21 protein-coding genes and 1 pseudogene (1 of these 22 cut by a window edge) are annotated in these 44,676 nt (G+C 73.8%); 17 read left to right on the forward strand and 5 right to left on the reverse strand.

The genetic code is table 11. From position 1 onward, the window contains the following. From AB0G20_RS36435 to AB0G20_RS36455, 5 genes are all read left to right on the forward strand, one after another. Window positions 1-4,420 carry the 3' portion of an amino acid adenylation domain-containing protein gene (locus AB0G20_RS36435; RefSeq protein ID WP_361310335.1) on the forward strand. 3,326 nt of this gene lie to the left of the window's left edge, so 4,420 of the gene's 7,746 nt are visible here — the last part of the coding sequence; the start codon falls outside the window, past its left edge; it ends in the stop codon at window positions 4,418-4,420. 4 nt (window positions 4,421-4,424) lie between these two features. Further along, on the forward strand, window positions 4,425-8,315 hold the full coding sequence (locus AB0G20_RS36440; protein ID WP_361310337.1) for an amino acid adenylation domain-containing protein: 3,891 nt from the start codon (window positions 4,425-4,427) through the stop codon (window positions 8,313-8,315). 76 nt (window positions 8,316-8,391) lie between these two features. Next, window positions 8,392-9,135: an alpha/beta fold hydrolase gene (locus AB0G20_RS36445; RefSeq protein WP_361310339.1), complete on the forward strand. Its 744-nt coding sequence runs from the start codon at window positions 8,392-8,394 to the stop codon at window positions 9,133-9,135. 25 nt (window positions 9,136-9,160) lie between these two features. Continuing rightward, the gene (locus tag AB0G20_RS36450) at window positions 9,161-10,132 is read left to right on the forward strand and encodes an ATP-binding cassette domain-containing protein (RefSeq protein ID WP_361310342.1); all 972 of its coding nucleotides are present in this window, start codon (window positions 9,161-9,163) and stop codon (window positions 10,130-10,132) included. Beyond that, window positions 10,129-10,890, forward strand: coding sequence for an ABC transporter permease (locus AB0G20_RS36455; RefSeq protein ID WP_361310344.1), 762 nt, complete (start codon window positions 10,129-10,131; stop codon window positions 10,888-10,890). The genes AB0G20_RS36450 and AB0G20_RS36455 overlap by 4 nt, the downstream gene beginning before the upstream one ends. 87 nt (window positions 10,891-10,977) lie before the next feature. On the opposite strand, the pseudogene AB0G20_RS36460 reads toward AB0G20_RS36455, so the two are convergent. After that, window positions 10,978-11,193 (reverse strand): annotated as a pseudogene (locus AB0G20_RS36460) (hypothetical protein); the annotation flags it as partial. Window positions 11,194-11,501: 308 nt separating this feature from the next. Between AB0G20_RS36460 and AB0G20_RS36465 the strand changes: the two are divergent. Continuing rightward, window positions 11,502-12,728, forward strand: coding sequence for a cytochrome P450 (locus AB0G20_RS36465; protein WP_361310346.1), 1,227 nt, complete (start codon window positions 11,502-11,504; stop codon window positions 12,726-12,728). A gap of 18 nt (window positions 12,729-12,746) precedes the next feature. Here AB0G20_RS36465 and AB0G20_RS36470 read toward each other — a convergent pair whose 3' ends face one another. The 3 genes from AB0G20_RS36470 to AB0G20_RS36480 all read right to left on the reverse strand — a co-directional run bounded on the left by AB0G20_RS36470 (window position 12,747) and on the right by AB0G20_RS36480 (window position 15,804). Next, window positions 12,747-13,589: a DUF4097 family beta strand repeat-containing protein gene (locus AB0G20_RS36470; RefSeq protein WP_361310348.1), complete on the reverse strand. Its 843-nt coding sequence runs from the start codon at window positions 13,587-13,589 to the stop codon at window positions 12,747-12,749. A gap of 50 nt (window positions 13,590-13,639) precedes the next feature. Then, window positions 13,640-14,158: a hypothetical protein gene (locus tag AB0G20_RS36475; protein ID WP_361310350.1), complete on the reverse strand. Its 519-nt coding sequence runs from the start codon at window positions 14,156-14,158 to the stop codon at window positions 13,640-13,642. Window positions 14,159-14,298: 140 nt separating this feature from the next. After that, window positions 14,299-15,804, reverse strand: a complete 1,506-nt coding sequence (locus AB0G20_RS36480; RefSeq protein ID WP_361310352.1) for an FAD-dependent monooxygenase — start codon at window positions 15,802-15,804, stop codon at window positions 14,299-14,301. Window positions 15,805-16,163: 359 nt separating this feature from the next. On the opposite strand from AB0G20_RS36480, the gene AB0G20_RS36485 reads away from it, so the two are divergent. From AB0G20_RS36485 to AB0G20_RS36535, 11 genes are all read left to right on the forward strand, one after another. After that, complete coding sequence (locus AB0G20_RS36485; protein ID WP_361310354.1) at window positions 16,164-16,427, forward strand: phosphopantetheine-binding protein; 264 nt, start codon at window positions 16,164-16,166, stop codon at window positions 16,425-16,427. Then, the gene (locus AB0G20_RS36490; RefSeq protein ID WP_361310357.1) at window positions 16,424-17,674 is read left to right on the forward strand and encodes a cytochrome P450; all 1,251 of its coding nucleotides are present in this window, start codon (window positions 16,424-16,426) and stop codon (window positions 17,672-17,674) included. Before AB0G20_RS36485 ends, AB0G20_RS36490 begins: the two co-directional genes overlap by 4 nt. Then, the gene (locus AB0G20_RS36495) at window positions 17,671-18,408 is read left to right on the forward strand and encodes a thioesterase domain-containing protein (RefSeq protein WP_361310360.1); all 738 of its coding nucleotides are present in this window, start codon (window positions 17,671-17,673) and stop codon (window positions 18,406-18,408) included. The genes AB0G20_RS36490 and AB0G20_RS36495 overlap by 4 nt, the downstream gene beginning before the upstream one ends. A 55-nt stretch (window positions 18,409-18,463) precedes the next feature. After that, window positions 18,464-21,541, forward strand: a complete 3,078-nt coding sequence (locus tag AB0G20_RS36500) for an acyltransferase domain-containing protein (RefSeq protein ID WP_361310364.1) — start codon at window positions 18,464-18,466, stop codon at window positions 21,539-21,541. Between the two features lie 40 nt (window positions 21,542-21,581). Continuing rightward, entirely contained in the window at window positions 21,582-27,143 is a 5,562-nt protein-coding gene (locus tag AB0G20_RS36505) for an SDR family NAD(P)-dependent oxidoreductase (RefSeq protein ID WP_361310366.1), read from the forward strand. A gap of 8 nt (window positions 27,144-27,151) precedes the next feature. Then, complete coding sequence (locus AB0G20_RS36510) at window positions 27,152-33,604, forward strand: type I polyketide synthase (protein ID WP_361310369.1); 6,453 nt, start codon at window positions 27,152-27,154, stop codon at window positions 33,602-33,604. Window positions 33,605-33,609: 5 nt separating this feature from the next. After that, entirely contained in the window at window positions 33,610-36,720 is a 3,111-nt protein-coding gene (locus tag AB0G20_RS36515; RefSeq protein ID WP_361310371.1) for an acyltransferase domain-containing protein, read from the forward strand. Between the two features lie 186 nt (window positions 36,721-36,906). Next, on the forward strand, window positions 36,907-40,062 hold the full coding sequence (locus tag AB0G20_RS36520) for an AMP-binding protein (protein ID WP_361310373.1): 3,156 nt from the start codon (window positions 36,907-36,909) through the stop codon (window positions 40,060-40,062). A gap of 52 nt (window positions 40,063-40,114) precedes the next feature. Further along, window positions 40,115-41,473, forward strand: coding sequence for a crotonyl-CoA carboxylase/reductase (gene ccrA / locus AB0G20_RS36525; protein ID WP_361310376.1), 1,359 nt, complete (start codon window positions 40,115-40,117; stop codon window positions 41,471-41,473). A gap of 1 nt (window position 41,474) precedes the next feature. Further along, a complete protein-coding gene (locus AB0G20_RS36530) occupies window positions 41,475-42,464 on the forward strand; it encodes a ketoacyl-ACP synthase III (RefSeq protein WP_361310378.1) in 990 nt (329 codons plus the stop codon). Further along, the gene (locus tag AB0G20_RS36535; RefSeq protein ID WP_361310381.1) at window positions 42,461-43,345 is read left to right on the forward strand and encodes a 3-hydroxybutyryl-CoA dehydrogenase; all 885 of its coding nucleotides are present in this window, start codon (window positions 42,461-42,463) and stop codon (window positions 43,343-43,345) included. The genes AB0G20_RS36530 and AB0G20_RS36535 overlap by 4 nt, the downstream gene beginning before the upstream one ends. 81 nt (window positions 43,346-43,426) lie before the next feature. Here the strand turns inward: AB0G20_RS36535 and AB0G20_RS36540 are convergent, their stop codons facing one another. Further along, window positions 43,427-44,185 (reverse strand): alpha/beta fold hydrolase, encoded by a 759-nt coding sequence (locus tag AB0G20_RS36540; RefSeq protein ID WP_361310385.1) that lies wholly within the window; start codon window positions 44,183-44,185, stop codon window positions 43,427-43,429. Window positions 44,186-44,676: the final 491 nt, after the last annotated feature.

The following is a 44,676-nucleotide window of genomic DNA, read 5'->3' on the forward strand; positions in this document are numbered from 1 at the left end:
CCGCCTCGACCGCACCGAGCCGGGCCTGCGCATGTCCCCGGCCGGCAGCGTGGACGCCGGCCTCCTGGTGCGCGAGGTCCCCTACGACGGCGCCGACGTACAGGCCGAACTGGACGCGGCGGCGGACCGGCTGGACCCCGAAGCGGGCGTCATGGCGCAGTTCGTGCGCTTCACCTCCGCCACGGACACGGAAACGGACCGGTTGCTGATCGTCCTGCACCACCTGGTCGTCGACGGGGTGTCGTGGCGGATCCTGCTGCCGGACCTGGTGTCCGCCTGGCAGCGGGTCCGCGACGGCCTTCCCCCGCAGCAGGCCGGGGCGGGCACCTCGCTGCGCCGCTGGGCGCACGCGCTGGCCGACGAGGCGGCCACCCCCGAGCGGATGGCGGAACTGCCCCTGTGGCAGGAGATCCTGCGCGGCGAGGAGGTCGCGCTCGGCTCACGCGAGCTGGACCCCGCCCGCGATGTCGCGGCCACCGTGGACACCGTCCGCGTCCAGGTGCCGGCGGACGTCACCCGGACGCTGCTCGACACGGTGCCGTCGGTGTTCCGCGGCGGCGCCGACGACGGGCTGCTGGCCGCCCTGGCGCTGGCGCTGGTGCGCTGGCGCCGGACGCGCGGCGTGCCCGGGTCGACCGCGCTGGTCCGGCTGGAGGGACACGGCCGGGAGGAGCACGTGGTGCCCGGCGCCGACCTGTCCGGCACGGTCGGCTGGTTCACCGCCATGTACCCGGTCCGCCTGGACCTGGCCGGCGTCGACGTGGCGGACGCCTTCGCCGGCGGCCCGGCGGCCGGGCGGGCGGTCAAGGCCGTCAAGGAGCAGCTGCGGGCGATACCCGACAACGGCGTCGGCTACGGCCTGCTGCGCCACCTCAACCCCGGCACCGCCGCCGCGCTCACCGGGCAGCCCCTGCCTCAGATCGGGTTCAACTACCTCGGCAAGTCCTCCGGCGCGGACATCCCCGAGGAGCTGCGCGGCCAGGGCTGGACACCGGACACCGGCCACCGCGACCTGATCGCCGCGCCGGATCCGGACATGCCGGTGCTGTCCGCGCTGGAGATCAACGCGGTCGCCACCGCCACCCCCGCGGGCGACGAGCTGACCGCCTACTTCGGCTTCCCGACCGGTGTGCTCTCCCGCGCGGAGGTCACCGAGTTGGCCGGGCTGTGGGTGGAGGCGCTGACCGCCCTGGCCCGGCACGCCGCGGCTCCCGAGGCCGGCGGGCTGACCCCGAGCGACGCGTCCCTGGTCGACGTGAGCCAGGAGGAGATCGACACCTGGGAAGCCCGCTTCGGCCGGCTGACCGAGGTGTGGCCGGTGACGCCGGCGCAGTCCGGGATGCTGTTCCACACCATGCTGGCCGGGGCGTCGTCGTTCGACGCCTACCACATGCAGATGGTGTTCCACCTCTCCGGTGACATCGACCCGGAGCGGATGCGCCGCGCCGGGCAGGCGCTGCTGGACCGGCATGCCAACCTCCGCGCCGCGTACGTCGAGAAGGCGGACGGCGACGTGGTGCAGGTGATTCCGCGGCAGACGACGCTGCCCTGGCGGCACCTCGACCTGACCGCGGGCGGCGAGAGCGCACGCAGCGAGGCGTTCGAGCGGTTCCTCGCCGAGGACCGGGCCGCCCACTTCGACCGGGCCGCCCCGCCGCTGTTCCGGCTGTCCCTGGCCGTCCTCGGGCCCGACCGCACCGAACTGGTGATGACCGCCCACCACGTCCTGTTCGACGGCTGGTCCACGCCCCTGCTGATGCGGGACCTGCTGCTGCTCTACGCCTTCGACGGCGACCCGGCCGCCCTGCCGGCCGTGCGGAGCTACGGCGACTTCCTGACCTGGCGCGCACGGCAGGACGGGGAGGAGTCGGCCCGGGCCTGGGCGGCCGAGCTGGAGGGACTGCAGGAGCCCACCCTGCTCGTCCCCGGCGCGGAGGGCGCGGGCGACGCCGGTCTCGGCCAGGTCGAGGTCGCGCTGCCGCCCGAGGTGGCCCGTGGCATCGGCCGCAGCGCCGCCGAGCTGGGCGTCACCGTCAACAGCCTGGTGCAGGGCGCGTGGGCGCTGCTGCTCGGCCAGCTCACCGGCAGCCAGGACGTGGTGTTCGGCGCGACCGTCTCCGGGCGCCCGCCCGCGGTGACGGACGTGGAGTCGATGGTCGGGCTGTTCATCAACACCCTCCCCGTCCGCGTCCGGTACGCGCCCGGCGACACCCTCGCCGAGATCCTCACCCGGCTGCAGAACCGCCAGGCGGGCCTGCTGGAGCATCACCACCACGGGCTCACGGAGATCCAGCAGGCCACCGGTCTGCAGTCCCTCTTCGACACGCTGGTCGTCTTCGAGTCGTACCCGGTCGACCAGGAGGGCCTCGGCGCCGCCCTCGACGCCACCGCCGGGATCACCCTCACCGGCATGACCGCGGACACCGGCACCAACTACCCGCTGACCCTGATGGCGCTGGTCGAACCGCACCTCCAGCTCTCCCTCCAGTACGCCGAGGGCGTCCTGGACCGCGAGACGGTTCAGACGTACGCGGCCCGCCTCGTCCGGGTCATCGAGCAGCTCACCACCACTCCGGCGCTGCGGGCCGCGCGACTTCAGACCCTGGACCCGGCCGAACGTCACCGGCTGCTGGCCGGGTTCAACGACACGGCCGCCCCCACCCCCGACACCACGATCGGCGGGCTCGTCGAGGCGCAGGCGGCACGCACCCCGGACGAGACCGCCGTGGTCGCCGAGGGCGTGATGCTCACCTACCGCGAGGTCGACACCCGGGTCGGCCGGCTGGCGGCCGAACTGGTCCGCCGGGGCGTGGGCCCGGAGTCGGTGGTCGCGGTGGCGCTGCCGCGGTCGGCGGACTTGGTGGTCGCCCTGCTCGCGGTGCTGAAGGCGGGCGGCGCGTACTTGCCGGCCGACCCCCGGTACCCCGGCCACCGCCTGCGGGCCATCCTGGAGGAGGCGCGGCCGTGCCTGGTCCTGACGGACTCCGCGACGGCCGGGACCCTGCCGGAGCACGACGTCCCGGACCTGCTCCTCGACACCCTCGACCTCGCCGGGGGCCCCGCCGGCCCGCTGCCTCGGGTGCACGCGGAGCAACTGGCGTACGTGATGTACACCTCCGGCTCCACCGGCACGCCCAAGGGCGTCGCCATCACCCACGCCAACGTGGTCAACGGCGTGCTGCGGCTCGCCTCCCGCGTGGGGCTCGGACCGGGCAAGCGGATGCTGGCCGGCGCCTCCGTCAACTTCGACGTCTCGGCGTTCGAGATCTTCACCACGCTCGCCACCGGCGGCGTCGTCGAACTGGTCCGCGACGTACTGGTGCTGGGGGAGCGCAAGGGCTGGAGCGGCGCCGTCATCTCCACCGTGCCGTCCGCCTTCGCCGAACTCGTCGACCAGATCGCGGACCGCACCGGCGTGGAGACGCTCGTCTTCGCCGGCGAGGCCCTGCCCCTCCCGCTCGTCGAGAAGGTGCGGGACGCCTTCCCCGGGGTGCGGGTCGTCAACGCCTACGGGCAGAGCGAGTCGTTCTACGCCACCACCTGCACCGTCACCGGCGACACGCCGGACGGGTCGGGCAACGCGCCCGTCGGAACGCCGCTGGGCAACATGCGCGCCTATGTCCTCGGACCCGGCCTCGCCCCGGTGCCGCAGGGTGCGGTCGGCGAGTTGTACGTCGGCGGCAGCGTGGGCCGCGGCTACCACGGCCGCGCCGCACTGACCGTCGAGCGGTTCGTCGCCGACCCCTACGGCGCGCCCGGCTCGCGCATGTACCGCACCGGCGACCTGGCCCGCTGGAACGCAGACGGCCTGCTGGAGTACGTGGGCCGCGCCGACACGCAGGTCAAGGTGCGCGGTTTCCGCGTCGAACCCGGCGAGGTCGAGGCCGCGTTCACCGCGCATCCCGAGGTCGCCCAGGCCGCCGTCGTCGCCCGCGGGACCGGCGTCGGCAAACGGCTCGTCGCCTACGTCGTGCCGTCGGGGGAGACGACGACCGCGCAGGAGCTGCGCGATTTCGCCGCCGAGCGGCTGCCCGAGTTCATGGTGCCGTCCGCCCTCGTGCTCCTGGACCGGCTGCCGCTGATGCCCAACGGCAAGCTGGACCGGGCCGCGCTGCCCGAGCCGGAGTTCACCGGCGCCCCCTACCGCGAGCCCCGCACTCCCCGCGAGAAGGCCCTGGCCGAGCTGTTCGCCGAGGTGCTCGACGTGGAACGGGTCGGCCTCGACGACGGCTTCTTCACGCTCGGCGGGCACTCCCTGCTCGCCACCCGCCTGATCAGCCGCGCCCGTGCCGAGCTGGGCATCGAAATACCCATCCGCCAGGTCTTCGACCAGCCGACGGTCGCCGCGCTCGCCGCGTGGTCGGAGGAGTCGGCCGCTCCCCGTCGCCCCAGTATGCGCCAGATGTTCAATAAGGAGTGAAGCAATGATTCCGCTGTCATTTGCACAACGCCGCATGTGGCTGCTGCACAAACTGGAGCGGGGGGCGGCGACCTACAACATATCGGCGGCGTTCCGGCTGACCGGCACTCTGGACCAGGACGCCCTGGTCGCAGCGATCCACGACGTGGTCGAGCGGCACGAGATCCTGCGCACCACGTATGCGACCGACGACGCCGGCGAGCCGTACGCGCGGATCCGGCCGATGGCCGAGGCGGCGCTGCGGGTGCCGGTGGCCGAGGTGACGCCCGAGGAACTGCCCGCCCAGGTCGACGAGGCCGTCGCGCACCGCTTCGACCTGGCGGCCGAACTGCCCTTCCGGGCCACCCTGCTGCGCTGCTCGCCCGAGGAGCACGTCCTCGTCCTGGTCATCCACCACATCGCCTCCGACGGCAGCTCCAGCGCGCCCCTGATGCGGGACCTGGTCGACGCCTACACCGCCCGCCGGCACGGCCGGGCGCCGGCGTGGGAGCCGCTGCCGCTGCAGTACAAGGACTACGCGCTGTGGCAGCGCGAGGTGCTCGGCGACGTGGCCGACCCGGGCAGTCTCGCGGCGGCGCAGATCGAGTACTGGCGCAAGGAACTCGCGGGCGTGCCGCAGCCGCTGAACCTGCCGCTGGACCGCCCGCGGCCCGCGGAGGCCAGCTCCCGCGGCGACACGGTCGGCATCGAGGCGGCACCCGAGGTGGCGGTCGGGCTGCAGAAGCTCGCCGACGAGCGCGGGATGAGCCTGTCGATGGTCGTGCAGTCCGCGTTGGCGGTGGTGCTGAGCAAGCTCGGCGGCGGCGAGGACGTGACGATCGGCTCCCCCATCGCCGGGCGCACCGACGAGGCGCTGGCCGACATGATCGGATGCTTCGTCAACACCCAGGTGCTGCGCGCCGACCTCTCCGGCAACCCGCGCTTCACCGACCTGCTGGCACAGGTGCGCGACAAGGCACTGAGCGCCTACGAGCACCAGGACGTGCCGTTCGACGTGGTGGTCGAGTCGATCAACCCCGACCGTTCCGCGGCCTACCAGCCGCTGTTCCAGGTGATCTTCTCCTGGCAGAGCTACGAGAAGCCCGACCTCGCGCTGCCCGGCCTGGAGATGCGGTTCGAGCAGGCCATCCCGTCGACCGCCATGGTCGACCTGACCTTCTTCCTCGCCGTGGACGGCACGGGCACGCTGCGCGGCGACCTGCAGTACGCGACCGACCTGTTCGACCGCGGCACGGCCGAGGAGATCTCCGCCCGGCTGGTGCGGGTGCTGGAGCAGTTCGCCGCCGACCCGGGCCTGCGCGTCGGCGACGTCGACGTGCTGAGCGCCCAGGAGCGCGAGCGGCTGCTGGTGGAGGTGAACGCCGCCGGCGACACCGTCGACGAGGTCACCCTGGTCGAGCTGTTCGAGCGGCAGGCGGCGCAGCGGGCCGACGAGGTCGCCGTGGTGTACGACGGCACCACGCTCACCTACGGGGAGCTGAACGCCCGGGCCAACCGTCTCGCCCGGCACCTGGTCGCCCAGGGGGTGGGGCCCGAGTCCCTGGTCGGGGTCTGCCTGGAGCGCTCGGCGGAGCTGGTCGTCGCGCTGCTGGCGGTGCTCAAGGCGGGTGGCGCCTACCTGCCGATCGACCCCGACTCCCCGGCCGACCGCATCGCCTACATCGTCGAGGACGCGGCACCCGTCCTGCTGGTCACCACCGCCGACACCGACGCCGCGCAGGACCTCGCCCACGACCTCCCCCTGGTCCGCCTCGACCGGGCCGGGGCCTTCGACGGGGAGTCCGCCGCCGACCTCACCGACGCCGAGCGCGGCACCGCGCTGCGCCCCGCGCATCCGGCGTACGTCATCTACACCTCCGGGTCCACCGGCCGCCCCAAGGGCGTGCTGATCCCGCACCGCAATGTGGTCGGGCTCTTCACCGCCACCCGGGACTTCGGCTTCGGCGCGGACGACGTGTGGACCCTGTTCCACTCCTACGCCTTCGACTTCTCGGTGTGGGAGCTGTGGGGCCCGCTGCTGCACGGCGGACGCCTCGTCGTGGTCCCCTTCGACGTCTCCCGCTCCCCGGCCGACTTCCTGAAACTCCTCGCCCGCGAGCGGGTCACCGTCCTCAACCAGACGCCCTCGGCGTTCTACCAGCTCGTCCAGGCCGACGCCGACGCCCCCGGCCAGGACCTGGCGCTGCGGTACGTGGTGTTCGGCGGCGAGGCCCTGGACCTGAACCGCCTCACCGACTGGTACGCGCGGCACGCCTCCGACGCGCCTGTGCTGGTGAACATGTACGGCATCACCGAGACCACCGTGCACGTCACCCGCATCGACCTGGACGAGCACTCCGCCGCCCGCTACCGGGCCAGCGTGATCGGCCCTGCCGTGCCGGGGCTGCGCGCCTACGTCCTGGACCCGCACCTCAGGCCGGCGCCCGTCGGCGTGACCGGCGAACTGTATGTGGCGGGCTACGGCCTGGCCCGCGGCTACCACGGCCGGCCGGGCCTGACCGCGGGCCGGTTCGTGGCCTGCCCGTTCGGCGAGCCGGGCGAGCGGATGTACCGCAGCGGCGACCTGGTCCGCTGGGGCCGCAACGGCCAGCTGGAGTACGTGGGCCGCGCCGACTCCCAGGTGAAGATCCGCGGTTTCCGCATCGAGCTGGGCGAGATCGAGCACGCGCTGGCCGGCCACCCGGAGGTGGCGCAGGCGGTGATCCTGGTCCGCGAGAACCAGGAGGGCGACAAGCGCCTGGTGGGCTACGCCGTGCCCGAGCCCGGTGCCGCCGTCACCGGGGAGGAGCTGTCGGAGTACCTGCGCGGGCGCCTGCCCGACTACATGGTGCCGTCCACGGTGATCCCGCTGGCAGAGATCCCGCTGACCTCCAACGGCAAGCTCGACAAGCGGGCCCTGCCCGCGGAGGATGCGACGACGACCGCCGCCGGCCGGGAGCCGCGCAACGCCTACGAGCGCGCGCTGTGCGAGCTGTTCGCCGAGCTGCTCGGTCTGGAGAAGGTCGGCATCGACGACGGCTTCTTCGCCCTGGGCGGCCACTCGCTGCTGGCCACCCGGCTCAGCGTCCGCATCCGCAACCAGTTCGACATCGACATCCCGATCCGGACGATCATCCGCTACCCCACGGTGGCCGAACTGGCCGCGCTGATGCTGGCCGGAGGCATACCCGACGACGACGCCGACTCCTTCGCGGTCGTCCTGCCCCTGAACAACGACCCCGGCACAGGCAAGAAGCCGGTGTGGTTCTTCCACGGGGGCGGCGGCCTGGGCTGGGCGTACTACAGCTTCGTGCTGCACCTGCCGGACCGGCCCGCCTACGCGCTGCAGTCCCGCGGCTCCGACGGCGTGGAACCGCTGGCCGGCTCCGTCGAGGAGATGATCGAGGACTACGTCACCCAGATCCTGAAGATCCAGCCGGAGGGTCCGTTCAACCTCATCGGCTGGTCCTACGGCGGCTCCGTCGTGCAGGCCGTGGCGGACGCCCTGGACCGGCGCGGACACGAGGTCGCCCTGGTGGCCGTCCTGGACGCCCAGCCGGGCGGGCACGGGTTCGAGGAGGTGCACGCCGGGAAGGACTCGTCGGACTTCCGGGCGGAGCTGGAGGACGACTTCAGCCAGTACATCCGCACCGGCAACCGGCAGCAGTTCCTGGACACCATGTCGAAGGTCCTGGCGAACAACACGGCCCTGATGATGGATTTCGAGTCGCCGGTCTACCGCGGCGACGTGGTGTATTTCAACGCCACCCTCGAGGACACGTCGTACGCGCACCTGTGGCGGCCCTACGTCCAGGGCTCCCTGGAGGTGCACGACGTGGCGGTCACGCACCACGAGATGCACATGCCCGGGCCCGTGGCGGAGATGTTCGAGGTCTTCCACCGCAAGCTGGCGTAGCGACCGCACGCCTGAGCCGGTTTTCAGCGAACGAACGAATCGATGATGGGGGTTGGTCGGGGTGACGGATCCTGGCGTGTCCGCGGGACACGGGGAGGAGACCGCGCTGCTGTGCGTGCCGTTCGCGGGGGCGGGGCCCTCGTTCTTCCACCCGTGGCGGGAGTCGGCCGCCGGCCGCTGGCGGGTGACCTCGGTGGAACTGCCGGGACGGGAGCGGCGGTTCCTGGAGACGCCGTACCGCAACGTCGTCGAGGCGGCCCGGGGCGAGATCGACGGCATCGTCGCGGACCTCGGTGAGGGGACGCCGACCGTGCTGTTCGGGCACAGCCTGGGCGCGGTGCTCGCCTACGAGCTGGCGCACCTGCTGAGCGCACGCGGCGTGCCCGTCGAGCGGCTTGTCGTCAGCGGCTCGCCGGGGCCGTGGACGCAGCGCGAGCGGCGGGCGGCGGGGCTCGAGGGCGACGAGTTCCTCGCCCGCGTGGAGGAGTTCGCCGGGTTCCGGCACGAGGCCCTGGACCACCCGGAGATGCGGGAGCTGATCCTGCCCGTGCTCCAGGCGGACTGCGAGATGCACGAGGCCTACGTGCCCAGCACCGACGACCCGCTGTCGGTGCCGATCACCTCGCTGCGGGGCGACCACGACGGCCTGGTCACCGCGGAGGAGGCCCGGCAGTGGCGGGCGGCGACCACGGCCGGGTTCGGCTACGTGGAGTTCCCCGGCGATCACATGTACCTGGTCGACCTCGGCCGGCAGGTGCTGGACGTGATCGAAGCGGAGTCCGCGCGCGAGCGCCGTGTCAGCGCCGTGACAGGCCCGTGACAGGCCCCGAGAGGAAAGTGGAACCATGAGGAGTTCAGCGATCGCAGTTTCTGGGCTGCGCAAGGCACATGGCGACAAGGTCGTGCTCGACGGCATCGACTTCCATGTCGCCGAGGGGTCGATCTTCTCCCTGCTCGGTCCTAACGGGGCGGGCAAGACGACGACGGTCAACGTCCTGACGACGTTGATGAAGGCCGATGCGGGCACGGTGCGCATCGCCGGGCACGACGTGGTGACCGAGACCCGGCAGGTGCGCGCGGCCATCGGCGTGACCGGCCAGTTCGCCGCGGTCGACGAGCTGCTGTCGGGCCGGGAGAACCTCCAGCTGATGGTGGACCTGAAGCGCGTGCGCTCCGGCGGCCAGGTGGTCTCGCGGCTGCTGGAGCGGTTCGACCTGGTGGAGTCGGCGGACAAGCTGGCGGCGACCTACTCCGGTGGTATGCGCCGCAAGCTGGATCTGGCGATGACGCTGGTCGGCGACCCGCAGATCATCTTCCTGGACGAGCCGACGACGGGTCTCGACCCGCGCAGCCGGCGCACCATGTGGAGCATCGTCCGCGAGCTGGTGGCCGACGGCACCACCATCTTCCTCACCACCCAGTATCTGGAGGAGGCCGACCAGCTCGCCGACCAGATCGCCGTGCTCAACAAGGGCCACCTGGTCGCCCGGGGCACCCCCGAGGAGCTCAAGCGCCAGATCCCCGGCACCCACGTCCGGCTCCGGTTCGCCGACGCCTACGAACTCGACACGGCGGCGCTGCTGTTCGCCGGTGCCACGCGCGACGACGAGGAGCTGACCCTGCGGGTGCCCAGCGACGGCGAGTCGAGGTCGCTGCGGGCGCTGCTGGACCGGCTCGACGAACACACGCTCAACGCCCAGGAGTTCTCCGTGCACACGCCGGACCTCGACGACGTCTTCCTCGCCCTGACCGACACCACCGGCGCCGACACCGCGGCCGCCGACGAGCACACGAGCAAGGAGGCGATCGCGGGATGAGCACCGTCTCCACGGCGCTGACCGATTCGTCGATCATGCTGCGCCGCAACCTGAAGCACACGATGCGCAACCCGGTCGCGGTGTTCAACGCGGTCCTGCTCCCGATCGTGATCATGCTGATGTTCGTCAAGGTGTTCGGCGGCGCGTTCAGCGTCGGCGACGACTACATCGACTACGCGACCCCGGGCCTGCTCGTGATGGCCATCAGCTACGGGCTGGGGGCCACCGCGACGGCCGTGAACGACGACATGACCAAGGGCGTCATCAACCGCTTCAAGGTCATGGACGTCTCCCGCGGTTCCGTCCTGACCGGACACGTCGTCGTCACCACCGTGCGCTGCGTGGTGGCCTGCGCGGCCATCATCGGCGTGGCCTTCGCGATGGGCTTCGACCCGGCCGCGAGCGGCCTGGAGTGGCTCGGCGCGATCGGTCTGATCCTGCTGCTCAGCTTCGCGGCGGGCTGGCTCACCGTCGCCGTCGGGCTGGCCGCCAAGACCGCGGAGTCGGCGGGCATGGCCACCGTGCCGCTGATCATGCTGCCGTTCCTCAGCAGCGCGTTCGTGCCCGCGGACACGATGGGGGCGGGCGTACGGCAGTTCGCCGAGTACCAGCCCTTCACGCCGATCATCGAGACGCTGCGCGGGCTGCTGACCGGCACCCCGTCGAGCGGCGACGCGATCGCGGCCCTCGCCTGGTGCGCCGGGTTCGCGATCCTCGGGTACGTGTGGGCGGTCTCCACGTTCAAGAAGCGAGCGTGACCCGGGCCGGTTCGCCCGGCATCCCCGTCAGCGCCGCCCCGGCGAGGCACCTGCCGCCGGGGCGGCGCCGTGCCGTCCGCCCCATGGGAAGACCACGAGCCGCAGCACCAGGAACCGGCCCGCGCCGGCGAGTGCCGAGGCGGACAGGTGGACGGCCTGCTCCAGCACCGCGCCGGGCGCCGCGACCAGCAGGTGCAGGACGGCCATCGCCGCGCATGTCACCGCGTACGCGGCCGTCGCCGACCCGGCCGACTGGCGCCGGGTCGCGCGCCCGCCGGCGCCGAAGGTGAAGCCGACGCTGTGCCGTCTCCATGGTCCGGCCCCCTTTCTGACTCAGCCGCCTTGTGGCGTCATAGTGGCACATTGATGGTGCCATGCCGAGGAGTTCCGCGGCATCGGTGGCCGTCGCAGGGGGCGCGCGGTGAATTCCGGTCATGTTGGCGGACGGGTTCGGTGATCCTCTGGCCTGCTGGTTCAAGGGAGCTGGCCGTTTGTACGGCCCCAGCGCGGTCCAGGGCGGGGCCAGAATGGCCCGGTGTGGCGCTACGGGTGTGCCATGGTGGAGTCACCGGCGTTGGCCGGTGTCCAGCCGTGCTGCGAAAGGAAACCCGATGAGCGAGACGGTTCCCGTCCCGAACGGCCTGCCCACGGAGCGGGACGCGGGCCCCTTCGACCCGCCCTGCGCGATCACCCGGCTGCGCACGGCCCGCCCGGTCAGCCCTCTGCGCTTCCCCGACGGGCACGAGGGTTGGCTGGTCACCGGCTACGAGGAGGCCCGTCGGCTGCTGGCCGACACCCGGTTCAGCTCCCGCCAGGATCTGGGCGTGATGCACGTGCCCTACGACGTCCCCGGCATGCCCGTCCCCACCGAACCCTCCCCGCAGATCCCGGGCGTGTTCATCGCCATGGACCCGCCGGACCACACCCGGCTGCGGCGCAGGCTCACCGGTGCCTTCACTGTCAAGCGCATGAAGGAGCTGGAGGACCACATCGTCGACATCGCCGAGCGGCAGCTCGACGCCCTGGCGCGGCTGACCCCGCCGGTCGACCTGGTCGAGGAGTTCGCGCTGCCGGTGCCCTCGCTGGTCATCTGCGAACTGCTCGGCGTCCCCTACGAGGACCGGGCGACCTTCCAGAGCAACACCGCCAAGTTCCTCGTCCGGGACCAGGCGTTCGACGAGAAGATGGCCGCGTACGGCGCCATGACCGGGTACCTCGCCGAACTGGTCACCCGCAAACGCGCCGAACCCGGCGAGGACATCCTGTCCGACCTGGCCCGCCAGGAGGACCTGACCGTCGAGGAACTGACCGGCTGCGCCTTCCTGTTGCTGCTCGCCGGCCACGAGACCACCGTCAACCAGCTCGCGCTCGGCACCTTCGCGCTCCTGGAGCACCCCGAGCAGATGGTCGCCCTGCGCGCCGACCCGGAGCTGATCCCCGACGCAGTCGAGGAACTCATGCGCTACCTGTCCGTCGCCGACATCTTCTACCGGTACGCCACGGAGGACATCGAGCTGGGCGGCGAGACCATCGGCAAGGGCTCGACCGTCGTCGTCTCCCTGCTGGCGGCCAACCGCGACCCCCGGCGCTTCGAGAACCCCGACACCCTGGACGTCCGCCGCAAGGCCCGCGGCCACCTGGCCTTCGGCCACGGCGTCCACCAGTGCCTCGGCCAGCAGCTGGGCCGCATCGAGATGCGCGCCGGCTTCGGCGGACTGCTGCGCCGCTTCCCGACCCTGCGGCTCGCCGTCCCCGCCGATGAGGTGCGGCTGCGGACCGACATGAACATCTACGGCGTTCACGAACTGCCGGTCACCTGGACGGAAACCGCCCCCTGAGCCGCCGGCCGGGTGCGGTCAGGGGCGGGCGCGGCGGACGTCGATGTTGCCGTGCCGGGTGCGGGCGCGGATCTTGACGATGTCCTCGCTCTGCTCCGGGACGCCGGACGCGGTGAGACCGTTGCGGACCTGGCCGGAGCCCGAGTGGGCGTCGAGCCAGACCGCGGTGCCCTCGCGGACGCCGACCTCGATGGTGCCGGAGGAGGTCTCCAACTGGACGGTGCCGCGGACCACCTCGCCCAGCCGCACGGTGCCGTGCGCGGTGGTCGCGGTGACCGACTCCTCGGCGCACGCGATGTCGATGTCGCCGTGGGCGCCGCTGACCCGCAGTTCGCCGATGGCCGCGCCGACCGTAGTGGTGCCGTGGGAGTTCTTCAGGACGGCGGGACCGTCCAGCAGGCCGACGCGCACGCTGCCCGAGCTGGTGGCGATCTCGGCGCCGCCCTCGACGCGGTCCACGGTGACGGAGCCGTGGGAGGCGGTGACGGTCAGCGGGCCGGTGACGTCAAGGCGGATGTCGCCGGAGGAGGTCTTCACCCGGACCTCGCCGAGCCGGCCCTCGCCGAACACCTGCGTCCAGGCCCCGGTCACGTCGACGTGCGAGCCCGCCGGCAGCTCGACGGTCACGTCCACGGTGCCGGTGCGGCCGAACAGGCCGGACTTCGGGGTGCGCACGGTCAGCACGCCGCCCGCGCAGGCGACTTCGGTCTGGCCTGCGGCCCGCACGTCCGGGTCCTTCTCCGGGTCGCGGGGCCGGACCTCGACGACGGTGTCGAGGCGGTCGGCGGCGGTGAACTGGATGGACCCGGCCTCCACGCGCGCGGTGACCGAGATCGCCTCGGGGGTGTCGAAGGTGGGCATGGCGGTCCCGTCCTGTGAGGTGGGTGACGTGGCGCGGGGTGCGGGCGCGCTCAGCGCACCCAGCCGGTGAAGCTCTGGCCGACGGTGCGGGGCTTCTCCGCCGTAGGCGGGCGGGTGCCGCCGTCGACCGCGGCCGACACGGCACGCACCAGCCACGCGTTGACCGACAGGCCCTCACGGGACGCGGCCTCCTCGGCGCGGGCCTTGAGGCGGGCGGGCAGGCGCAGGTTGACGCGGGCGGTGCCGCCCTCCTCGCCCTCGGACGGGACGGCGGCCCGCAGCGGTTCGGCGGGCGCCGCCGGCTCCGCGGGCGCGTCGGCGTCGGCGGGCGGCAGGGTCACCACGAAGTCGGGGTCGAGCCCGCGCAGCCGTACGTCGACCGAGCCGGGGGCGAGTTCACGGGTGATCTCGTCCATCGCGGCGGACAGCACGCTGAGCATGGTCAGCCGGGCCGCCGACTCCAACGGCGCGGTGAGCCGGTCGGCCAGCTCGCGGGCATCGTCCCCGCCGGCCTCGGCGGCCACCGCGAGCTCGCGGCGGAGGGCGTCGACGTACGGCGTGAGGTCCATGACGTCATGGTGGTATCACTGTGGCGCCATATGCAAGCCGGGTGAACTGCGGCAAGACGGGCCCCGGCGCCCCGAGGGAGACGGCGGGGCGCCGGGTGGCGTGGGGTGGTGCCGCCGTGGTGCGACGGCGGGCCGCCGGATCAGCCCCGCAGGGCCGGGCCGAACCACGTCGTCAGGGCCGTCCGGAGCGCCGAGAGGTCGGGCGTCTCGCCGGGGGCGGCGGCCCACGCGACATGGCCGTCGGGGCGCACCAGCAGCGCGGCGGGAGCGGGGATCGGGCCGATGCCCGGGACGACCCAGTGCTCGTCCTCGCTGCGCGCCTCCACCAGGTCCACGCGGTCGGCCCAGCCCTTGACGGCCGCCGCCACCTCGGCACTGCCGCGCAGGTCGAGCAGGACGGGCCGGGCGTGGTGCAGCAACTCGTAGAGGTACGTGGGGCCCTGTCCCGTGTCGAGGTCGGCGTCGGGGACCCGGCGGCCCTCCAGCGGGTGGTCGCCGTCGACCGGGTAGCGGATGTCCAGCGCGTTGAGCATGTGGCGCAGATGGCGGTTGACGTCGTCGAACACCATCAGCGAGCCGAACACCTCGCGCAGCGCGTCCGTCTGGGCGCCGGGGCGGACCAGCGCCGACTGGGCGCGGGTGTTGTGCAGCACGCGCTCCCCGACCGGGTGGCGCTCGGCGTGGTAGCTGTCCAGCAGGCTCTCCGGCGCCTGGCCGCGCACCACCGCGGCCAGCTTCCAGCCCAGGTTGACCGCGTCCTGCACGCCCGTGTTCAGCCCCTGGCCGCCGGCCGGGAAGTGGATGTGCGCCGCGTCGCCCGCGAGCAGCACCCGGCCCGCCCGGTACCGGGCCGCCTGCCGGGCGGCGTCGGTGAACCGGGAGACCCACCGGGGTTCGCGCATGCCGAAGTCGGTGCCCGCGACCCTGATCAGCGACTCCCGCAACTGCTCGAACGTCACCGGCTCGTCGCGGTCCGGGACGCGGTCGTACTCCGAGGTGATCACCCGGTACCAGCCCGGCTCGAAGGCGATCGCCGAGTAGTCGCCGGCCGGGCGGCGCCGCACCCAGACGTAGTCCTCGGGCAGGTCGGGCAGTTCGACGTCACCGATCAGCGCGGTCATCGTCGGCTCGGTGCCGGGGAAGTCGATGCCCGCCAGCTTGCGCACCGAGCTGCGCCCGCCGTCGCAGCCCACGAGATAGCGGGCGCGCAGCGCCCCGGCCGCGCCCAGGTCGACCGTCACGCCGGTCCCGTCCTGGTGGATGCCGCTCACCTCGGACGACCAGCACATCCGCACACCCAGCTCGGTGGCCCACTCCTCCAGCAGGCGCTCGACGGCGGACTGAAGGATCATCAGCGGATACGGGTGCCGGGACTCGGACTCGTCGAAGTCCAGGTAGAGCCCGGAGAAGTGGCCCACCGGCTGCAGTTCGCCCTCCGCCAGGAAGCGGTCCAGGACACCGCGCTGGTCCAGCACCTCCAGGGTGCGGGAGTGGATGCCGCCGGCGCGTGACTCACCCGTCCGCTCGGCGAGGCGCTCGGCCACCACCACGTCGACGCCCGCCAGGCGCAGCTCGCAAGCGAGCATCAGGCCGGTCGGCCCGGCGCCCGCGATCACCACGTCCGCGTCCATGCCGGTGTTCTCCACGTCGTTGCCCCCTCTGAATTTCTGCCGAGTCACTGCTGATTCACGGTTTAGTCGGTGCTTTTCCAGTGCTTTTCGAGTGCCTTTCCACTGCGCCTCTAGCGTCGTGAACCACTTTCCCCTTGCCCTGTCCCGCCGGCGGGACGGTTTCATAGGGGGCGGGTGTTCCGGGGGTGTCAGCATGCAAGCGCGCCGGTCCATCCTCAACCTCACCGGCCGACGCGAGTCGGCAGGCCACCGACAGGGTGGGAGCGGGCCCGCATTCACGCGACACTCAATTCGGCCATTCACTCGGCCCCATACGGATTTTGTCTCGCCGGCGGGACAGCGGAAAAGAGCTCGGCGGAGGAAGGAAAATGGCAATGGAGCAGCAAGCCGCGCCTTCGAGTGCGCCGGTGTCCCTGGTGCAGGAAATAGCAGCGCTGTGGGGAGAGTGCCTGGACGGCCGTGAGGTCGGGGCGGAGGACGACTTCTTCGCGCTGGGCGGGAACTCACTCGCCGGAATCAAGATCATCGAACGGGTGACGCAGGACTACGGAGTCCGGCTCTCCGTGCGCGACTTCTACCTCGCGGGGACCCCCACCCGGATCGCCGAGCTGATCGAACAGGGGAGGGCGGGGACGTGAGGCTGACGCCGGGTCCCGCGCGCGACGTCGACCTCGGCAGCGTCGACCTGTTCGACCTGGACCTGTACACCGAGGGCGACCCGCACCCCGTCTGGGACGTGATGCGGGAGAAGGCCCCCCTGCACCACCAGGTCCTGCCCGACGGGCGGGAGTTCTGGTCGGTGACCCGCTTCGAGGACGTCTGCCGCGTCCTCGGCGACCACCGCGAGTTCACCTCCGAGCGCGGCACGGTCCCCACCCATCTCGGGACGGACGACGTCGCGGCCGGCGTGCTGCTGACCTCCACCGACCCGCCGCGGCACACCGAGGTCCGCCGCCCGCTCGGCTCCAAGCTCACCGCGCGGGCGGTGAAGTCCTGGGAGGACTCCATCCGGGGGACGATCGTCCGCTTCCTGGAGCCGGCGCTCGACGGGGAACCCTTCGACCTGGCCGAGCGGGCCCTGCTCCTGCCGGCGATGGTCACCGGCCCGCTGCTGGGCCTCCCCGAGAAGGACTGGGCCGAACTCGTCCAGCTCACCGCGATGGTGACGGCCCCCTCGGACCCGCACTTCCTGGAGGGCAGTGAGGCCGCCACCCTGGCCATCGCCCACCACGAGCTGGTCACCTACGTCCGGGAGTGGGTCCGCTCGCGGCGGGCGTCCGGCTTCGAGGACGACAGCCTCCTGCACCACCTCATGAACGTCCGCCCGGGCGGCGCGCCGCTGTCCGACGAGGAGATCGCCCTCGACGGCTACAGCATCCTGCTGGGCGCCAACGTCACCACCCCGCACACCGTCTCGGGCACGGTGCACGCGCTCATCGAGCGGCCCGAGCAGTTCGAGAAGGCCCAGGCCGACCCGACGCTGATCCCGAACCTGGTCGAGGAGGGGCTGCGCTGGACCTCGGCCGCGTGCAACTTCATGCGGTACGCGGTGGACGACGTCGAGATCGCCGGGGGCACGATCCCGGCCCGCGGGGCGGTCGTCGCGTGGATCGGCTCGGCCAACCGGGACGCCGCCCAGTTCCCCGACCCGCACACCTTCGACATCACGCGCGCCAACGCCAAGCGCCAGGTCGCGTTCGGATTCGGGCCGCACTTCTGCATCGGGGCACCGCTCGCCCGGCTGACCCTGCGCGTCTTCTTCGAGGAACTGCTCCAGCGGTTCGGCTCGATCGACCTCGCCGGCGAACCGCAGCATCTGCGGTCGTACTTCATCGCCGGGATGACCCACCTGCCCATCACCGCCCAGAAACGGCAGACGCCATGACCTCCGGCTCCACCACCGTCGCGTCGCCGTGGTTCGTCCGGCCGCCGGCCGCCGGCCACGCCGCCCGGATCTTCGGCCTCCCCTTCGCCGGGTCCGGGGCCTCGGCCTTCAGCGCCTGGCCGGCCGCGCTCGGCGACGCCGAGTTCTGCCCGGTGCAGTTCCCCGGCCGCGAGAACCGGCTGGCCCACCCCCACTACGGCACCTACGAGAACCTCGCCGCCGGCCTCGCCGAGGCGCTGCGCCCGCATCTGGAGGAGCCGTACGCGCTCTTCGGGCACTGCGCGGGCGCGCTGCCCGCCTACGAGACCGTCCTCCGGCTCGCCGGCCTCGGCCTGCCCACGCCCGCGTGCCTGTTCGTGTCGGGCCAGCCCGCGCCGCACGACGCCGCGGGCGACCGGATGCTCGCCATGACCGAGGCCGAACTGCGCGCCGAGGTGGAGGCGTTCCTGCGCGGCCGGGGCATCGAGCCGCGGCCGGACATGGTCGACCTGGGCCTGATGGTGCTGCTGCGCGACCACGCCGCCGCGGCCGCGTACCGGCGGACCGAGCCGGCCCCGGTGCCCTGCCCCGTCGTCGTCCTGCACTGGCGCGACGACCCCGACGTCGGCCTCGACCGGCTCCAGGGCTGGCGCCGGTACGCGGACTCCGTCGAGTTCGTGTCCGTCGACGGCGGCCACTACGACTTCATGGACGCGCCGGACGAGCTGCGGCACGTGCTGACCCGCTGGCGATGAGCGCGGCACAGCCGCCCGCGAGAGCCGTACACCGAGGGAACCGGAAGGAAATCGTATGAGTGGCGCAGCCACCGATATTGCCGTCATCGGGATGTCGTGCCGCTTTCCCGGGGTGCGCGACGTGGACGACTTCTGGCGCCTGCTGCTCGACGGCGGGTCGACCATCGGGACCTTCCCCGAGGACCGGACGGTCGTCCCGGACCGCGCGCCCCACCCGGACGCGGCCACCGTGAACTCCGGGTCGTTCCTCGACGCCGTCGACGGCTTCGACGCGGAGTTCTTCGGCACGTCCGCGGCGGAGGCGGCCGCCATGGACCCCGTGCAACGGCTGGGCCTGGAGCTGGCCTGGGAGGCCGTCGAGGACGCCCGCGTCCCGGCGAGTGCGCTCGCGGGCCGCGACATCGACGTCGTGGTCGGCGCCGGCCCGTCCGGGTACGACCTGCTGCGCAAGCTGACCGGCAGCGACCAGGACGACCACTACGCCGTCCTCGGCTCCGGCGGCGCGCTGATCGCCAACCGCATCTCCCACCTGTTCGACGTCCGCGGCATGAGCCTGTGCGCGGACTCCGGCCAGTCCTCCTCCCTGGTGTCCCTGGCGCTGACCTGCGAACGGATCCGCAGCGGCGCCGTCGACACGGCGCTCGCCGGCGGCGTGCACCTGATCGCCGACCCGGAGGCGGGACTGGGCCTGGCCAACCTCGGCGCCCTGTCGCCCGACGGCCGCTGCCACCCCTTCGACGCCCGGGCCAACGGCTTCGTGCGCGGCGAGGGCGGGGCGTTCGTCGTGCTCAAGCGGCTCGACCGGGCCCTCGCCGACGGCGACCACGTCTACGCCGTGGTGCGCGGCTGGGGCGTCGGCAGCGGCGGCGCCTCCTCCCGGATGCCGGACCCCAGCCCCACCGGGCAGGCGGCGGCCGTGCTGTCCGCCCTGAAGGCCGCGGACGTCGACTTCGACGGCGTCGAGTACGTCGAGGCGCACGGCACCGGCACCCGGCGCGGCGACCCGGCCGAACTCACCGGTCTGCGCGAGGTGTTCCGGCACACCGGCCGCAGCCGCCCCCTGGTGATCGGCTCGGTGAAGGCGAACGTCGGGCACCTGGAGCCCGCCGCCGGGATCGTCGGCTTCGTGAAGGCGGTGCTCTGCCTGGACCGCGCCCACCTGGTCCCGCACCCCGGCTTCGAGACCCCGAACCCCGAGATCCCGGACTTCCACGACGACTTCGAGGTCCTGCGCACCGCGCGGCCCTGGCCGGGCACACCGGACCGGCCCCGGCGCGCCGGCGTCACATCGGTCGGCATGGGCGGCACCACCGCCCACGTCGTCCTGGAACAGGCCCCCGGAACACCGGCCGAGACCGGGGAGCGGGCGCCCGGCGTCCCCGGCGTGCTGCCGTGGGTGCTGTCGGCGCGCTCCGAGGCGGCCCTGCGGGAGCAGGCGGCCCGGCTGCGGGACCGCGTGACGGCCGATCCGTCGCTGACGGCGGCCGACGTGGGGCACTCGCTGGTGGCCACGCGGACGGCGTTCGCGCACCGGGCGGTGGTGCTCGGCGCCGACCGCGAGGAGGCGCTGGCCGGCCTGGGCCTGCTGGCGGACGGCGGCGACGGGGCACGCGCCGTGCGCGGCGTGGCCGCCGGTCCCGCCGGACCGGTCGTCTTCGTCTTCCCCGGCCAGGGCTCGCAGTGGCTCGGCATGGGACGACGGCTGTACGCCGAGTCGGAGGTCTTCGCCCGCGCGATCGACGACTGCGCGCGGGCGCTGGAGCCATGGACCGACTGGTCCCTGCTCGACCTGGTGACCGGCGCGCAGTCGGCGCCCTCGCTGGAGCGCGGGGACGCCGTGGTACAGCCGGCGCTGTTCGCGATGATGGTCTCCCTGGCCCGCCTCTGGCAGTCGCTCGGCGTGGTCCCCGACGCGGTGGTCGGGCACTCGCAGGGCGAGATCGCCGCCGCCTGCGCGGCCGGCGCGCTCTCCCTGGAGGACGCCGCCCGGGTGGTCGCCCTGCGCAGCCGGGCCCTGACCGCACTGGCGGGCCTCGGCGGGATGAACGCGGTCGCCGCCCCCCTCGCCGAGGTGGAGAAGCGGCTGACCCGGTGGCCCGGGCGGCTGTCCGTCGCCGCCGTCAACGGGCCGGCCTCCGTGGTGATCTCCGGAGACCTTCAGGCCCTGGAGGAGTTCGCCGCCGAGGCCGCCGCCGACGGGGTGCGGGTGCGGCGGGTCCGGATCGAGTACGCCTCCCACTCCCACCAGGTCGAACGCATCCGCGACGAGGTGCTCGCCGCCACCGGGCACGTCACGCCGCGGCCGACGCCGGTGGAGTTCCACTCCACGGTCACCGCCGGGCGGATCGACACCCGCCTCCTGGACGGCGCGTACTGGTACGACAACCTGCGCTCGACGGTGCGGTTCGGCGAGGTCGTCGCCGCCCTGATGCGCGAGCGCGGCGGCGTGTACGTCGAGGTCAGCCCGCATCCGGTGCTCCAGGTGGCGATGGAGGAGACCGCCGACGCGCTGGCGAGCCCGCCCCCGGTGCTGAACACCCTGAACAAGCACGACGACGGCGCCGGCAAGGTCCTCACGTCGGCGGCCGAACTGCACGTGCGCGGCGTGCCGGTGAGCTGGGAGACGGTGTTCGCCGCGGCCCGGCCGCGCCGGGTCGCCCTGCCCACCTACCCGTTCCAGCGGCAGCGGTACTGGCTGACCGCGCCGGACGGCCCCGACGCCCCGGACGCGGCCCCCGAAGGGCCGGACCTCGCCTCGGAGGCGTCCGTCCGCGCCCTGGTGTGCGCCGAGACGGCCGCGCTGCTGACCGCGAAGGACGCCGACGCGCGGCTCACCGGCGCCGGCCCGGCGGCGAGGGCGGGCGAGACCTTCAAGGCCCTGGGGTTCGACTCCTCGATGGTCGTGGCGCTCCGCAACCGGCTCACCGCGGTGACCGGCGTACGCCTCCCGGCCACCGTCGCGTTCACCCACCCCACGCCGCGGCAGCTCGCCCGGCACCTCTTCTCCCTCCTGACGCCGCAGGAGCCCGCCCCGGCCGAGACGGCCGCGGAGGCAACGCCCGCGCCCGAGGAGCGCCTGGAAAGTCGTAGTGATGACGATCTGTACGCATTGATCGACCGCGGATACGTGTAGCAACACCGTTCGTCTCAGCAACCGTTAGGGGGAGGCCCTGGTGGAGGATGTCGACAAGCTCCGGTCCTATCTGCGCCGCGCCGTCGGCGACGCGCAGCACCTGCGTGAGCGCGTGCGCGAGCTGGAGGAGTCCGCGCGCGAGCCCATCGCGGTCGTGGGTGTGGGGTGTCGCTTCCCGGGTGGGGTGACGTCCCCCGAAGGACTGTGGGGCCTGGTGGCCGACGGCGTGGACGCGGTGGGCGACTTCCCGTCGGACCGTGGCTGGGACGTGGAGGCGCTGTACGACCCGGACCCGGAGGCGCAGGGGAAGACGTACACCCGCTCGGGCGGATTCCTGTACGACCTGCCCGAGTTCGACGCGGACTTCTTCGGGATCAGCCCGCGCGAGGCGCTGGCGATGGATCCGCAGCAGCGGCTGATGCTGGAAACGTCGTGGGAGGCGCTGGAGCGGGCGGGCATCGACCCGGCCGCGCTGCGGGGCTCGGCGACCGGGGTGTTCACCGGGATCTACGGCGTCGACTACGGCCCCCGGATGGGCGGCGGCGCGGCCGGCGAGGTCGAGGGCTTCACCCTCACCGGGACCTACCTCAGCGTGGCCTCGGGCCGGGTGGCGTACGTGCTGGGCCTCGAGGGCCCGGCGGTGTCGACCGACACCGCCTGCTCGGCGTCGCTCGTCGCCGTCCACCAGGCCGTGCGGTCCCTGCGCTCCGGGGAGTGCACGCTGGCGCTGGCCGGCGGGGTGTCGACGCTGCCGACGCCGGGGATGTTCGTCGAACTGTCCCGGCAGCGGGGCGTGTCGGCGGACGGGCGGTGCAAGGCGTTCGCGGAGGCGGCCGACGGCACCGGCTTCTCCGAGGGCGCGGGCGTACTGGTCCTGGAGCGGCTCTCCGACGCGCTGCGCAACGGCCGGCGCGTCTGGGCCGTCATCCGGGGTTCGGCGATCAACCAGGACGGCGCGTCCAACGGACTGACCGCGCCGAACGGGCTGGCGCAGCAGCGCGTGGTCCGGGCGGCCCTGGCCGACGCGGGCCTGACGGCCCGTGACGTGGACGCGGTCGAGGCGCACGGGACCGGCACCCGGCTGGGCGACCCGCTGGAGGCGGAGGCGCTGCTGGCCACGTACGGGCAGGAACGGGAGCCCGGCAGGCCGCTGTGGCTGGGGTCGCTGAAGTCGAACATCGGCCACACGCAGGCGGCGGCGGGCGTCGGCGGCATGATCAAGATGATCATGGCGATGCGGCACGGGGTCATGCCCCGGACGCTGCACGTGGACCGCCCCTCGACGCACGTGGACTGGTCGGCCGGGGCGGTGGAGCTGCTCACCGAGGCCCGGGAGTGGACCACGCGGGAGGGCCGGCCCCGGCGTGCGGGCGTGTCGTCGTTCGGCATCAGCGGCACCAACGCGCACCTCGTCCTGGAGCAGGCTCCCGAACCCGCCGAACCCGCCGAACCCGCCGAGCCCGTCGGGACCCCCGAGACCTCCGGGCAGGACCGGGCCCCCGCGCGTGAGCCCGGCGTGGTGCCGTGGGTGCTGTCGGCGCGGTCGGAGCAGGCGCTGCGCGAGCAGGCGCGGCGGCTGCGCGACCACGTCGCCGCCGACCCCGCCCTGCCGCTCGCCGACGCGGGCCACGCCCTGGTGACGACGCGCTCGCTGTTCGAGCACCGCCAGGTGGTCGTCGGCGCCGACCGCGACGCCCTGCTCGCCGCACTGGCCGCCGTGGCCGCGGGCGAGGAGCCCGGCTCCGCCGCCGCGGTGTCCGGCGTCGCCCGGCCCGTCGGCAAGACGGTGTTCGTCTTCCCCGGCCAGGGGGCGCAGTGGGTCGCGATGGGCCGGGAGCTGTGGGAGACCTCCCCGGTCTTCGCCGAGCAGCTGCGCGCCTGCGCCGAGGCGCTTCGGCCGTGGGTGTCCTGGTCGCTGGTCGACACCGTGATCGGTGGGCCCGGCTCGGCCGACCTGGAGGACATCGACGTCGTCCAGCCGGTGCTGTTCGCCGTGATGGTGTCGCTGGCCCGGGTGTGGCAGTCGCTGGGCGTCACCCCGGACGTGGTGATCGGCCACTCCCAGGGCGAGATCGCCGCCGCCCACATCGCCGGGGCCCTGACCCTTCAGGACGCGGCCAAGATCGTGGCCCTGCGCTCCCGGCTGCTGGCCACCGTCGCCGGACAGGGCAGCATGGCCGGGATCCTGCTGCCCGAGGAGCGCGTGCGGGAACTGCTGGCGGGCCAGGAGGCCCGGATCGGCATCGCCGCGGTGAACGGGCCCGGCTCCACGACGGTCTCCGGCGAGACCGCGGCCGTCGAGGCACTGGTGGAGGCCTGCCGGGCCGAGGGCGCCCGCGCGCGGCTGATCAAGTCCAGCGTCCCCGGCCACTCGCCGCTGATGGACCGCTTCGCGGAGCAGCTCCCCCGGGAGCTGGGCCGCATCACTGCGGCGCCCACGCCGGTCGAGATCTACTCCACGGTCACCGGCGGCCTGATCGACCCGACGACGCTGGACGCGGCCTACTGGTACCGCAACCTGCGCGAACCGGTGCAGTTCGCGGCGGCCATGGGGCGCCTGGTCGGGCAGGAGCCCGACAGCGCGGTCGTCGAACTCAGCCCGCACCCCCTGCTCGTGATGAACATCCAGGAGATGTTCGACACCACCCCGGGCGCCACCGGCTTCGTGGTGGGTTCCCTGCGCCGCGAGGAAGGCGGCCTCGACCGGCTGTACCAGTCGGCGGCGGAGGCCTTCGTGGCGGGCGTCGAGGTGTCCTGGCAGGCGGCCTTCCCGGGCCGGGACGGCCGGTGGGCCGAGCTGCCCACGTACGCCTTCCAGCGGCAGCGCTACTGGCTGACCACCCCCCAGGAGACCACCACCGCCGCCACCTCGGACCACCCGCTGCTCGACTCCGTGGTCGACCTGCCCGCCGACGGCGGGCGCGGGGGAGTGGTCGGCGGCGGACGCCTGTCGCTGGAGCGCCACCCCTGGCTCGCCGAACACGTCGTCCACGGCGCCCACCTGGTGCCGGCGACCGTCCCGGCGGAGCTGGCGGCGTGGGCCGCGCACAAGGCCGGGTGCGACACCGTCGAGGAACTCACCCTGGAGACCCCGCTGGTGCTGTCCCGCACGGGCGAGCGGGAGATCCGCGTCGTGCTCGACGGCACGGGCGCCGTGAGCGTGCACTCACGCGGCGAGGGCGAGACCGAGTGGACCCGCAACGCCGCCGGCACCGTCGGCGTCTCGGCCCCCGCTCAGGACTCCCTCACCGCCTGGCCCCCGCCGGGTGCGGCCCCGGTGCCGTTCGAGGAGGAGTACGCCCGGCTGACCGCCCTCGGCTTCGGCCACGGCCCGCTGTTCCGGGGCCTGAAGGCGGTCTGGCGCCAGGGCGACACGCTGTTCGCCGAGGTCGAACTGCCCGCCGCCGCGGGCGGCACCGGCCAGGACCGGTTCCGGATCCACCCGGCGCTGCTGCACGCCGCGCTGCTCCCGGCCGGCCTGGGCCACATCGTCGACGCCTCCCGGCCCGAGGGCTGGCTGCCGTACCGCGCCACCGGCATCCGGCTCGGCGCCGCCCGGCCGGCCGCGCTGCGCGTCCGGCTCGCACCGGCGGGCGAGAACACGCTGTCCCTGACCCTCGCCGACGACCGCGGCACCCCTGTCGGCGGCATCGCGTCGCTGACCCTGCGCCCCGCGGACGTCGAGCAGCTCACCGCGCTGGGCTTCGACCACCAGGACGCGCTGTTCCGCCCGGACTTCGAGCCGGTGTCCGTCCCGGCCGGGGCGACGGCGGGCGCGTACGCGGTGCTGGGCACGCCCGCGTTCCCCGTACCGGACGCGGCGGTCTTCGCCGGCCTCGACGCACTCGCCGCCGCCGGTCCCGTGCCCCCGGTCGTGATCGCCACCGTGGAGCGCGCGGAGCCGGACGGCGCGGACACCCCCGCCGCCGTCGAGCGCGTCCTCCACCAGGTGCTGCGCTGGACCCGGGACTGGCTGTCCGACGACCGCTTCGCCGAGGCGCGGCTGGTCGTCGTCACCCGGGGCGCGTTCCGCGACGAGCAGGTGACCCGCCCCGACCCGGCGGCGGCCGCCGTCTGGGGTTTCGTGCGCAGCGCGCAGACCGAGAACCCGGGCCGGTTCACGCTCGTGGACACCGACGACCAGCCCGCTTCGTGGGCGCTCCTCGCGGCGCTGGCCGGGACCGGGGAGGACCAGCTCAGGATCCGCGCCGGCGCCCCGGCCGCCCCCCGGCTGGCCCGCGCCGACGGCGGCTCCGGCGCCGGGGACCTGCCCGCCCTCGGCTCCGGGACGGTGCTCATCACGGGCGGCACCAGCGGTCTGGGCGCCCTCCTCGCCCGGCACCTCGTGGACCGGCACGGCGTGCGCCGGCTGCTGCTGACCAGCAGGCGGGGACCGGCGGCACCGGAGGCGGCCGCACTGGCCGCCGAGCTGACCGGAGCGGGCGCGCACGTCGACATCGCGGCCTGCGACGTCACCAGCCGGGACTCCGTCGCCGCGCTGCTGGCCGCCGTACCCGCCGGGCATCCGCTGACGGCGGTGGTCCACTGCGCCGGTGTGCTGGACGACGGGGTCGTCGAGGCGCTGACCGAGGAACGCCTGGACGCCGTTCTCGCGCCGAAGGTGCGCGGCGCCTGGCACCTGCACGAGCTGACCCGGTCGCTGGAGCTGTCCGCGTTCGTGCTGTTCTCCTCGGTCGCGAGCGTCCTCGGCACCGCCGGACAGGCCAACTACGCGGCGGCCAACGCCTTCCTCAACGGCCTCGCGGACGCCCGCCGGGCCGACGGACTGCCCGCCACCGCCCTGTGCTGGGGCTTCTGGGCGCAGCGCAGCGAGATGAGCGCCGACCTCGACGACACCGACCTGGTGCGCCTGCAACGCCAGGGCGTGCTGCCGATGTCGTCTCAGGAGGGCCTCGCGCTGTTCGACGCGGCGGTCTCGGTGGACGGCGAGCCGGTGCTGGTGCCCGCGCGGCTGGACCTCGCGGCGCGCGACGGCCACCTCCTCTCGCCGCTCCTGCGCGGCCTCACCGGGACGCCCGCCGCCCCGCAGGGCCGTCAGAGCGCCGACGGCCCGCTCGCCGAGACGCTGGCGTCGCTGCCGCCGGCCGACGCCGAGGCGGCGCTGCTCGACGCCGTCCGCGCCCAGACCGCGACCGTCCTCGGGCACGCCGACCCCGCGCGGATCGGCCCCTCGGTGGCCTTCAAGGAACTGGGCATCGACTCGCTCACGGCGCTGGAGCTGCGCAACAAGCTGGCCGCGGTGACCGGCCTGAAACTGCCCGCGACGCTCGTGTTCGACCACCCCAACCCCAGCGCCCTCGCCCGGTTCCTGACCGAGCGGATCGCGCCCGGGGCCGCGGCCGGACCGCAGTCCCCGGCCGTCCACCTGGTCAAGGAGATCGAGGGCCTGGGCGCCCGGCTCCAGGACGCCTTCGCCGAACTCGCGGCGGAGGAGCAGACCACCATCTCCACGCTCCTCGGCGAACTGCAGGGCCGGGTCCGCTCGCTGGCGGGCGCCGCAGCACCGGTCGGCATCGCCGACCAGATCAGTTCGGCCTCGGCGGGAGAGCTTCTCGCGCTGCTGGACAAGGAACTCGGCTAGGGAGAGCCATGACGAACGACAACAACGCCGACGTTCTCGACTACCTCAAGCGGACGTCGATCGAGCTGATCGAGACCCGCAAGCGCCTGCAGGAGCTGACCGACGCCGCCGCCGAGCCCATCGCGGTGGTGGGCGTCGCCTGCCGCTTCCCGGGCGGGGCGGCGTCCCCCGAGGACCTGTGGGAGCTGGTGCGCTCGGGCGCGGACGTCGTGTCGGACTTCCCGCAGGACCGCAACTGGGACGTGGAGAACCTGTACGACCCCGACCCCGACCGGCCCAACAGCTGCTCCGCCCGCGCGGGCGGGTTCCTGTACGACGCGGGCGACTTCGACGCCGAGTTCTTCGGGATCAGCCCCCGCGAGGCGCTGGCCGCCGACCCGCAGCACAGGCTGCTCCTGGAGACCTCCTGGGAGTCCCTGGAACGCGCCGGCATCGACCCGCACTCCCTGCGCGGCAGCGACACCGGCGTCTTCGCGGGCCTGGCCTACTTCGGGTACGGCAACCACTTCTTCACCCCCGAGGCCATCGCGGGCTACGCGCAGACCGGCTCCCTGCTGAGCGTGGCCTCCGGGCGCGTGTCGTACGCCCTGGGCCTGGAGGGTCCGGCGGTGTCGACCGAGACCGCGTGCTCGTCGTCGCTGGTGGCGGTGCACCAGGCGGTGCAGTCGCTGCGGCAGGGCGAGTGCGGCCTGGCCCTGGCAGGCGGCGTCACCGTCATGGGGACGACGCAGGTGCTGCGGGAGATGACCCGGCAGCGGGGCCTGGCGGCGGACGGCCGCTGCAAGGCGTTCGCGGACGCCGCGGACGGCGCCGGCTTCTCCGAGGGCGTCGGCGTGCTGGTCCTGGAGCGGCTCTCCGACGCGCGGCGCAACGGACACCGCGTCTGGGCGGTCATCCGGGGCTCGGCGATCAACCAGGACGGCGCGTCCAACGGGCTGACCGCCCCCAACGGCCCGGCCCAGCAGCGGGTGATCCGGGCGGCGCTCGCCAACGCCCGGGTGCAGGCGGCCGACGTGGACGTGGTCGAGGCGCACGGCACCGGCACGACGCTGGGCGACCCCATCGAGGCGCAGGCGCTGCTGGCCACCTACGGGCAGGAACGGGAGCCCGGCAGGCCGCTGTGGCTGGGGTCGCTGAAGTCGAACATCGGCCACGCGCAGGCGGCGGCCGGCGTCGGCGGCATCATCAAGATGATCATGGCGATGCGGCACGGGGTCATGCCCCGCACGCTGCACATCGACCGCCCCTCCACCCACGTGGACTGGTCGGCCGGAGAGGTGGAACTGCTCACCGAGGCCCGGGACTGGCCGAGCACACCGGGCCGGCCCCGCCGTGCGGGCGTGTCCGCCTTCGGCGTCAGCGGCACCAACGCGCACGTGATCCTCGAGGAGGCTCCCGAGGAGGAGCCGGTGCCCGGCACCACCGGGCAGCTGCCCGGCGCCCTGGTGCCGTGGGTCCTCTCCGCGCGCTCGGAGCAGGCGCTGCGGGCCCAGGCGCGGAAGCTGCGCGACTTCGCCGCCGCCGACGCGGACCTGGACCCCGCCGACGCCGGCTGGTCGCTGGTGTCCGGCCGGGCCCGGCTCGAGCACCGTGCCGTGGTCCTCGGAGGCGACCGGGAGGCCCTGCTCGGCGGCCTGACGGCGCTGGCCGAGGGCGAGGAGTCGGCCGCGGTGGTGCGCGGCGTCGCCGGTGAATCCGGCGGCCGGGTCTTCATGTTCCCCGGTCAGGGCGCCCAGTGGGCCGGCGCGGCGGGCCCGCTGTACGAGGCCTTCCCCGTCTTCGCGCAGGCCCTCGACGAGGTGTGCGCGCACTTCGACGCGCACCTCCCCTTCGCCCTGAAGCCCGTGCTGCTCGCCGCCGACCCCGAGCAGCGCGAGCGGACGGACGTCGCGCAGCCCGCGCTGTTCACCCTCCAGGTCGCCCTCTACCGGCTGCTGACCCGCTACAGCCCGGCGCCGGACCATCTGATCGGGCACTCCGTCGGCGAGATCGCCGCCGCGCACGTCGGCGGAGCGCTCGGCCTGGACGCCGCGACCCGCCTCGTGGCCGCCCGCGGACGGACGATGCAGACCGTCACCGAGCAGGGCGCCATGCTCGCCGCCCGCCTTCCGGAGGCCGAGGCGACCGCCCTGCTCGGCGCGTACGACCGGGTCGGCCTCGCCGCCGTCAACGGCCCCGAGTCGGTGGTCTTCTCGGGCCTGCGCGAGCAGGTCCACGCCCTGCGCGACCGGATCCTGGCCGACGGCGGGTCGGCCAAGCTCCTCCCGGTCGACCACGCCTTCCACTCCCCGCTGATGGAGCCGGTCCTCGACGACTTCGCGGCCGCGATCGGCGCACTGCCCGCCGCCGAGCCGTCGATCCCCGTCGTGTCGACGCTGCTGGGCCGCGAGGCCACCGCCGAAGAACTGACGTCCGCCGCGCACTGGGTGCGCCACGTCCGCGCACCCGTCCGCTTCCACGACGCCGTGGAGCACGCCCGCGCGGCCGGCGCGGACGTCTTCGTCGAGGTCGGCCCGGGCGCGACCCTCACCGGTCTCACCAAGGACGCCTTCGCGAGCGCCGGCGTCGACGACGCGCTGGTCGTCCCGGCGTCCCGGCGGGACCGCGAGGCGGCCCGGGCGCTGGCCGGCGCACTGGCCGAACTGCACGTGCGGGGCGTCCCCGTGGACTGGGCCGCCCTGTTCGGGACGCGCCGGCAGGTCGATCTGCCGACGTACGCCTTCCAGCGGCAGCGGTACTGGCTGGACCTGATGGCCGGGACGGGGGCGGCGGACGTCGCCGCGGCCGGCCTGGCGGCGCCGGACCACCCGCTGCTGGGTGCCGTGGTGGACCACCCCGGCACCGACGAGGTCGTGTTCACCGGCCTGTGGTCCCTGAAGACCCACGAGTGGCTGGCCGGGCACGCCGTGTTCGGCGCGGTCGTCGTACCGGCCACGGCCTACCTGGACCTGGCCCTGACGGCGGGCCGGCACGTCGGGAGCGCCGCGCTGGAGGACCTCACCCTGGAGGTGCCGCTGATCCTCCCCGAGACGGGCGACGTGCAGGTGCGCGTCGTCGTCGGCGCGGCGGACGAGGAGTCGGGGCGCCGCTCGCTGGAGGTGTACTCGCGCCCCGGCGAGGACGCCCGCACGGCCGGCGGCTGGACCCGCCACGCCCTGGGCAGCCTGGCCCCGGACACCCCGGCGGCCGGTGACGCCGCCCGGCCGCTCGCCGTCCGGCCGCCGGCCGGCGCGACCCGGATCGCCGTCGACGGCCTCTACGACTCCTTCGCCGACGCCGGGTTCGACTACGGCCCCGCCTTCCGCGGCCTGCGCGAGGTGTGGCGGCACGGCGACGACCTGTTCGCCCTCGCGACCCTCCCGGAGAGCGCCGGGACGGGCGCCTTCGCCCTGCACCCGGCGCTGATGGACACCGTGCTGCACGCGTCGGTGGCCGGCGGCGTCATCGAGGTGACGGGCGAACAGGGCCGGATGCCCTTCGCGTGGGCCGGTGCCCGCCTCACCGGCGCGTGCGGCCCGACCGTCCGGGTCCGGCTCACACCGGCCGGCGAGGACGCCGTGTCGCTGACGGTCGCCGACGAGGACGGCCGCGAGATCGCCTCCGTCGCCTCGCTGACGTTCCGCCCGGCCAGTGCCGAGCAGGTGCGTTCGGCGCTCGGCGGGCAGGAGCAGCCGCTGTACGAGGTGCGGTGGCGGCCGGTTCCGCAGGGCGAGCCGGCGTCCCGCCCGGGACGGTGGGGCGTCGTCGGCGCGGACACCGCCCTGGCCTCCCGGCTCCTGCGGGCGGGCGGCGACCGGGCCGTGAGCTACGCCGGTCTCGACGAGGTCGGTCCGCGGGACGCCCCCGCGCACCTCCTGCTGTGCCCGGACGACCGCACCGACGGTGCAACCGATCCGCTCACCGCGGTCGGCGCCGCCGGCCGGCACGTCCTGGAGCAGGTCCAGCGGTTCCTCGCCGAGGAGGCGCTCGCCGCGTCCACGCTGGTGGTGCTCACCCGCCTGGCCATGGACACCGGCGCGGGAGAGCGGGTCGAAAACCTCCCCGGCGCGTCCGTGTGGGGCCTGATCCGCTCCGCCCAGACCGAACACCCCGGCAGGTTCCGGCTGGTGGACATCGACGACGAGGAGACCTCCTGGGCGGCCCTGCCCGACGCGCTCGCCCTCGGTGAGGAGCAACTGGCGCTGCGCGCCGGCACCGCCCTCGTCCCCCGCCTCGCCCCGGCCACGCCCGCGGACCAGTGGCTCGAACCCCCGGCGGACGGCCCGCACCGGCTGGGAATCCCGGACAAGGGCACGCTGGAGAACCTGACCTGGGTGCCGTGCCCCGAGGCCGAGGCGCCCCTGGAGAGCGGGCAGGTCCGCATCGCCGTCCAGGCCGCCGGGCTCAACTTCCGCGACGTCACCATCGCCCTGGGCCTGGTGGACCGTACGGCCATCGACGCCGGCATCGGCAGCGAGGGCTCCGGTGTCGTCCTGGAGGTGGCGGACGACGTCACCGCCTTCGCCCCGGGCGACCGGGTGACCGGCATCTTCACCGGCGCCTTCGGCCGCGTGGCCGTCGCCGACCACCGCCTGCTCGCCGCCGTCCCCGACGGGTGGAGCCATGCCGAGGCGGCGTCCATGCCGAGCACCTTCCTCACCGCGTACTACGCCCTCTTCCACGTCACCCGGCTCAAGAAGGGCCAGCGGATCCTCATCCACGCCGCGGCCGGCGGCGTCGGCATGGCCGCCGTCCAGCTCGCCCGGCACGTCGGCGCCGAGATCTACGCGACCGCGAGCCCCGCCAAGTGGCCCGTCCTGCGCGGGATGGGCCTGGACGACGCGCACCTGGCGTCCTCCCGCGACCTGGAGTTCGCCGAGAAGTTCCTCGCCACCACGGACGGCCGGGGCGTGGACGTCGTCCTGAACTCCCTTGCGCACGCCTTCGTCGACGCCTCGCTGACGCTGCTGCCCGAGGGCGGCCACTTCATCGAGATGGGCAAGACCGACATCCGCGACCCCCGGCAGGTGGCCGCCGACCACCCCGGCGTCGCGTACGACGCCTTCGACCTGTACGCGGCCGGCCCGGACGTCATCCAGGCGATGTTCCGCGACGTCATGGACCTGTTCGCGGACGGGCGGGTGCGCTTGACACCGGTGTCCGTCCGCGACATCCGCGACGCGCGCCGGACCTTCCGCGAGATGAGCCAGGGCCGCCACGTCGGCAAGCTCGTCCTCGACGTCGGCGGCGGCTTCGGCGGCGGCACCGTGCTGATCACCGGCGGCACCGGGGGCGTGGGCTCCCTCGTGGCACGGCACCTCGTCACCGAGCACGGGGTGCGCTCCCTGGTGCTGGCCGGCCGCCGGGGAGCCGCCGCCGACGGGGCCGACGCGCTCGTCGCCGACCTGCGCGACCTGGGCGCCGACGTCCGCGTCGTGGCCTGCGACGTCGCCGACCGGGCCGCCGTGGCGGAGCTGCTCGCCGACATGCCCCCGCGCCGGCCGCTGACGGCGGTCGTGCACGCGGCGGGCGTCCTGGCGGACGGCACCGTGGAGTCGCTGACCGCCGAGAGCGTCGAACGGGTGCTGCGCGCCAAGGCCGGCGGCGCGCTCGTCCTGCACGACCTGACCAAGGACCGCCCGCTGTCGGCGTTCGTGCAGTTCTCCGCCCTCGCGGGCACGCTCGGCACCGCCGGGCAGGCGAACTACGCGGCCGCCAACGCCTTCCTGGACGGCCTGGCGGCGCAGCGCAGGGCGTCCGGCCTGGCCGGCACCTCGCTGTGCTGGGGCTGGTGGGAGCAGAGCAGCGGCATGACCGGGGACCTGGACGAGGCGGACCTCCTGCGGCTGCGGCGGATGGGCATCGGCGCGATGCCGACGCCCGAGGCGCTGGGCCTGTTCGACGCGGCGTGCGCCAACGGCAGGGCGGTCCTCGTCCCGGCCCGGGTGGACGTCGCCGCGCTGCGCGGCAGGACCGGTACGGACCTGCCGCCGCTGCTGCGCGACCTCGTCGACGCCCGCCGCCCCCGCCGCGGCCGGGCGGAGACGGCCGGGGACGACGGCGCCCGCGGCCTGGCCGCCCTGCTGGCCGGCCTGCCGGCCGACGAGGCGCAGACGGCAGCCCTGGACTGGCTCCGCGAACAGGTCGCCCTCGTGCTCGGCCACCCCTCCGGCGCGTCCGTCGACGCCGACCAGGCGTTCACCCAGCTCGGCTTCGACTCCCTGACATCGGTCGAACTGTGCAACCGCCTGTCGTCCCGGACCGGGCTGCGCCTGCCGACCACGCTCGTCTTCAGCTACCCGACCCCCCGTGAGATGAGCGAGCACCTCGTCGGCCTGCTGCGCCCGGAACCGGACCCCGGCACGGACCTCGGGGCGGACCTTGCCACGGACCTCGGGGCGGGCGAGCCGATCGAGGTGGAGGAACTGTCCGACCTGGACCTGGAAGCACTGGTCGATCTGGCTCTGGATGAGAAGAGGTAAGTGAGATGACCGACTCCGCGGAACGCACGGCGGACGGCGCGGACCGGGTCCAGCGGGCGCTCCGCACCCTGCTGGAGGAGCGCGACCGGCTCCGGCGGGAGAACGACGCCCTGAAGGCCGGCCGCGGCGAGCCCATCGCCGTGGTGGCCATGGCCTGCCGCTACCCGGGAGGCGTGTCCTCGCCCGAGGACCTGTGGGAGGTGGTCCGCGGCGGCCGGGACGTCGTGGACGACTTCCCCGCCGACCGCGGCTGGCGGGACGTGTACGACCCGGACCCCGACGCCGTCGGCGGCTCGTACACGCGCCAGGGCGGATTCCTGAAGGACGTGGCGGACTTCGACGCCGACTTCTTCAACATCAGCCCCCGCGAGGCGCTGGCGGTCGACCCGCACCACCGGCTGCTGCTGGAGACCTCCTGGGAGGTCTTCGAACGGGCCGGCATCGTCCCCGCCGACGTGCGCGGCGCCGACGTCGGCGTCTTCTCCGGGGTCAGCTCCTCCGAGTACGGCTGGCGCTTCCTGGAGGGCAGCCAGAAGGAGCTGGAGGGCTATCTGCTGTACGGCAGCGCGCTGAGCGTCGCATCCGGCCGGGTGGCGTACGAGATGGGGCTGACCGGGCCGGCCGTGTCGGTGGACACCGCCTGCTCGTCGTCCCTGGTGGCCCTGCACATGGCGGTGCAGTCGCTGCGCTCGGGGGAGTGCTCGCTGGCGCTGGCGGGCGGGGCGCTGGTGATGGCGACGCCCGCGATGTTCGTGGAGTTCTCCCGCCAGGGCGCCCTGTCGGCCGGCGGCCGGTGCAAGGCGTTCGCGGACGGGGCCGACGGGACCGGCTGGGCCGAGGGCGTGGGCGTGCTGCTGCTCGAGCGGCTGTCCGACGCCCGCCGCAACGGCCACCCCGTGCTGGCCGTCGTCCGCGGCAGCGCCGTCAACCAGGACGGCGCCAGCAACGGGCTGACCGCCCCCAACGGCCGTGCCCAGGAGAAGGTGATCCGGCAGGCCCTGGCCAACGCGGGCGTCGCGCCCGGCGAGGTGGACCTGGTCGAGGCGCACGGCACCGGCACCACCCTGGGCGACCCCATCGAGGCGGGCGCGCTGCTGGCGACCTACGGCCGGGACCGGCCCGCGGACCGGCCGCTGTGGCTGGGCTCCCTGAAGTCGAACATGGGGCACGCCCAGGCCGCCGCCGGAGTCGGCGGGGTCATCAAGGCCGTGCTGGCGATGCGGCACGGGTACATGCCCAAGACCCTCCACGTCGACGCCCCCTCACGCCACGTCGACTGGTCCTCCGGCGCGGTCGAACTGCTGGTGGAGGGCCGCGAGTGGACCCGGCGGGACGGCCCCCGGCGGGCCGGGGTGTCGTCGTTCGGCGTCAGCGGCACCAACGCCCACGTGGTCCTGGAGGAGGCGCCGGCCGAGGAACCGGCCGAGGAGCACGGGCCGGACGCGGGCGTCACCGGCGGCCTGGTGCCGTGGGTGCTGTCCGCCAAGAGCGCCAAGGCCCTGCGCGGGCAGGCGGGCAGGCTGCGCGACTTCGCCGCCGCCGGACCGGACACGGACGACCCCGCCATCGGCTGGTCGCTGGTCTCGGGCCGGTCCCGGTTCGAGCACCGCGCGGTGGTGCTGGGGCGCGGCCGGGACGAGCTGCTGAGCGGCCTGACCGCGCTGAGCGAGGGTGCCGAGTCCCCGGCGGTGGTGAGCGGCAGCGCCGGGAAACTCGGCGGCGTCGCCTTCGTCTTCCCCGGCCAGGGGTCGCAGTGGGCCGGCATGGGCCGGCGGCTGTACGACACCTTCCCGGTCTTCGCGCAGGCCCTCGACGCGTGCGCGGACGCCCTCGCCGAATGGGTCGACTGGTCGCTGCTCGACGTCATACGCGGCGTGGAGGGGGCTCCCGGCCTGGACCGGGTGGACGTCGTCCAGCCGGCGCTGTTCGCGGTGATGGTCTCCACCGCCGCCCTGTGGCGGTCCTGGGGCGTCGAACCGGGCGCGGTGATCGGCCACAGCCAGGGCGAGATCGCCGCCGCCTGCGTCAGCGGCGCGCTGTCCCTGCGGGACGCCGCCCGGGTCGTGGCGCTGCGCAGCAAGGCCCTGCTGGACCTCAAGGGCCACGGCGGCATGGCCTCGGTCGCCCAGTCCGCCGACGTCGTGGCGCAGCGGCTGGCTCCGTGGGGCGACCGGATGAGCGTCGGCGTCGTCAACGGGCCCCGCTCCGTCGTGGTGTCCGGGGAACCGGACGCGATCGACGAATTCATCGAGAAGACGAAGGCCGACGGCGCCCAGGCCCGCAGAATTCCGGTCGACTATGCCTCGCATTCCCCTCAAGTGGCCCGGGTTCGCGAAAAGGTGACCGCCGCACTGACCGGCATCAGCCCGGAAACGTCGGACCTGCCCTTCTACTCGACGCTGTACGGCGAGGTCGTCGACACGGCGGAACTGAACGCCGAATACTGGTACAACAACCTCCGCGAAAAGGTCCTGTTCGAAACCTCCGTCCGGCGGCTGGCCGACGACGGTTTCCGGGTGTTCGTCGAGATGAGCCCGCACCCGGTGCTGACCGTCCCGGTGCAGGAGATCGTCGAGGACCTGGACGACGCGCTGGTGCTGTCGTCCTCACGGCGGGACCGCGACGAGGTTCAGGCCCTGCTCGGCTCGCTGGCCCAGCTCCACGTCCGGGGCGGGCGGGTGGACTGGGACGCCCTGTTCACCATGCGCCGCCGGGTGGATCTGCCGACGTACGCCTTCCAGCGGCAGCGCTACTGGCTCAGCTCCTCACCCGCCGCGGCGGCTGCGGCCGAGCTGCCCGCGACGCAGCCGCCCGCCGGGGACGACCAGGCCGTTCCCCTGTCGGAGCGGATCGCGGCCCTGCCCGGCGCCGACGCGGAGGCACTCGTGCTGGACCACGTGCGGGAGAAGGTCGCCGTGGTCCTCGGACACCCCTCGGCCGACACCGTCGGCCCCGACCAGGAGTTCAAGGAGCTGGGCTTCGACTCGCTGCTGTCGGCGGAGCTGAGCAAGCGCCTGACCGCGTCGACCGGACTGAGACTGCGGGCGAACGTGGTGCTGCGGCACCCGTCACCGCGGCGGATCGCCGGGCACATCATGTCCTCGCTCGCGGCGTAGCACGTCCCGCCGGCGGGACAGGCAAGAGCCGCACGCGGCCTGTCCCGCCGGGCACCGAGTTGTCTTGTACGGCCGATTCACTTCCCGGAAGGTGGGGGTGATCCGCGAATTCCCGAAACCCGGGTCCGTTTTGCTGAGGGGTTGATCTGTGTGCCTTCGTTCGGTGCGTCGTCTGCGCATATAGGCATGTGGCGGGCGCAGGAAATGGCTCCCGACACGCCGAACCACGCGCTGACCATGTGGGACGTGGACGGCGAGCTGGACGCGGCCGTCATGGAATCCGCCTTCCTGCACGTGATGGGTGAGGCGGAGGTACTGCGCGTCAATTTCGTCGACGACGGCGGCGGACTGCGCCTCGTACCCCGGGAACTCGGCGACTGGCGGCCGTTCTTCTGGGACCTCGGCGCCGAGGCCGACCCCGAGCAGGCGGCCCGCGAGGCCCTGGCCGATCTGGTGCGCCGGCCGTTCGACCTGGGACGCGACCTGCTGTTCCGGCTGGGCGTGGTCAGGCTCGCCGAGAACCGCTCCCTCCTGGTGATCTCCTACCACCACCTCATCTCCGACGGGTTCGGAGCGGGCGGCCTGCTCTCGCGGCGCCTCGCCGAGGTGTACACGGCGCTGGCGCGGGGCGAGCGGGTGCCCGAGCTGCCGCACCCGTGGGACACCGCCTCCTTCGCCAACGAGGCGGTGGAGTACCTCGCCTCGCAGAAGTTCGCCGAGGACATGGAGTTCTGGGGCGACTACCTCAAGGACGCGCCCCCGCCCGCGCAGGTCCCCCGCGTCGCCCTGTCCGAGGCGCGGCGCACCGCGCTGTCGGAGCCGCTGAGCAGCGTCGACCGCTGGTCGGAGGTGGCCGAGACCATCGGCATGGTGAGCCGGACCCTTACCGTCCCGCGCGCCGAGGCCGACCGGTGGACCGAGACCGCGCAGTCCATGGGCGTGTGGATGTCGCAGATGCTGACCGCCGCCGCGGCGGTGTACTTCCGGCACCGCTGCGACCGCCCGGAGTTCCTGCTGTCCCTCGCCGTCGGCAACCGCGTCGGCGTGGCGAGCAGAACGCCCGGCCTGGCCGTGAACGTGGTGCCGGTGCGGGTGAAGGTCCCGCTCGGCGCGACCTTCACCGAGATCGCCGAGACGCTCGTCGACGAGACGTACGAGATCTTCGACCACACCGCCTGCCACTACTCCGACATCCAGCGCGCCGGCGGGACCGTCCTCAGCGGACGCGGCAGCTTCGGCGCCGTCGTGAACGTCGTCGAGTTCGCGGAGCAGCTGCACTTCGGCGACAGCCCGGCACGCTACTCGGGCGCCACCACCGGCACCTTCGAGGAGCTGTCGATCGGCGTCTACACCGACGGCAGCCCCGACAGCGACCTGTTCATCCGGCTCGACGCCCCCGCGGGCCTGTACCACCGCGCCGAACTGCGCTTCATCGGCGAGGAACTGATCTCCTTCATCCGCGCCGCGCTGGACGACGGCACCCGCCCGGTCGGCGCGCTGGACGTGGTCGGCGGCGACGAACGGGACCGGGTGCTCGCGGCGCCGGACACCGCCGACGCGCCGCTGCCGGGGCTGACCGTCCCGGAGCTGTTCGCCCGGCAGGTCGAGCGCGACCCCTACGCCGTCGCGCTGGTCGCCGGCGACGCCTCGGTCTCCTACCGCGAACTGGACGAACGGTCCGGCCGGCTGGCCGCGGCGCTGCGCCGCCGGGACGTCGGCCCCGAGACGGTCGTCGCGGTGGCGCTGCCCCGGTCGGTGGACCTGGCCGTCGCCCTGCTGGCGGTGGCGAAGGCCGGCGGCGCCGCCCTGCCCCTCGACCCGGCGTCTCCCGCCGACGCCGCCCCGGCGCGCGTCCTGCTCACCGACGCCGCCACGGCCGGCACGCTCCCGGCCGGCGCGGACGTGCCGGTGCTGCTGCTCGACGACCTGCGCGCCGACGTGGCCGACGGCACCGGCCCCGAGGCCTCCGTGCCGCACCCCGACAACCTGCTCGCCGTCCTGCACGGCACCGGCCCGGACGGTGCCGCCAGGCCGGTCGCCGTGACCCACCGCAACATCGAGCGGTTCGTCCTGGACCGCCAGTGCCGGGACGCCGGCCGCGGCACCGTCCTGTGGCACGCCCCGCACACCTCCGACGCGCTCGCCCTGGAGGTGTGGACGCCCCTGCTCAACGGCGGCCGGGTGGTCGTGGCCCCCGAAGGGGAGCCGGACACCGGCGCGCCGGCCGGGCTGGGGGAGGGCCACGACATCACCACGCTGTGGCTCCCCGCGGCCCGGTTCGCCGCGATCTCGGCCGCGCACCCCGAGCGTCTCGCCGGGCTGCGCCACGTGTGGACCGGCGGCGACCGGGTGTCCCCGGCCGCGCTGCGCCGGGTCCGCGAGGCCTGCCCCGAGCTGACGGTCGTCACCGGGCACGGTCCGGCGGAGACGACCGCCCTCGCCGCCTGCCACCGCCTGCCCGCCGGTGAACCCGTCCGCCACCCGGGCGCCGTCGGCCGCCCGGCGGACCACACCGCCCTGTACGTCCTCGGCCCCGGCCTCGCCCCGGTCCCCGTCGACGTGGCCGGCGAACTGTACGTGGCCGGCCCCGGCGTGGCCCGCGGCTACCCCGGGCGGCCGGCGGCGACCGCGGAACGCTTCGTGCCCTGCCCGTTCGGCCCGGCCGGCACGCTCATGTACCGGACCGGGGAGCGGGTGCGGTGGACCGCCGACGGCCGGCTCGCCCACGTCGGCCGCGCCGACACGGCGGCGGACGTACGCGGCGTCCGCGTCGAACTGGCCGAGGTCGAGGAGGCGCTGTCCGAGCACGCCGGGGTGGCCCAGGCCGTGGTGGCCGTCAAGGAGGACGGCGCCGGACAGCAGCGCCTGGCGGCCTACGTCGTCCCGGTGCCCGGCACGACCGTGTCCGCCGACGAACTGCGCCGGTTCGCCGCGGGCTGGCTGCCGGAGTCCATGGTGCCCGCGGTGTTCACCGTCCTGGTCCGCCTGCCGCTCACCGCGGACGGCCGGGTGGACCGGGCCGCGCTGCCGCAGCCCGCCTTCGACGACGAGAGGTACCGGGCACCGCGCAACGACACCGAACGGATCCTCGCCAAGGCCTTCGCCGAGGTGCTGGAACTGGACCGGGTCGGCATCGACGAGGACTTCTTCGACCTCGGCGGCAACTCGCTGCGGGCGATCAGGCTGGTCGGTCTGATCCGGGCGGAACTGAACCAGGAGGTGTCCATCCGCAGGCTGTTCGCGGCCCGCACCGTCCTCGGGCTGTCGGACATGTGGAAGGACCTCGGCCGCTCCAGCCGGCCGACTCTGCGCAGGCGGACGAAGGAGGGTGCGGTCCTCTGAGCACTGCCGAGTGTGCACTCGCCGTCGATCTGCCGTGCGGAGAAAGGGAATCATGGACGCGTTGACCCAGGCCCTGCTGTCCGGGGCCGGCCCGGACGAGCTCGGGCGCCACGAACTGCCGGCCCGGTACGAGGCCGCGCACCTCCTCGCCTCGGACGTCGGCATGTTCGACGGCGTCGAGCACAAGGACGTCCGCAAGGCGCTGCACGTCGGGCCGGTCCCGATGCCGGAGCTCGCCCCGGACGAGGTGGTCGTCGCCGTCATGGCGAGCTCCATCAACTACAACACCGTGTGGTCGGCGACGTTCGAGCCGGTGCCCACCTTCGAGTTCCTCAAGCGCTACGCCCGCCAGGGCGGGTACGCCGCCCGGCACGACCTGCCGCACCAGGTCGTCGGCTCCGACGCCGCCGGTGTCGTCGTACGCGTCGGCGCCGGGGTGCGGCACTGGAAGCCGGGCGACCACGTCGTCGTCAGCTGCGTCCAGGTCGACGAGCAGGAACCGGCGACGCACGCCGACGCGATGCTCGGGACCGGGCAGAAGATCTGGGGCTACGAGACCAACTTCGGCGGCCTCGCCCACTACTCGGTGGTGCGCGCCAGCCAGCTGCTGCCCAAACCGGCCCACCTGACCTGGGAGGAGGCGGCGAGCGTCCTGCTGACCGCGGCGACCTCCTACCGGATGCTGGTCGGCGACAACGGCGCCCGCATCAAGCAGGGCGACATCGTCCTCGTCTGGGGCGCCACCGGCGGACTGGGCGCGTACGCGGTGCAGATGGTGAAGAACGCCGGCGGCATCGCCGTCGGCGTGGTCGGCTCCCCGAGCAAGGCCGAGGCGCTGCGCCGGCTCGGCTGCGACGTGGTCATCGACCGCAACGAGATCGGCATGGGCGGCGACGCCGCGCCCACCCCGGAGCGGACCATCGAGCTGGGCAAGCGGCTCGGGCGGGAGATCCGCCGGCAGGTCGGCGAGGACCCGCACGTCGTGTTCGACTACGTCGGGCGCGCCACGTTCGGCATCTCGGTGTTCGTCGTCCGCAAGGGCGGCACGGTCGTCACCTGCGGGTCCAGCACCGGCTACGACCACCACTTCGACAACCGCTACCTGTGGATGAACCTCAAGCGTGTCGTCGGCAGCCACGCCGCCAACCTTCAGGAACAGGCCGAGTGCAACCGGCTGTTCCAGCTCGGGCACCTCTCCCCGATCCTCTCCGAGGTGTTCCCGCTCAGCGAGATCGGCGAGGCCGCACGGCTGGTCCAGACGAACCGGCACATCGGGAAGGTCGGCGTACTCTGCCTCGCCCCCGAGGAGGGGCTCGGCGTCACCGACCCCGCCCTGCGCGAGAAGATCGGCACGGCCCGGCTCAATCCGCTGCGCTCCGCCGCCGCGCCCGAGCCGGCCGGGGTGTCGTGACATGGGCATCGGCATACTCTCCACCGGCTCCTACCTGCCCAAGCACGAGGTGGGCAACGAGGAGGTCGCCGAACGCGTCGGCGTCACCGCGGAGTGGATCGAACGCAAGACGCAGATCCGCTCCCGCCGTTACGCCGCCCCGCACGAGGCGACGTCCGACCTCGCCGCGAAGGCCGCCGAACGGGCCCTGGAACAGGCGGAACTGACGGCCGGCGACATCGACTACGTCATCGTCTCCACCTCCACCGGCGACCACCCGCAGCCTCCCACGTCCTACCTGGTGCAGCACCTGCTGGGCGCCTACGGCGCGGCGTGCTTCGACGTCAACGTCGTCTGCAGCGGCTTCGTCTACGCCCTGTCGCTGGCCCACAGCCTGGTGGCCGTACGGCCCGACGCCCGGGTGCTGGTCATCGGGGCGGACGTGTACTCGCGGATCCTGGACTTCACCGACCACAGGACGGCGATCCTGTTCGCCGACGGCGCCGGCGCCGCGGTCGTCGGCGCGGTCCCGGAGCCGTACGGGATCATCGCGAGCGACCTGTCCAGCCGTGGCGATGCCCACCACCTGATCCGCGTCGAGGCCGGCGGCAGCCGCCACCCGGCGTCGGCGGCGACCGTCGCGGAGGGCGGCCACTACTTCAGGATGGACGGCCGCGGGGTACGCGACTTCGTCGCCGAGCACGTGCCGCCGGCGCTGACCGCGCTGACCCGCAGGGCCGGCGTGGACATCGGCACCGTCGACCACTTCGTCCCGCACCAGGCCAACGGCGTGATGCTCGGCGAGGTCGTCGAACGCGCCGGTCTGGGCGCCGCGCAGACCCACCGCACGCTCATCAAGTACGGCAACGTCGGCAGCGCCTCGGTCCCGGTCGCCCTCGACGAGGCCAACCGCACCGGTGCGCTCACGCAGGGCGACCTGGTGCTGCTCGCCGGGTTCGGCGGCGGCATGTCGATCGGAGCATCACTGCTGACCTGGGGGTCCCGCACATGACCACGTCCACACAGACCACCGGCACGGACATCGACCGGGTGGGTGTCGTCGGCAGCGGCATCATGGGCACCGGCATCGCCGAACTGTGCGCCAAGGCCGGGCTCGACGTCACCGTCGCGGTGTTCTCCGAGTCGTCGCTGCACACGGCACCGGTCCGCCTGGCGGCCTCCCTCGACCGGGGCGTGGCCAAGGGCAAGCTGACCGAGGGGGAGCGCGACGCGGCGCTGCAGCGGGTGTCGTTCACCCGTGACCTCGGCGAGCTGGCCGACCGTCGGCTGGTGATCGAGGCGGTCAAGGAGGACGAGCAGCTCAAGCGGGAGCTGTTCGCCTCCCTCGACAAGATCGTCGAGGACCCGGACGCGATCCTGGCGACCAACACCTCCTCCCTCCCGGTCGCCCGCCTCGCCGCCGCGACCCGCCGCCCCGGCCAGGTGCTCGGCCTGCACTTCTTCAACCCGGTCCCGGTGCTGCCGCTGGTCGAGCTGGTCCCGACGGTGCTGACGGACGAGGCGGTGAGCGCGCGGGCGCTGGTCTTCGTCCGTGACGTCCTGGGCAAGAAGCCGATCACCTCCCCGGACCGGGCGGGTTTCCTCGTCAACGCGCTGCTGTTCCCGTACCTGCTGTCCGCGATCCGCATGGTCGAGTCGGGACTGGCGACGGCCGAGGTCGTCGACCAGGGCATGGTGCTGGGCTGCTCCCATCCGATGGGCCCGCTGCGCCTCGCCGACCTGATCGGCCTGGACACCACCGTGTCCATCGCCCAGGCCATGTACGAGGAGTTCAAGGAGCCGCTCTACACGCCCCCGCCGCTGCTGCTGCGCATGGTCGAGAGCGGCCTGCTGGGCAAGAAGTCCGGCCGCGGCTTCTACACGTACGCGTGACACCGCCCGCACGACACCGCCCGGGGGCGGCACGGACCCGGTCCGTGCCGCCCCCGGGCGGTTGTCCGTCCGACCGGCCGGTCAGGAAGCGGCGGCCTCGGCGAGGAGCCCCTCGGTGACGGCCGCGGCGATCCCGTCGAGGTGGTCGAAGAGGTAGAAGTGACCGCCGGGGAACACCTTCACCACGACGTCCCCGCGGCTGTGCGCCCGCCAGGTCCCGGCCTCCTGAACCGTCACCATCGGGTCGCTGTCCCCGACCAGCACGGTCACCGGAGCGGCGAGCGGCTCGCCCTCGCGCCAGGTGTACGTGCCGAGCGCCCGGTAGTCGGCCCGCAGCGCCGGCAGCGCCATCTCCACGATGTCGGGGTCGTCCAGCATGGACTGGTCGGTGCCGCCCAGCCTGCGCACCTCGGCCAGCACGTCATCGTCGTCGTAGAGCCCGAAGCGGGCCGTGCTGTGCGCGTCCGGCGCGCCCCGCCCGGACAGGAACAGCCGCTGCGGCCCCGGCAGCGGGCTCCGGGTGAGCAGCCGGGCCGTCTCGAACGCGACGAGCGAGCCCATGCTGTGGCCGAACAGGGCGTACGGCCGCCCCGGATCCGCCGCCAGCATCGGTACCAGCTCCTCGGCCACCGCCCCGGCGAGCAGGTTCAGGTCGGTGAAGGGCGTCTCGCGGTACCGGTCCTGACGGCCCGGATACTGCACGCACACCACGTCGAGGTCCGCGGGCAGCGCCTGGGCCAGGGTCCTGTACGCCGTCGCGGAACCCCCCGCATGGGGGAAGCACACGAGCCGCGGCCCGTTCCCCGGGGTGGTGAAGCGCCGGAACCACGTGCTGTTCACAGTCGGTGTATCCCTTCGTCTGTGCCGTCCGGTCCACGCGAAACGGCCCGCCGGTGCCCTCGGGGGATGTGGGGCACCGGCGGGCGGTCTCATCGCCCCGCGAGGGCTCGCGCCCGTCCGTCACCGGAGCTCACGCCCCGAGCGTCCCGCCCCGCCCTCGACGGGGGGTCGCGGGGCGGTGGAGGGCTCTCGGGGCCGCTCGAGCCCCCGTCGGGCGAGCGCGCGAGCGGCTCTCTATCCGTGCCGCATAGCCTCCGGCGAGGTGCACGACCCGCACCGCGACGCGTGTCCGCCGACGTGTCTGCCTGCGCTTGCGGACCAGCCCCGACAGGAGCCGAGACGACTATGTCCGTGGTAGCCACTCCCCCCGACGTGACAGGGACGCGTGACAAAGAGGTCCGTCGCCTGGACCGGGTGATCATCAGGTTCGCGGGGGACTCGGGTGACGGTATGCAGCTCACCGGTGACCGTTTCACCTCGGAGACCGCGTC

It is taken from the genome of Streptomyces sp. NPDC024017 (assembly GCF_040638895.1).
Lineage (GTDB): Bacteria > Actinomycetota > Actinomycetes > Streptomycetales > Streptomycetaceae > Streptomyces.

Bases quoted from the DNA above. Each gene is read 5' to 3' on its own strand.
- AB0G20_RS36440 (WP_361310337.1), top strand. From the start codon at position 4,425: ATGATTCCGCTGTCATTTGCACAACGCCGCATGTGGCTGCTGCACAAA.
- AB0G20_RS36450 (WP_361310342.1), top strand. From the start codon at position 9,161: ATGAGGAGTTCAGCGATCGCAGTTTCTGGGCTGCGCAAGGCACATGGC.
- AB0G20_RS36455 (WP_361310344.1), top strand. From the start codon at position 10,129: ATGAGCACCGTCTCCACGGCGCTGACCGATTCGTCGATCATGCTGCGC.
- AB0G20_RS36465 (WP_361310346.1), top strand. From the start codon at position 11,502: ATGAGCGAGACGGTTCCCGTCCCGAACGGCCTGCCCACGGAGCGGGAC.
- AB0G20_RS36470 (WP_361310348.1), bottom strand. From the start codon at position 13,589: ATGCCCACCTTCGACACCCCCGAGGCGATCTCGGTCACCGCGCGCGTG.
- AB0G20_RS36475 (WP_361310350.1), bottom strand. From the start codon at position 14,158: ATGGACCTCACGCCGTACGTCGACGCCCTCCGCCGCGAGCTCGCGGTG.
- AB0G20_RS36485 (WP_361310354.1), top strand. From the start codon at position 16,164: ATGGAGCAGCAAGCCGCGCCTTCGAGTGCGCCGGTGTCCCTGGTGCAG.
- AB0G20_RS36495 (WP_361310360.1), top strand. From the start codon at position 17,671: ATGACCTCCGGCTCCACCACCGTCGCGTCGCCGTGGTTCGTCCGGCCG.
- AB0G20_RS36500 (WP_361310364.1), top strand. From the start codon at position 18,464: ATGAGTGGCGCAGCCACCGATATTGCCGTCATCGGGATGTCGTGCCGC.
- AB0G20_RS36510 (WP_361310369.1), top strand. From the start codon at position 27,152: ATGACGAACGACAACAACGCCGACGTTCTCGACTACCTCAAGCGGACG.
- AB0G20_RS36515 (WP_361310371.1), top strand. From the start codon at position 33,610: ATGACCGACTCCGCGGAACGCACGGCGGACGGCGCGGACCGGGTCCAG.
- AB0G20_RS36520 (WP_361310373.1), top strand. From the start codon at position 36,907: ATGTGGCGGGCGCAGGAAATGGCTCCCGACACGCCGAACCACGCGCTG.
- ccrA (WP_361310376.1), top strand. From the start codon at position 40,115: ATGGACGCGTTGACCCAGGCCCTGCTGTCCGGGGCCGGCCCGGACGAG.
- AB0G20_RS36530 (WP_361310378.1), top strand. From the start codon at position 41,475: ATGGGCATCGGCATACTCTCCACCGGCTCCTACCTGCCCAAGCACGAG.
- AB0G20_RS36535 (WP_361310381.1), top strand. From the start codon at position 42,461: ATGACCACGTCCACACAGACCACCGGCACGGACATCGACCGGGTGGGT.